Here is a 56,540-nt window from a genome sequence, read left to right on the forward strand (position 1 = left end):
CGGTCGTGGAAGTTCGAGTCTTCTCCTGGGCACCAAATATTTCGAGTGATAGATAGCAGGTTTTTCTGTCATTCAGCAAGACGCTTGAAGTTTCATCGCTGTAGATGCAAAAGCTTTGCCCAGGTGGCGGAATTGGTAGACGCGCTGGTTTCAGGTATCAGTGACTTAACGGTCGTGGAAGTTCGAGTCTTCTCCTGGGCACCATATAAAAACCCACTAGCTTGCTAGTGGGTTTTTTCTTGCCTGCGTTTTTTCCATCGCCCGCCCTCACCGCCGCGCACCCAGCGAATTTCCCCCGCCACAGCCACATGAGAAACGATTTCGTTTACCATTGTTTCGAAATATGTAGCCGTAAGCGAGGAAGTACCCGCATGAGGATTCGCCCCACACCGCTGCTGCGCACCCTGACTGCCGCCGTCCTTGGCCTGGTGATCGGCGCGCCGGCAGCCCAGGCAGACGCACCGGTAACGCTGACGATGTACAACGGTCAGCACAAGGAAATCGGCGAAGCCATCGCCAAGGCCTACGAGGCCAAGACCGGCATCCACATCGATATCCGCAAAGGCAGCAGCAACCAGCTGGCCAGCCAGATCATCGAAGAGGGCGAGCGCTCCCCCGCCGACATCATCTACACCGAAGAATCTCCGCCACTGAACAACCTGGGCGAACTGGGCCTGCTGGCCAAGATCGACCAGAGCACCCTGGACATGCTGCCCAAGGAATACGTGGCCGGTAACGGGACCTGGATGGGCGTGACCGCGCGTACCCGCGTGGTGGTGTACAACCCGAAGAAGATCGACGAGAACGACCTGCCCAAGACCGTGATGGACTTCGCCAACCCCGAATGGGACCGCAAAGTCGGCTTCGTTCCGACCAGCGGCGCATTCCAGGAGCAGGCCGTGGCCATCCTCAAGATGCACGGGCGCGAAGCCACCGAGGAATGGCTGACGGGCCTGAAGGCTTTCGGCAAGACCTACACCAACAACATGGTCGCGCTCAAAGCCGTCGAGAAAGGCGAAGTGGCAGCGGTGCTGGTGAACAACTACTACTGGTATGCCTTGGAGCGCGAGCGCGGCAAGCTCGACTCCAAGCTGTATTACCTGGCCGACGGCGATGCAGGCAACCTGGTGACCATCTCCGGCGCAGCCGCCGTCAAGGCCAGCAAGCACCCCAAGGAAGCTCAAGCCCTGCTCAACTGGATGGCCAGCGAAGAGGGCCAGCGCGTGATCACCCAGACCACTGCCGAGTACCCCCTGCACAAGGGCATGGTCTCGGACCGTGGCCTGAAGCCATTCGAGGACCTGCGCCCACCGAAGATCAGCCCGGCCGATCTGGGCAATGCCGAAGAAGCACTCGAACTGGAACGTGAGGTCGGCCTGCTCTGATGACTGCCGCCGTGCCCGAGTCGGCCCTGGTACGCTTCGTGCCGCGCCGCAAGCGCCCCTCCGTGTGGGTGGTGTTGCCCGTCCTGTGCCTGGTCGCGGCGAGCCTGCTGCCACTGGCCTATGTGGCCATCAAGGCCTGGGAAGCCGGCTGGCATGAAGCCCTGCGCCTGCTCTGGCGCCCTTTCGTCTGGGACCTGCTGCGCAACACACTGCTGCTGATGGCCGGGGTCACCCTCGCCTGCCTGGTGGTCGGCGTGGCGCTGGCCTGGCTGCTCGAACGCAGCGATTTGCGCGGACGACGTCTATGGGGCGTGGTGCTGTGCCTGCCGTTCGCCGTGCCGTCGTTCGTCAGCAGCTTCACCTGGGTGTCGCTGAGCTCTGACTTCGAAGGCCTCGGCGGGGCGGTCCTGGTCATGGCGCTGTCCAAGTACCCCTTGGTGTTCCTGCCCGTGGCAGCCACCCTGCGCAACCTCGATACCTCGCTGGAAGAGTCGGCGCGCACGCTGGGCTGTAGCCGCAGCGGCGTGTTCTTCAAAGTCACCCTGCCACTGCTGTGGCCGAGCATGCTCGGCGGCGGTCTGTTGATCGCCCTGCACATGCTGGTGGAATTCGGCGCCCTGTCGATCCTCGGCCTGCAAACCTTCACCACGGCGATCTACCAGCAGTTCGAGCTGGAGTTCAGCAATGCCAATGCGGCGATGCTCTCGGCCGTGCTGCTTGCACTGTGCCTGGCGATGCTCTGGATGGAGTTGCGCGTGCGTGGCAAGGCCCGCCATGTACGCATCGGCCAAGGCGTGGCCCGACGTGCACAACCGTTGCGGCTCAAAGGCTGGACACTGCCGGCGCAGCTGTTCTGCCTGGGACTGGCCGTGCTCGGCAGCGGCATCCCGCTGGCCATGCTCGGTTACTGGCTGAGCGTCGGCTCGTCGGCAGCCTTCCCGGTCGCGGCGATCGGCAAGGCGCTGCTCACCTCCCTGTCGGTTTCGCTCGGTGGTGCCGGTTTCTGCGTGGCGCTGGCGCTGCCGGTGAGCTTCCTGGTGGTGCGCTACAAAGGGCGCCTGGCGATCTGGGCCGAACGCTTGCCCTACCTGCTGCATGCCCTGCCCGGTTTGGTGATCGCCCTGACCCTGGTGTTCTTCGCCCTGCACTACGTGCCGGCGCTGTACCAGACCACCGCGCTGCTGATCCTGGCCTATGCCCTGCTGTTCCTGCCACTGGCCCAGGCACCGGTGCGCACCGCGCTGAACAAGGCCTCGCCGACGCTCGAAGAAGCCGCCCGCACCCTGGGCGCCAGCAGCCTCGCCGCCTTCTGCCGGGTGACCCTGCCGATCATCTTCCCAGCCTTGGCCGCCGCCTTTGCCCTGGTGTTCCTCGACGCCATGAAGGAACTGACCGCCACCCTGCTGCTCAGCCCGACCGGCATGACCACCCTGGCCACGGAGGTCTGGGCCCACACCGCCAATGTCGAGTTTGCAGCGGCAGCGCCCTACGCCGCCCTGCTGATTGTGGTTTCAGGATTGCCGGTGTATCTGCTGACCACGCGGATGTACCTGAACAGGGCGTGAACCTTACGCCCTGAACTGGCCAAGGCTTGCACGCAACTGCGTCGCCAGGTCGTCGAGCACCTTGCTGCTGGCGGTGGTCTGCATGACCACCTCGGCCGACCGCTCGGCCTGGGCATGGATGTTCTCTACCCGGCCCCGCACCGCCTGAGCACCGTTGGCCTGCTGTTCAGCCGCGCGCGTGGCCACACCGATGGCCGCATGCACCTGCTCGACCGCCGCCTGTACCGACTGCTGCCGGCGTTCGTTGTCGCGCAGCACCAACAGGCCCTCGCTGGCCTGGCGCCCGGCCTGGCCGATGGTCGCGACGGCCTCCTTGGCGCCTTGCTGCAGCGCGACGATATGCGCCTGGATATCACCGGTAGAGCTCTGCGTCTTGCTGGCCAATGCCCGCACTTCATCGGCGACCACCGCGAAGCCACGCCCCGTCTCGCCAGCCCGGGCCGCTTCGATCGCCGCGTTGAGCGCCAGCAGGTTGGTCTGCTCGGCGATACCGTGGATCACCGTCAGCACCACCTCGATCTGCTCGCTCTGCTTGGCCAGCCGCTCGATGACCTGGGCCCCGCTGTCCACTTCGCCGGCCAACTTCTCGATCAATTTGGCCAGTTGAGTGGAGGCCCGACTGTTCTCGTCGGTGGCCTGGCGGATGTCCACCACCTGCTGCAAGGCCGCCTGCATGGCATGACTCTCGGCCTGGGCTTCGTCGGCCATGCTCGACAAGTCGCGCAGACTGGCCGCCACTTCGTCACGCTGCAACGCCGCCGCCGCATCCGCACCGGCCGTGCGCTGCGCCATGCTGCCGATCTCGACGCCGGTTCGCTGCGCCACCTCGCCGGCCTCCCGCACGATGGGTTGCAACTTGTCGACGAAGCGGTTGACCGCTGAGGCCATGTCGCCAATTTCATCGCGGCTGTCGAGCGCCACCCGCTTGGTCAGATCGCCCTCGCCAGCCGCCAGGTCGTCCAGGGCGGCGATCAGCAGGCGCAACTTGCTCACCACGCGCCGACCCAGCACCACCGCCACCAGCAACAGCACGCCCAGCCCAACCAGCGCCAGGCCCAGGCCGATGCGCCAACGCAGCTCCCCAGCCGCTTCGCGCACGGTCTGTGCGGTATTGGCCTGCATCGCGGTAGCACTGTGTTGCGCCGTTTCCAGGCGTGCCTGCAGGGCCTTGCCACTGTCGGCGGCGGCCGCGCCCAAGCTTTCGCCGACCAGTTGCTCGCTGCTGCTGATCAGGGCGGTAAAGCGCTGGTCGAGCGCGCTGAGCGTCTGGTCCACAGCCACGGTGGACACGCCCATCAGGACCTTGCCGATGGTGGCGCCGTTGGGGCTGATGGGCGCCTCGACGAAGTACACCGAAGGATCGTGGCGCGCCGCATCCAGCACCTTGTCCAACGCCCGCTCGCCCTGGCCTTTGTCCATGAGCGCCTGGTTGATCGGGTTCTGCCGATTCAGATAGCGCGTCAGGTGCTCGCCCTCGGCGTTGTCGTAGATGACGAACAACACGTTGGGATTGCGCTGGGCGCGTCGAGCGAAGTCGGAGAGCGTCGGCACGTCGTTATCCCAGATCGCCCTGGGTGCCACCGAGGCCAGCAGTTCGGCCATGTCGTTGGCCGAGTCCTTGAGACTTTGCTCCAAAGTAGTGCGCAATTGCTGCTGTTCGCTCTGCAATCGACTGGATAGACCAGCGCTCAAGCGCTGACGGGTGCTGGCAGAAAGGCTGTCGAGCCCTCCGCGCACATCCTGGCCCGCCAGGCCCAGTTCGTCGGCCAGCTTGCGGCTGTCACTGCCCAGGCGCTCGCCCAGATCCGCTTCGAGTGCAGAGATGGTGCTTCGAGTCAGCACCACGGCCACCAGCACCTGCACCAGCAGGGCGATACCGAGTGCAACAAACACAGGCCGCAGGAGGCGGCTTCGTAACAGAGAGAGGATGGCAGACACGTTTGAACCCCCGTGTTTCTGGCGCCATTACTTTGATGGCAGCTACAGACGCTTCTTACAGCAAGGGTTGTGCCTGGCGCAGCGGGGATATACGCCAAGGTCGAGCAACGCGACAGCCTGTCATCGACACAAACAAAAACGCCGCAGCCCTTTGCAGGGCTACGGCGTCGAATCGACCTGGCGGTCGATCAGGCGAACGGGTGACGCAACACGATGGTTTCGTTACGGTCCGGGCCGGTGGAGATGATGTCGATCGGCGCGCCGACCAGCTCTTCGATGCGCTTGATGTAGTTGCGCGCAGCCTGCGGCAGCTCCTCCAGGGCTTTCACGCCCAGGGTCGATTCGCTCCAGCCTGGCATCTCTTCGTACACCGGCTCCAGGCCGATGTAGCTGTCGGCATCGGACGGCGCGTCGATGACTGCACCGTGCTCGTTCTTGTAGCCGACGCAGATGTTGATGGTTTCCAGGCCATCGAGCACGTCGAGCTTGGTCAGGCAGATGCCCGAGATGCTGTTGACGTCGATGGCGCGGCGCAGGATCACGGCGTCGAACCAGCCGCAACGACGGGCGCGACCGGTGGTGGAGCCGAACTCATGGCCACGCTTGGCCAAGGTGGCGCCGGTCTCGTCGAACAGCTCGGTCGGGAATGGACCGGAACCGACGCGGGTGGTGTAGGCCTTGGTGATACCCAGGATGTAATCCAGGTACATCGGGCCGACGCCGGAGCCGGTGGAGATACCGCCTGCGGTGGTGTTCGAGCTGGTGACGTACGGATAGGTGCCGTGGTCGATGTCCAGCAGCGAACCCTGGGCGCCTTCGAACATGATGTCCTTGCCGGCGCGGCGCAGGTTATGCAACTCGGCGGTGACGTCGAGCATCATCGGCTTGAGCTGTTCGGCGTAAGCCATGCAGTCGTCCAGAGTCTGCTGGAAGTCGATGGCCGGCTCTTTGTAGTAATTGACCAATTGGAAGTTGTGGTAGTCCAGCAACTCGCCAAGCTTGGCGGCGAAGCGCTCGCGGTGGAACAGGTCACCGACGCGCAGGCCACGGCGCGCGACCTTGTCTTCGTAGGCCGGGCCGATACCGCGACCGGTGGTGCCGATCTTGGCTTCGCCACGGGCCTTCTCACGGGCCTGGTCCAGTGCCACGTGGTAGGACAGGATCAGCGGCGCCGCCGGACTGATGCGCAGACGCTCGCGCACCGGCACGCCTTTTTCTTCCAGCTTGGTGATTTCGCGCATCAACGCATCGGGCGCGACCACCACGCCATTGCCGATCAGGCACTGCACGCCTTCGCGCAGGATGCCCGAGGGAATCAGGTGCAGAACGGTCTTCTCACCGTCGATCACCAAGGTGTGGCCCGCGTTGTGGCCACCTTGGTAACGCACGACGGCGGCAGCATGTTCGGTCAGCAGATCGACGATCTTGCCTTTGCCCTCATCACCCCACTGGGTGCCCAGGACGACGACATTCTTACCCATAACACTTGTCCTCATTCACGCAATCTTGGTTGCCGGCCTATTGCCGGCGAAGAATCTCAATGGGTCAGCGGCAGAACCTGCCAGCGCCCGTCCTGCTGAATCAATTGCCGATCACAATCCGCTTCGAAGGCAGCACTCAGCGGCTGCCCAGGCAGGGCCTGAACCACACGCTGGCCCTCGTTGCGCAACTGGCAGACCTGCTGCCAGAGGGCCGCGTCGCCGTTGTCGGGCATCCAGATGCCACCGCACGGCAATGCGACCTCCGCTCGCCCCAGTGTGACCAGGGTCTTCAAATCCGTGGAGAAACCGGTAGCCGGGCGCGCCCGGCCGAAGTCGGCGCCGATGTCGTCATAGCGCCCGCCCTGGGCGATCGATTGACCGACACCGGGGACGAAGACGGCGAACACCACGCCTGTGTGATAGTTGTAGCCGCGCAACTCGCCTAGGTCGAAGTACAGCGGCAGGTGCGGATAGCGTGCAGCCAGGCGATCGGCGATGGCCAGCAGATCGTCCAGCGCCGCCAGCACACTGGCAGGCGCACGCCCCAGGCGCACGCGGGCTTCGGCCAGCACCTCGCGGCCACCGCACAGCTCGACCAAGGCGCGCAGCATGTTGCCCAGGTCCTTCGGCAGCTCTGCGGTCAGGGCGTGGACTTCGTCCACGGCCTTGCGCTGCAACGCATCGAACAACTGCTGTTCGACCGCGCCGCAGAGGCCGGCGGCGCGCGCCAGGCCGCGGTAGATACCGACGTGGCCCAGGTCCATGTGCACGTCGGCCACATCGGTGAGCTGCAGGGTGCTCAGCATCAGGCTGATCACCTCGACATCGCTGGTCGGGCTGGCATCGCCATACAGCTCGGCGCCCAGTTGGATGGGGCTGCGCGAGGTGGACAGCGCCCGCGGCTCGGCGTGCAGCACGCTGCCGGCATAGCACAGACGACTCGGGCCTTCGCGGCGCAGGGTGTGGGCATCGATGCGTGCCACCTGGGGGGTGAAGTCGGCACGGAAGCCCATCAAGCGGCCGGACTGCGGATCGACCACCTTGAAGGTACGCTGGTCCAGGTCCTGGCCTGCGCCGGTGAGCAGCGATTCCAGGTACTCGATATGCGGGGTGACGACCAGTTCGTAGCCCCAACTCTGGAACAGGTCCAACACCTGGCGACGCGCGATTTCGATGCGCGCCGCTTCAGGTGGCAGTACTTCCTCGATGCCATCTGGCAGCAGCCAGCGGTCTACCGTTGCCATTACGCCATTTCCCCTCTGGTCCGGGCGGCTGCCCTGCGGGTTAGCCACCTGTAAAGCAGGCGTTGGCGCACAACAGCAGGCAGCACCGATCCCAGCGCCGCCGCCGTGCCAACACCCTCGAAATACCTGCGAGCTGACCAAGTCGTCGAAAAGCCTGGGGCCAATCAACCTTGCAGACGCAAAAAAGCCGGGAATTTCCCGGCTGACTCATCATACACCCCTTTTTCTTCGGGATGCACCCCACCGGACGTTTTAGCTGCCCGGCGGGGCGTCTTGCGCTTACGGCTTGCTCTTGTCGAGGAAACGGAAGAACTCGTTCTTCGGATCCAGGACCAGCACGTCGCTCTTGCTGGAGAAGCTCTCGCGGTAGGCCTGCAGACTGCGGTAGAACGCGTAGAAATCAGCGTCCTGGCCGTAGGCCTTGGCGTAGATGGAGGCCGACTGAGCGTCACCATCACCACGGGTTTCTTCCGCTTCGCGATAGGCTTCGGCCAGCAACACGCGGCGCTGACGGTCGGCATCGGCGCGAATACCTTCGGCCAGCTCGTTACCTTTGGCGCGGTGTTCGCGGGCTTCGCGCTCACGCTCGGTGCTCATGCGATCGAACACGCTGCGGTTGACTTCCTTGGGCAGGTCGATGGCCTTGACGCGAACGTCCACCACCTCGATACCCAGCTCCTTGTTGGCCATGCGGTTCAACGAAGCGGTGATGTCAGCCATCAACGCGTCACGTTCACCGGAGACCACTTCATGCAGGGTGCGCTTGCCGAACTGGTCGCGCAGGCCACTTTCCAGACGACGCGACAGGCGCTCGTCGGCGATCTGCTTCATACCCGAGGTTGCGGTGTAGAAGCGCTCGGCATCTTTCACTCGCCACTTGGCATAGGCGTCGACCATGACCGCTTTCTTCTCCAGCGTGAGGAAGCGCTGGGTGGGAGCGTCGAGGGTCATCAGGCGCGCGTCGAACTTGCGCACCTGGTTGACGTACGGCACCTTCACGTGCAGACCCGGCTGAACATCGGCCTGGACCACGCGACCGAACTGCAGCAATACCGCCCGCTCGGTCTGCGAGACGATGTAGAAGCAGTTCCAGGCGACGATCGCCAACACCACGGCAGCGATGAGGGCGAACAGCGATTTATTGCTCATCAGCGGCTCTCCCTTGTGCGCAGCGGCTGTTGTTGCTGTTGCAGGTCGGGGGTCGAGCGAGCGGCGGCGTCGTTGACCGACGGCGACCCGCTGCTGGACGACGCTGCGTTGTTGCGGCTGCCTTCGACCATCTTGTCCAGTGGCAGGTAGAGCAGGTTGTTCTGCCCGTCCTTGGCGGTCACCAGCACCTTGCTGGTGTTGCTGTAGACTTCCTGCATGGTCTCCAGGTACAGACGCTGACGGGTGACGTCAGGCGCCTTGCGGTACTCGGCGACCAGCTTGGTGAAGCGGTCGGCCTCACCCTTGGCGCGGGCGATCACTTCGTCGCGGTAGCCGTTGGCGTCCTCGATGATGCGCTGCGCTTGACCACGGGCTTCCGGCACCACGCCATTGGCATAGGACTCGGCCTGGTTGCGCGAACGCTGCTCGTCTTCGCGCGCACGGATCACGTCGTCGAAGGCTTCCTGCACTTCACGCGGGGCTGCCGCGCTCTGCACGTTGACCTGGGTGACGGTGATACCGGTGCGGTAGGTGTCAAGGAAACGCTGCAGGCGCTCGCGGATATCCACGGCCATCTGTTCACGGCCTTCGGTCAGCACCTGGTCCATCGAGGTGGAGCCCACCACGTGGCGCAGGGCGCTGTCGGTGGCGTGCTGCAGGCTGACTTCAGGCTGGTCGACGTTGAGCACGAAGTCCTGCAGATTGCTGATCTTGTACTGCACGGTCAGCGGCACCTCGACGATGTTCTCGTCTTCGGTGAGCATCTGGCCCTGCTTGGTGTACGCCCGCTCACGCGTGACGTTTTCCATGTACTTGCGGTCGATAGGCGGGAAATAGATATTCAGGCCTGGGCCCACGGTCTCGTAGTACTTGCCGAAGCGCAGCACCACGGCCTGCTCCTGCTCGTCGACCACGTAGACGGCGCTGTACAGCCAGATAGCCGCCAGCACCGCCAGGCCAATGCCCAGCAGGCCGAAGCCGCCGCCTTTGCCGACGTTGCGGTCACCACCACCGCCACCGCGTTTCTTCTTGCCGCCGAACATGCCGTTGAGGCTGTCCTGCAGCTTGCGGAAGGCCTCGTCGAGATCCGGTGGCCCCTTCTTGTCGCCACCACCGCCGCCACCGCGGCGGCCGCCCCAGGGATCCTGATTGTTCGAGTTGCCACCCGGCTCGTTCCAAGCCATAGCGCTCTCCATCTGATAAAGCAAAGACGCGCCCACGGCGCGCCGTCCAATGCTACAGAATGCCTGTCACGGCTGCCCGGCGACCTCGACGGGCATTTATTGCAAAGTGTGTTGCGCGATGAACGCGTCAGGCTCGAGGCCTTCGCGGCTGACCATACGGTTAAGTTCCACCCGCGGCAAACGCACGCTCAGCAGGCTGCTGCCTTCGTCGTCGTGCTCCTCGCTCTGTACGGCCCCCAACTCGAAGAACTGCGCACGCAGGCGCGCCAATCGCTGCTCCAATCGCAGGGTGCCGACGAACAGATCATTGCCCAGCAATTCGGCTATCGCCTGCCCGACAAGCTCAAGGCCACGCCCGTCGCGCGCCGAGACCCAGACCCGCTCTGGCTTGCCGTCGGCATTGCGCTGGATCTGCGGCTCGACGTCTTCGAGCAGGTCGAGTTTGTTATAGACCTCGAGGATGGGCAAGCCTTCGGCACCGATCTCGCCCAGAACGGCCAGTACCTGCTCGATCTGTTCCATGCGCTCGGGCTCGTGGGCATCGATCACGTGCAGCAGCAGGTCGGAGTTGCTCGATTCCTCGAGCGTGGCGCGAAACGCCTCGACCAGCTTGTGGGGCAAATGCCGGATGAAGCCCACGGTGTCGGCCAGCACGATCGGCCCCAGGTCATCCAGCTCCAGCCGGCGCAAGGTGGGGTCGAGGGTGGCGAATAGCTGGTCGGCGGCGTACACGTCGGAGCGTGTCAGGGCGTTGAACAGCGTGGACTTGCCGGCGTTGGTGTAACCCACCAGCGACACCGACGGAATATCCGCACGACGACGCCCGCGCCGGGCTTGCTCGCGCTGGCTGCGGACCTTTTCCAGACGCGCCTTGATCTGCCGCAGGCGTACCCGCAGCAGGCGGCGGTCGGTTTCCAACTGGGTTTCACCCGGACCGCGCAGGCCGATACCGCCTTTCTGCCGCTCCAGGTGAGTCCAGCCGCGCACCAGGCGCGTGCTCATATGCTCGAGCTGGGCCAGTTCGACCTGCAGCTTGCCTTCGTGGGTACGTGCGCGCTGGGCGAAAATGTCGAGAATCAGGCCGGTACGGTCGAGCACGCGACACTCGAAGACGCGCTCGAGGTTGCGTTCCTGACTGGGCGTGAGGGTGTGATTGAAGATGACCAGGTCGGCTTCTTCGGCCTTGACCAGGTCGCGCAGTTCCTCGACCTTGCCGCTGCCGATCAGGAACTTCGCTGTGGGCTGGTGCCGCGCAACCGTGGCCAGGTGGACGATGTCCGCCCCGGCCGACAGTGCCAGCTCCTGAAACTCCTGCGGGTCTTCGCGCGCCTCAGGGTTCTGACCTTCCAAGTGAACGAGCAAGGCCCGTTCACCACCACCGTGGCGCTCAAAGAACAATGCAGGCTCCTATCAGGCGTTGCCTGGCTCGCTGTCGCCGTGTTCGGAATCGGACGGGCTTGGCAGGCGAACCGGGCGGGCAGGTACGACAGTGGAGATGGCGTGCTTGTAGACCATCTGGCTGACGGTGTTCTTCAGCAGCACGACGAACTGGTCGAAGGATTCGATCTGGCCCTGCAGCTTGATCCCGTTGACCAGATAGATCGAAACCGGGACTTTTTCTTTTCTCAAGGTGTTCAAGTAAGGGTCTTGTAGCGAATGCCCTTTTGACATATGCCGCACTCCTGTAAGGATCAATAGTAAAAAGCTGAAGAATTCTTTCATTAACGCCGTCTGTTGCAAGAATAGACGGCAATTGCAGGGACTCAGCTCAATATGGAGGCCGATCCCAGGTATTTCAAGGTGCGGGACAGATTGTCGCAGGCCAGGCTGTCCAGCCAGTGCACATTGGACCAGCTGCGCAGCCAAGTGAATTGCCGCTTGGCCAACTGACGGGTGGCGATGATACCGCGTTCACGCATCTGTTCGGCTGTCAGTTGGCTGTCCAGATATTCCCAGACCTGCCTGTACCCCACTGCCCGTATAGACGGCAGCCCCACGTGCAAGTCACTTCTGGTCCGCAACTCTCGGACCTCGTCGACGAAGCCCTGTTCCAGCATCTGCGAAAATCGTAATGCAATTCGTTCATGCAGCACGTGACGATCCGCCGGCGCGATCGCCAGACGGGCCACAGTATAGGGCAAATGACCGCCCGCGCCCGCCTCTACACCGCTGCTTTCGGAGGATTGACGGGCCCGATGCGCGGTCATGCTCTGGCCGCTGACGCGGAACACCTCCAGCGCGCGAATCAGCCGCTGCGGGTCATTGGGGTGAATGCGCGCGGCCGAGACCGGATCCACCTCGGCAAGCTGCCGATGGAGTTCGGCCAGGCCCTGCTCGCGGGCCTGTGCCTCGAGCTCGGCGCGCACCGCGGCATCGGCCGGCGGCATGTCGGCCAGGCCGTCGACCAGTGCTTTGTAATAGAGCATGGTGCCGCCGACCAGCAGCGGGATCTTGCCACGCGCGGTGATCTCGGCCATGGCCGCCAGCGCATCGGTGCAAAACTGCGCCGCCGAATAGCTCTGCGCGGGATCGAGAATGTCCACCAGCCGATGAGGATGCGCCGCCAGCACCTCGGGCGAGGGTTTGGCGGTGCCGATGTCCATGCCGCGGTAGACCATGGCCGAATCGACGCTGACCAGCTCGCACGGCAAGGCTTGGGTGAGCGCGATGGCCAGGTCGGTCTTGCCGGCGGCCGTCGGGCCCATGAGAAAAATGGCAGGGGGGTGAAGACTCATTCATCGACCGCGCAGGAAAAGTTTGTCCAGATCGTCCAGGCCCATCTGGGTCCAGGTTGGTCGGCCGTGGTTGCACTGGCCGCTGCGTTCGGTGTTTTCCATGTCGCGCAGCAGCGCATTCATCTCGGCAATCGCCAGACGGCGGTTGGCACGCACGGCGCCGTGGCAGGCCATGGTGCCGAGCAGCTCGTTGATGTGCGCCTGGACCCGGTCGCTGGTGCCGTACTCCATGAGGTCGGACAGCACGTCCTGAACCAGACGATTGGCCTCGGCCTGCTTGAGCAGCGCCGGAATCTGCCGGATCGCCAGGGTTTCCGGACCCAGGCGCTGCAGTTCGAAGCCCAGGCGCTGGAAAGTCTGCGCATGCTCTTCGGCGCAGTCGGCCTCACGCTGACTCACCGCCAGAGACTCAGGCACCAGCAACGGCTGGCCGCTCAGGCCTTCGCTGGCCATCGCCAGCTTGAGGCGCTCGTACATGATCCGCTCGTGGGCGGCGTGCATGTCCACCAGCACCAGGCCGACGGCGTTCTCGGCCAGGATGTAGATGCCTTTGAGCTGGGCCAGGGCATAGCCCAGCGGCGGGATATCGCCCTGACTGTCCGGCAATGCCGCTGGAGCAGGCGCCGCGCCGTCGAGCGGGGCGAAGAACTCTCGATACACCGCCTGGGCCTCGCCGGCCGGCACGGGCGCCGCCGGGCGCGGCGAATACTGATACTGGTAGCCCGCCCCGGCGCCGCCATTGGAGAACGTCGGGCGCGACTCGGCCGCAGGCTGCTCGAGCACCGAGGCAGCCAGGCGCATTTCACCCTGCGGGCCGAACTCGCCGGCCTGCTGACCGGTGGGACGGACGATCTCGCTGCTGGCGGCCGGCGCTGCCAATTGATCTTCAGGGCGCACATCGGCCAGCGCCCGGTGCAAGGTGCCGTACAGGAAGTCGTGCACCATGCGCCCCTCACGGAAGCGCACTTCATGCTTGGTGGGATGGACGTTGACATCGACGCCGGTGGGGTCGAGTTCGAGGAACAGCACGAAGGTGGGGTGGCGACCGTTGAACAGCACGTCACGGTAGGCCTGGCGTACCGCGTGGGCGACCAGTTTGTCGCGCACCGCGCGGCCGTTGACGAAGAAATACTGCAGGTCGGCCTGACTGCGCGAGAAGGTCGGCAGCCCAACCCAGCCCCACAGGCGCAGGCCATTGCGCTCGACTTCGATCGGCAACGCCTGCTCGAGGAAGCCCGGACCGCAGATGGCCCCGACACGCCGCGCCCGCGCGACATCGTCTGGCGCCTCGTGCAGGCTGAGGATGCTCTTGCCGTTATGGCGCAGATGAAAGCCCACGTCGAATCGCGCCAGCGCCAGGCGCCGGATCACTTCCTGCAGGTGATCGAACTCGGTCTTCTCGGCCTTGAGGAATTTACGTCGGGCCGGGGTGTTGAAGAACAGGTCGCGCACCTCGACCGACGTACCGACCGGATGCGCCGCTGGCTGCACCCGTGGAAGCATGTCGCGGCCCTCGGTCTCCACCTGCCAGGCCTCGCCGGCATCAGCGGTGCGCGAGGTCAGGGTGAGGCGCGCCACCGAGCTGATCGAAGCCAACGCCTCGCCGCGAAAGCCCAGGCTCAGCACACCTTCGAGGTCTTCCAGTTCACGGATCTTGCTGGTGGCGTGACGGGCCAGGGCCAGCGGCAGGTCGTCCGAGGCGATGCCGCGTCCGTCATCACGCACCCGCAGCAGCTTGACCCCGCCCTGCTCCACCTCGATATCGATGCGCCGAGCGCCAGAGTCGAGGCTGTTTTCCAGCAGTTCCTTGACCACCGAAGCAGGACGCTCGACCACCTCGCCTGCGGCGATCTGGTTGGCCAGCCGCGGGCTGAGCAGCTGGATACGGACGCCGTCGCTCATTGCTGCGAAGCCAGGGTGGTAGCCGGGATATCGAGGTGCTGACCGACCTTGAGCTCCTCGCTCTTGAGGTTGTTGGCACTGCGCAGGCTGGCCACACTGACCTGATAACGCACGGCGATCATCGCCAGCGTCTCACCGGGCCTAACACTGTGCTCACGCGGCCCCTGGGCAATCTTGCCGGAATCGCGCAGCCAGGCGATGTAGGTGCCGGGCGGTGGGTTCTGCTGGAAGAACTGGCGCACGCCGCTGTGGATGGAACGTGCCAGTGCCTGCTGATGGCTGCGGGTGGCCAGCTTGTTGGCCTCGTTGGCATTGGAGATGAACCCGGTCTCGACCAGGATCGACGGGATATCAGGCGATTTCAGCACCATGAATCCGGCCTGTTCCACACGCTGCTTGTGCAGCGGCGTGATGCGGCCCATGTTGCCCAGCACTTTCTGCCCGACATTGAGGCTGGAGCTTAGCGTGGCGGTCATCGACAGGTCCAGCAGTACGCCCGCCAGCATGCGGTCCTTGTCGTCGAGGCTGACGTTGCCAGCACCGCCGATCAGGTCGGAACGGTTTTCGCTGTCGGCCAGCCAGCGCGCGGTTTCGGACGTGGCGCCCCGGTCGGACAGGGCGAACACCGAGGCGCCGAAGGCGGCCTTGGAGGGCGCTGCGTCGGCGTGGATGGAGATGAACAGGTCGGCGCCCTTCTTGCGGGCGATCTCGGTGCGCTTGCGCAGCGGAATGAAGTAGTCGCCCGTGCGGGTCAATTCGGCGCGATAGCCCTTCTCGGTGTTGATCTGGCGCTGCAGTTCGCGGGCGATCTGCAACACGATGTCTTTTTCGTGCTGCCCCCGCGAGCCGGAGGCCCCGGGGTCTTCGCCGCCGTGACCGGCATCGATGGCAACCACGATGTCGCGCTTGCCGTTGGGCACCGGCGGCAGCTTGATCGCCGGTTGGGTCGGAGTGACCGGCACCGCAGGCGTGGTCGCCGGCGCGGTAGCGACCGGCGCAGGCGTCGGATTGCTGGCGGCGATGGCGTCAGCCTCCTGGTCGTACAGATCCACCACCAGACGGTTGCCGTACTGGGCGTTCGGCGCAAGGGTGAAGCTCTTCGGCGTGACGGCCTTCTTCAGGTCGACCACCACGCGCAGGTCGGTGGGGGTGCGCTGAGCCGAACGCACGCTGGTGATTGGCGTGTTCGAGGTGGAGACGTTCAGCGGCGAGGCCAGCGTCGCACCATTGATGTCGATGACCAGACGATCGGGCGCGCTGAGCGTGAAGACGCTGTGCTGCACCGGTCCGGACAGGTCGAAGACCAGCCGTGTGTTGTCCGGCGCGCGCCACAGGCGCATGCTCTTGACTTGCGTGACGGCCAGAGCGTCGAGGGTCACTGCTGTCAACAGCAGGCCAACGATGGCGACCAGTGCGCGGATGCGCGGCATACCTTTCCCCACTTACTGTTTGAATTCGGCAGCCAGAGTGGCACACCAGGCTTCGCCGCGAGCCCCCTGCGGCGACAGGTTCAGCGAGCGGCCGCCCGCCTGGGGGCTTATGGTAATGGTCAGGTCAGGCTTTGGCAAAACGCCCGCGCCCTTCTGCGGCCATTCGAAAAGACACAGGGGATCGCCTTCGAAATAGTCGCGAATGCCCATGAACTCCAGCTCCTCTGGATCGACCAGGCGATACAGGTCGAAATGAAAAGCGCGTATATCGCCGATCTCGTAGGGTTCGACCACAGTGAAGGTCGGACTTTTCACCGCGCCGGTGTGGCCCAACCCACGGATCAGACCGCGTGACAAGGTGGTCTTGCCAGCGCCCAGGTCGCCCTCCAGAAAGATCACGCCATGGCCGCCGGTGACCTGAGCCAGGGTCGCACCGAAGGCGACGGTGGCCGGTTCATCGGCCAGAAACAGGGTTATGCCTGACACGCTGAATGCTCCTCCAACAATTCTCGAATGACCGGCACCAGATCGCTGGCGGCCAAGCCTCTACCCCGGACGCCCAGGCGCTCGCCGGCACAGGCGTGCAGCCACACGCCCAGCCCCGCCGCCTGCCACGCGTCCAGGCCTTGGGCCAGCAGCGCGGCAAGCACGCCGCTGAGCACATCGCCCAGGCCTGCGCCAGCCATCGCCGGATGACCGCGCTCGCATACGCGCAACTGGCCGTGCGGGTCAGCGATCAACGTGCCGGCGCCCTTGAGCACGCACACGCTGTCATGACGGCGCGCCAGCTTGCGCGCCGCCCCCGCACGGTCGGCCTGCACCGCCTCGGTCGACAGCCCCAAAAGCCGCGCCGCCTCGCCAGGATGCGGGGTGAGGATGCTACCGGCCGGCAGCGCCAACGGCGCACGCGCCAGCACGTTGAGTGCGTCGGCGTCCCACACTTGCGGCAACCGCGCGTTGGCCACGGCCGACAGCAGGCTACGCCCCCAGGCGGCCTGGCCAAGGCCTGGCCCGACCACCAGCACCGAGGCGCGCTCGAGTACCGCCATCAGTTGATTGGCCGAGCTCACGCCCAGGCACATGGTTTCCGGCAGACGGGCCAGGCTGGCGGCCACGTGCTCGGGCCGCGTCGCCACACTGACCAGCCCGGCGCCACAGCGCAGTGCCGCTTCGGCACTGAGCAGCACCGCACCGCCAGTACCCAGGTCGCCGCCGACCACCAGCACATGACCGAAGTCGCCTTTGTGGGCGTCGGCGGGACGCGCGGGCAGGTGCGCGACGGTCAGGCTGCTGAGCGCGAGCGGGGCGTTGCCGGGGTGTTTGGTCTGAGGCATGGGGTCAAAGGCTCCGATGTCTGGCAGAATTATACGCACCTGAGCCTGTAATGCCTGTCCATCCATGTCCGCCTCTCTTCCAGACCTGCCTCTATTGGCCCAGTCCATCAAGGATTGGGGCCACGCACTCGGTTTTGCCCATGTGGGCATCGCCGATGTCGAACTTGGCGAACACGAACAGCACCTGCAGCGCTGGCTGGACGCCGGGCACCACGGTGAGATGGACTATATGGCAGCGCATGGCACGAAACGTTCGCGCCCGGCCGAACTGATTCCCGGTACCTTGCGCGTGGTGTCGCTGCGCATGGACTATCTGCCCGGCGACACACGCATGGCCCAGCGCCTGGCCCAGCCTGAAAAAGCCTATGTCTCGCGTTACGCCCTGGGCCGCGACTACCACAAGCTGGTGCGCAAGCGCGTGCAGCACCTGGCCGACCGCATCCAGGAAGCCATCGGCCCGTTCGGCTACCGCGCTTTCGTCGACAGTGCCCCGGTGCTGGAAAAGGCCATCGCCCAACAGGCCGGGCTCGGCTGGATCGGCAAGAACACCCTGCTGCTCAACCGCAAGGCCGGCAGCTATTTCTTCCTCGCCGAACTGTTCGTCGACCTGCCACTGCCGGCGGACGAGGCCCAGACCAGCGAACACTGCGGACGCTGCCAGGCCTGCCTGGACCTGTGCCCGACCTCCGCCTTCGTCGGTCCCTACCAACTCGATGCCCGGCGCTGCATCTCGTACTTGACCATCGAACTGCGGGACGCCATTCCGGTGGAGCTCAGGCCATTGATCGGCAACCGGGTCTTCGGCTGCGACGATTGCCAGATCGTCTGCCCCTGGAACCGCTTCGCCAAGTCCACCGGTGAAGACGACTTCAAACCCCGCCACGGTTTGGACAACGCCGAACTGGCGGCGCTGTTCCTGTGGGACGAGAAGACCTTCCTCAGCCGCACCGAAGGCTCGCCGCTGCGCCGCGCCGGTTATGAGCGCTGGCTGCGCAACCTGGCGGTGGGCTTGGGCAATGCGCCTACGACGATCGCCGTGATCGAAGCCTTGAAAGCACGGCGCGAGCACCCGTCGGCATTAGTCAGAGAGCATGTGCAGTGGGCGCTGGCGCGGCATCAGGTCGCGCTGGAGTAGCGTCCCGCAGGCCTCATCGCTCATCGTTGTAATGAAACTTGGGCATTTCCCAGTGAAAGCGGATCGCCAGTAGCCGCAACAGAAAACCGCCGAACAGCGTCAACAGCATCGCCTGCTCGGCCGGCACCTGAAAGTACACACAGCCCAAGTAGAACCAGGCCGCCGCGAACGACACGCTGGCGTACAACTCACGGCGAAACACCAGTGGGATGTCGTTGCAGAAGATGTCGCGCAAAATCCCACCGAACACCCCGGTAATCACCCCGCTGATCGACGCCACCAGCATGCCCTGGCCCATTTCCAGTGCCGTCATGCAGCCGATCAGGGTAAACGCCACCAACCCCAGCGCATCGAGCACCAGAAACAGCGTGCGCAGATGGCGCATCAACGGCGCGATGAAAATGGTCAGCAAGGCGGCGAAGCTGGTGAGCACCAGGTACTCGGGGTGTTTCACCCAGGTCAGCGGGTAGTGCCCGAGCAATACATCGCGCACCGACCCGCCGCCCAGGGCAGTGATGCAGGCGATCAGCACCACGCCAAACCAGTCCATACCACGCCGCCCAGCGGACAGCGCACCGGTCATGGCCTCGGCCGTGATCGCGATCAGATAGAGCAACAACAGCATGATGCACCTGATAGGCAGTTTCGAGTTGCAAGCGGCAAGCGACAAGCCTGTGCGGTGCACGGTTTGCCACAAGGCGCTTGCCGCTGATGACGTGACGCTGCGGCGACAAGCCGCTGCTCGTCAAACCTTGATGAAGTGTTGGCGGTAATGGCGCAGCTCGGCGATCGACTCGCGGATGTCGTCCAGGGCCAGGTGCGTTCCGCCCTTCTGGAAGCTGTCGCGCACGTGCGGCGCCCAACGCGCGGCCAGTTCCTTGAGCGTGGAGACATCCAGGTTGCGGTAGTGGAAGTAGCTTTCGAGCTCAGGCATGTGGCGATAGAGGAAGCGCCGGTCCTGGCAGATGCTGTTGCCGCAGATCGGCGACTTGCCCTTGGGCACCCACTGCTCGAGGAACGCCAGGGTCTGCGCCTGGGCTTGGGCCATGTCGATACGGCTCTCGCGCACGCGCTGGGTCAGGCCCGAGGCGCCGTGGGTGCGGGTGTTCCACTCGTCCATGCGCGCCAGCACCTCATCGCTGTGGTGGATGGCGATCACCGGGCCTTCGGCCAAGGTGTTTAGCTCGCTGTCGGTGACAATGGTGGCCATTTCGATGATGACATCGGTGTCCGGGTCCAGGCCGGTCATCTCCAGATCGATCCAGATCAGGTTCTGTGGATTGTGCATGCATGAGCTCCTCGAATAGGCCGCCATATTAGCCTAGTGGAGCGTGCTAAACTGCTTGCCGTTTTCTTTCTGCCCCGCCGACACGGAACCTTCATGGCCAAACGCCAGCTCAATCGCCGCCAGAACTGGCGCATCGAAAAGATCCAGGGTGAACGCGCCGCCCGCGCTGCCAAACGCGAGCAGCACGCGCTACAGGAGCTCGAAGGTGGCGACCTGGGCCCCGAGCAGTTGGGCCTGGTGATCGCCCACTTCGGTGTCACGGTCGAGGTCGAAGCCCAGGACGGCGAGGCCGCCGGCCAGGTGTTCCGTTGCAACCTGCGCGCCAACCTGCCGGCGCTGGTCACCGGTGACAAGGTGGTCTGGCGTGCCGGCAACCAGGGCAACGGCGTGATCGTGGCGCAGCTTGCGCGCGGCACCGAGCTGTGCCGGCCCAACAACCACGGCCAACTCAAACCGGTGGCAGCCAACGTCGACCTGATCGTGATCGTCTTCGCCCCGGCGCCCGAGCCCCAGGCCAACCTCATCGACCGCTACCTGGTCGCTGCCGAGCACGCCGGCATCCGCCCGCTGCTGCTGCTGAACAAAGCCGACCTGATCGACGCGCACAATGCCCCCACGCTCAACGCGCTGCTGGCGGTGTACCGCGACCTGGGCTATCCGTTGCTGGAAGTGTCGGCCCACCACGGCGATGGCATGCAGCGCCTGCAACAGACGCTGGATGCGCACATCAGTGTGTTCGTCGGGCAATCGGGGGTGGGCAAGTCGTCGCTGGTCAACAGCCTGCTGCCGCAGGCGCAGACGCGGGTGGGCGATTTGTCCGAATGGTCTGGCCAGGGCACCCACACCACCACCACGGCGCGGCTCTATCACTTCCCCAATGGCGGCGACTTGATCGACTCGCCGGGCATCCGCGAATTCGGCCTGGCGCACGTCAGCCGCGACGATGTGGAAGCGGGCTTCATCGAGTTTCGCGACCTGCTGGGCAACTGCCGCTTCCGCGACTGCAAGCATGACCGCGAGCCTGGCTGCGCGTTGCTCAAGGCGCTGGAAGAGGGTCGCGTTTCAGCGCAGCGCATGCACAGCTATCGCTCGATCGTGGCAAGCCTGACCCAAGACACCTACTGACAGCCACGGCCCTTGCAGGGCCGTGGCAGCGCGTCAGTTTTCCTTGCTGTCGTCCATCTTCAAGGTGCCGTTCTCGAAGATGTTCAGCTTCTGGCGCAACTCGCGCGGTTGCATCGGCTGCGCCGGATCGGTGGTGGGCGCCGCCGCAGCGCCGGGTGCCGCAGGCGCGGCGTTGGCGGGCGGCGTGGTCGGGCTGGCTGGCGCATCGGGCTGGCTCTGCTCGCCTTCGATGTCGCGCTGGGCTTTCTTGGTCAGCACGATGATGTCGATGCGGCGGTTGACCGGGTTCTGCGGATGCTCGCGGTCGAACAGCGACGACGAAGCATAGCCCACCACCCGCGCCACCTGATCGTCCGGGTAACCACCCGCTATCAGCGCACGACGCGCGGCGTTGGCGCGGTTGGCCGACAGCTCCCAGTTGCCGAAGTCGCCGGTGCCGGCGTACGGCTTGGCATCGGTGTGGCCGCTCACGCTGATCTTGTTCGGCACCGCCTTGATGGTGTCGGCCATGGCCAGCAGGATGTCCTCGAAGTAGGGCTTGAGGCGCGCACTGCCCAAGTCGAACATCGGCCGGTTCTCGGCGTCCATGATCTGGATACGCAGGCCGTCCTGAGTGATTTCGAACAGGATCTGATCCTTGAACTTCTGCAGTTGCGGGTTTTCTTCGACCTTGTTCTGCAGTTCCTGCAGCAGCAGTTGCAGACGCTCCTGCTCGACCTGCTCGGCCATGGTCTCGACCTTGTCCTTGTCCAGTTGCAGGCTGGTGTCAGGCGTCGGCTCGGACTTCTCTTCCGGGTTGATGGTCTTTTCCGGCGCCAGTTGCGGCGAGCCACCCAGGTCGATGACGTAAGGCGTACCGCTTTCGGAAAAGCCGATCGGATCCTTGAAGTAACCGGCGATGGCGATCTTCTGCTCAGGGGTGGCCGTGGACAGCAGCCACAGCACGAGGAAGAACGCCATCATTGCCGTGGCGAAGTCGGCGAAGGCGATCTTCCAGGCGCCGCCATGATGGCCGGCGCCGTAGCGCTTGATGCGCTTGACGATGATGGGCTGGTTGTTCTCCATGACTCAGCGACCGCGCACCGCTTGTTCCAGCTCGGCGAAGCTCGGGCGATGCTTCGGATACAGCACTTTGCGCCCGAACTCGACCGCCAGCGACGGCGGCATGCCGGAGGCCGAGGCCACCAGCGAGGCCTTGATCGCCTCGTAGACGTTCAGCTCTTCCTTGGCGTCGTGCTGCAGGCAGTTGGCCAGCGGGCCGAAGAAGCCATAGGCCGCCAGGATACCGAAGAAGGTACCGACCAGCGCCGCGCCCACGTGCATGCCGATCGCCTTCTGGTCGCCCTCGCCGAGCGAGGCCATGGTCACCACGATGCCCAGTACCGCCGCGACGATACCGAAGCCGGGCATGCCGTCGGCCACGCCAGTCACCGCGTGCGACGGGTGCTCGAGCTCTTCCTTCATGCTCAGCAGTTCCATGTCGAACAGGCCCTCGAGCTCGTGGGGTGCCATGTTGCCGGTGGACATGATGCGCAGGTAGTCGCAGATGAACGCCGTCATGCGCTCGTCGCCGAGCACTGCCGGGTACTTGGCGAAGATCGGGCTGGCGGCGGCATCTTCGATGTCGCCCTCGATGGCCATCATGCCCTCGCGGCGGCTCTTGTTGAGAATCTCGTAGATCAGGCCCAGCACTTCCAGGTAGAAGGTGTGGGTGAAGCGGCTGCCGAACATCTTCAGCGACTTCTTGATCACGTGCAGGGTCATGTAGCCCGGGTTGGCCTGCAGGAAGGCACCAAAGGCTGCACCACCGATGATCAGCACTTCGAATGGCTGGATCAGCGCCGCGATCTTGCCGTGGGATAGGACGTACCCGCCGAGAACGCTCGCGAATACGACGATGATGCCGATAATTTTAGCCATAGATTGGAAGCACTTGCTGTCGTGGTCAGGTTCAGGGGCGGGAGCTTTGAAACTCTGCTTCTACTTATCGGCAGAACTGCGCCAGACTATAGCCACATAATGCGAAAAGCCAGTTCGGACTGATGTCAAAATGCCAATCGAAACCAAGCTGCCAGCGCAGGTCCCCTCCTCTCTCGAGGGCTGGGTAAAGCTACTCGACGGTATCCGTGTGCCGGTGCCCAAGGAGAGTCATGACCGCGTCCTGGCGGCGGTCAACGACAACCGCCGCTCGCTGCGCGACATCGCCGAACTGATGCAGGACAGCCCGTCGCTGGTGCTGTGCGTCATGCGCGAGGCCAACCATCCGGCCAACGCCAGCATGGCCGAGCCAGCCGAAAGCCTGGAGATCGCCCTCAACCGCCTGGGTCTTTCACGCATCCTGCAACTCATGGGGCGTCTGCCGGCGGTGCCGGCCGACGACATCCCGCCGGTGCTGCGCCAGTTCCTGCTGATCAGCCAGCATGCCACCCAACAGGCCAACGGCCTGTTCGCCAGTCGCCTTGCACGGTTGTGGCAGGAAATCCACTGGGGCAGCCTGCTGTTCCTCTCGCCGCTGTGGCCCCTGGCGTTGGCCTACCCCAAGCTGCTCGACGCCTGGGAACTGCGGGTGATCCACAAGGGCGAGGACGCCGCCGAGGTGGAGCATGCATTGTTCGGCGTGCGCATCATGGAACTGTGCCGGGCCGTCGCCCTGCACTGGCGCCTGCCGGAATGGGTCACCCAGGGCTATCGCCTGCTGCTCGAAGAGCGCGAGCAACTGGCCCAGGTGCTGAACATCGCGCGCGATCCCGATGCACTGAACCAACAGCATCGCCTGGACGACGAAAGCGGTCTGCGCCGCTGGTTCAACCAGCCGGCCAATACCGTGCTGCTGGCCAACGGGCTGGCGCTGTCGGCGCAGGTCGGCTGGGACAACCCGCACCTGCTGCGCTGGCAACTGCTTACCGCGCTGTATTTGCAAACCACCCTGGACGACGTCCAGCAGCAGGTCCACCAGCAGGCGGCCGCCAGCGCCCGCCATCACGCCCGGCATGCGTTGTTCCATCCGGCCGAAGCGCTGATCTGGCCTTGGGAGCAACGCCGGCCGCACCCGGACATGCTCACCGCGCCGCCGCCCCCTGCGCAGGACCTGGAACGCTGGCGTGCCCTGTGCGGCGAGCTGCTGACCCAGCCCAGCCCGTTCAGCAACAGCATGCACCTGGCCACCCTGGCACGTGATGCCTTGCTGGCCTGCGGTATGCAGCGGGTGCTGCTGCTGATGCTGGACAAGCCCAACGACTGCCTGCGCGTGCAGCAAAGCGCCGGCCTGCCGCGTGAAGCGGCGGCGCTCAAGGTCGACCTGAACGCAAGCACCCTGCTGCAAAAACTGCTGAGCAAAGCTTCGCAACTGCGCCTGACGCCGGAAAACCACGCCCGCTTCGCGCCCCTGCTGCCCACCACACTGCGCGCCCTGTTCCCCAGCGAACACGTGCTGCTGCGCTCGCTGACGTTGAATGAGCAGGCGCTGATGCTGGTGATCGCCGACCAGGGCGGCAAGCCGCTGGCCGATGTTGGCGTGCAGGCGTTCGGCAAAACCGCGCAATGTATCGAGCGCGCACTGGCCAGCTTCGCCAACCGCAATGGCTGAGCCGTGCGCTACAATCGCCCCTTTCTCGCCCCCGGAGACCGTGGATGACTGATTTTTCCGGCTTGCCTCTGGTGATCGAAGCCGACGACCTGCTGCCGCGCCTGCAGTCGCCCGAGCTGATCCTGGTCGATCTGAGCAGCGCCAATCGCTACGGCAGCGGCCACATCCCCGGCGCGCGCCTGGTCGACGGCAAGCGCACCCAGCTCGGCCAACCGCCTGCGCCCGGCCTGTTGCCAGCGCTGGGCGATCTGGAAAAGCTGTTCAGCGAACTGGGTCATCGCGACGATGCGGTGTACGTGGTGTACGACGACGAAGGCGGCGGCTGGTCCGGGCGCTTCATCTGGCTGCTCGACGTGATCGGGCACAAGGCCTACCACTACCTCAATGGCGGGATCCAGGCCTGGCCTGCCGATCAACTGTCCACCGAGGTGCCGCCCGTGGCGAACACACCGGTGCACCTGCGCCTGCACGGCGAACCCACCGCGACCCGCGAGTACCTGCAAAGCCGCCTGGGCGCCCCTGACCTGGTGGTCTGGGATGCCCGTGCACCGCAGGAGTTCTCCGGAGAGAAAGTCTTGGCCGCCCGAGGCGGACACATACCCGGTGCGATCAATTTCGAGTGGACCGCCGGCATGGACCTCAACGACCGCCTGCGCATTCGCGGCGATATCGCACAGACCCTTCAGCACCTGGGCATCACCCCCGACAAGGAAGTGATCACCCACTGCCAGACCCACCGTCGCTCCGGCTTCACCTACCTGGTCGCCAAGGCCCTGGGCTATCCACGGGTCAAGGCCTACGCTGGCTCGTGGAGCGAGTGGGGCAATCACCCGGACACGCCTGTAGACGTTTAAGGAAACTGCATGAAATCCCGTTTGTTCATCATCAGCCAGTACCTGCTGCCGCATCACCTGCTCTCGCGCCTGGCCGGCTGCGTGGCCGAGTGCCGCGTACGCTGGTTCAAGAATGCCTTCACCGCCTGGTTCGCCAAGCGTTACCAGGTCAACATGAGCGAAGCGCTGGTCGAAGACCTCACCGCCTACGAGCACTTCAACGCCTTCTTCACCCGTGCCCTCAAGCCCGGCGCACGCCCGCTGGACGATACCCCTGGCGCGATCCTGTGCCCGGCCGACGGCGCCGTCAGCCAGCTTGGCCCGATCGAACACGGGCGCATCTTCCAGGCCAAGGGCCACAGCTACAGCGCCCAGGAGCTGCTGGGCGGCGATCCGGCGCTGGCAGCGCCGTTCATGGGCGGCGAGTTCGCCACCATCTACCTGTCACCCAAGGACTACCACCGCGTGCACATGCCGCTGGCCGGCACCCTGCGGGAGATGGTCTACGTGCCAGGTCGGCTGTTCTCGGTCAACCAGACCACCGCTGAAAACGTACCGGAACTGTTCGCCCGCAACGAGCGCGTGGTGTGCCTGTTCGACACCGAGCGCGGGCCGATGGCCGTGGTGCTGGTCGGTGCAATGATCGTCGCCTCGATCGAGACGGTGTGGGCCGGGCTGGTCACACCACCCAAGCGCGAACTCAAGACCGTTCGCTACGACGAAGCCAGCCGTGCGCCGATCCATCTGGAGAAAGGTGCGGAACTGGGCCGCTTCAAGCTGGGCTCCACCGCCATCGTGCTGTTCGGGCCCGATCAGGTGAAGTGGGCGCAGAACCTCGGCGCGCTGTCGGCCGTACGCATGGGTGAGCAATTGGCACTGCCGACCCAAGGCTAACCAGACATATGAGGGCGCGGCAGCCTGCCGCGCCCTCATGCCTCTACCAGGCCCTCACGCGCAACCGTTGCGGTCGCGCCAGCCCAGCAGATACAACACCCCGTCCAGACCCAGCGTAGAAATGGCCTGCTTGGCCGATTGACGCACCAGCGGCTTGGCCCTGAAGGCCACGCCCAGGCCCGCCAGCGACAGCATCGGCAAATCGTTGGCGCCATCGCCCACCGCGATGGTCTGCTCCAGTTGCAGACCTTCCTTGATCGCCAGCTCCTGTAGCAGATCGGCCTTGCGCTGGGCATCGACGATCGGCTCCACCGCCACCCCAGTCACCTTGCCATCCACCACTTCCAACTCGTTGGCGAAAACGTAGTCGATGCCCAGGCGCGCCTGCACCTGCCTGGCGAAATAGGAGAAGCCGCCGGAGAGGATGGCGGTCTTGTAACCCAGGCGCTTGAGTTCAGCGAACAGGTGCTCGGCGCCTTCGGTCAGGCGCAACGAGGCGCCGATCTCGTCCAGCACGCCGACATCCAGGCCCTTGAGCAAGGCCATGCGCTCCTTGAAGCTGGCGCGGAAGTCCAGTTCGCCGCGCATGGCGCGTTCGGTGATCGCCGACACCTGCTCGCCGACACCCGCCGCCTTGGCCAGCTCGTCGATCACTTCGGCTTCGATCAAGGTCGAGTCCATGTCGAAGACCGCCAGGCGGCGGTTGCGACGGAACAGGTCATCCTGCTGGAAGGCGATATCGACGCCCTGTTCGGAGGACAGCGCGAAGAACTCGGCGCGCAGGGCCTGGGGATCGGTCGGCTCGCCGCGCACCGAGATTTCCAGGCAGGCACGCCCCTGTTCGGTGGGCGCATCGAGCGCGACCCGGGCCGACAGGCGCTCGATACGCTCGATGGTCAGGCCGTACTGGCTGATCAGCGCGCTGACGCGTTGCAACTGTGCCGGGGTGACCTTGCGGCTGAGCAGGGTGACGATGTGGCGGTTGTCGCCATGACCGTCGACCCACTGCTGGTAGTCTTCTTCGGAAATCGGCGTGTAGCGCGCCTGCAGGTTCAGCTCGTGAGCCTTGGACTGCACGCTTTGCAGCAAGGCGGTGGCCACCTCGTTGTCGGGAATGTCCACCAGAATGCCGAACGACAGCGTGCCGTGCATGACGGCCAGACCGATGTCTAGAATGTTCACACCGCCCTGGAGCAGGACGCCGGTGAGGGCCGCAGTGAGACCCGGACGGTCTTCACCAGTGATGTTGATCAGGACGATTTCGCGCAAGACCGTGCTCCAACTCGATGAAAAGTGCGCATTCTACCCACTTTCAGTGACCACCGGGCAGCACCGATACTTTGCCGACAAAACGCGGGTCGCTATACTGCCCGGCATCAATTCCGCCATAAAGAGCCGCGCTCTGTGAACCGGCCCACGCCCGTCAAAACCGACAACTTCTTTCTGATGATCTTCCGAGCCTTGAGCCAACGCCGTATTCCCTTGGCATTGCGCATCGCCAGCCACAACATTTTCCTGGTGGCGCTGGCTCTGGTGATCTATGCCTGCGTGATGGGCCTGCAGTTCAAGCAGGCCATGCACGAGCAGGCCGATGCCGTGGGCCAGAGCCTGACCACCCAGACGGCGACGTCGGCGACCGAGCTGCTGGTGTCCAACGACATCCTCAGCCTCAACGTGCTGCTGGGCAACCTGGTGAAGAACCCGCTGGTGGCCCACGCGGCGATCTACAGCCCCGACAACCGCATCCTCGCCGAGGCCGGGCAACGGCCGAAGAACAGCCTGCTGGGCGAGGCCGAGGGTGTCTACCAGACCAAGATCACCTTCCAGGACGTGACCGCCGGGCAACTGCGCATCAGCCTGGACATGAGCCAGTTCCAGCAGCCGATGCTGATCAGCCTGCAGAGCATGGGCATTCTCGCCGCCATCCTGCTGGCCTTGGCGCTGACCCTGAGCCTGCGCCTGGGTCGCTTCATCTCCACGCCGCTGCTGCAACTGCGGGTCTGGTTGCGCGATCCTCACCCCTACACCCCGGGCATCGAGCGTCAGGACGAGATCGGCGATCTGGCCAGACAACTGCACGCCAAGCTGGCGCCGCCGCCGCCACCGGAGCCTGAGCCCGAGCCGGAAGACGAGGACGACTTCGCCGACCTGCCGGTCGAGCCCGCCGCGCGCAAGGCCACCGCCAAGCCCGTGAGCGCCCGCCCCGTCGCGGCCGACGAAGAGGCCGACGACGACGCCTTCGCCGACCTGCTCGAGGACAACGAGCCCAGCGCCAAGGCGCTGAGCGTTGCCGAGCCGGACGAACCGAACACCAGCGCCGTGCTGGCGGTGCAGTTGGGCTCCCAGGAGCAACTGCGGCGCCTGCCGCGCACGCGCCTGACCGAGCTTCTGGAGCGCTACCGCGACTGCCTGGATCAGGCCGCGTCGCTCTACGAAGGTGAAGTGCAGACGCTCAACGATGGCAGCACCCTGCTGCTGTTCCACAGCCGTCACAGCGGCGAGGACTACCTCACCAACGCCATCTGCTGCGGCGAGCTGCTGCGCGCCCTGGGCCACGCCTTGCAGATCGAGGTGGCCGACAGCGGCATCACCTTGCAACTGCAACTGGGCCTGGCGCTGGGCGAAGACCTGCTGGACATGGACCAGGTGGATCTACTGATGACCGACAAGGCCCAGGCGGCCCTGGCCCTGTCACAGCACAGCCGCAACCTGCTGCTGGTCGAACGCCAGGTCAGCGACGATGCGCTGATCCGCCAGCGTGCGCGTATTCGCCCGATTGCCAGCCCCGAGGGGGCCTGCTGTGTCGAACGACTGATGGAGCCGTATCCGTCGATGCTGGAGCGCCAACTGGCCCGCATGCACGAGCGGCGCGGCTGATCGGAGGCCAACGCACAAAAAAGCCCGCAGCGCTGCGGGCTTTTTTGTGCCGGATGGGTCAGAAGCGGAACACTTCCATGTCCGTGCGAATCGGCGAAGCCATCGGAATTCTCGATTTCTCGGGCTGCTTCTTCACCTGGGCTTGGGCCGCCGGCTTCTTCGGGGCTTCTTCGGCGAGCGCCGGCTGGTTGGCCAAAGGCTTGACCGCGCTGCTCAACTGCTCGACCAACCGCTGCAGCAGTTGCCCCTGGGCCTGAACCTGGGACGCTTCACTGCCTTCGTGCTGCTGCTCGAGATGAACGATACGGTTGTCGCGCACATGGCCGCGACGGTCGAGCACGCGCCACTGGGCGTCGAGAATCGCCGGCTGGCTGCTGCCGGAGTCCAGGCGGGTGATGGACAACAGCACCTGCACATCAGGCGTGAAGCCGGTGCTGGCCGGGGCCAGGACCACGCGTTGGCTATCCAGGCGCCAGGCGAGCTGGCGGACCAGCAACTGGTCGATATCCGACGACAGGCTGCCGGCCCAGCGACCGTCGGTCGCGGCGGTGAGGCTGCCATCGGGCTGACGTTGCAGGAAGGTTTCACGTTGCAGGTAGTCGGCGACCGAGACCGGTCCGAGCACGACCGCCATGCCGGCAGCCTGCGTCGGCTGGCCGGGGTCACCGCTGTCGAGCTGATACAAGGCCACCGGCTGGTGCATGGTGCACCCGCCCAGGCCCAGCAGTCCCGTCATCAACAGCGCAAAGGGAAGGCGCAGAAATTTCATCGTCCCATCCAGGCGGTTGCCGCGCGGCAACCGCAGTGATACTCGTGTGGATTCCTGGGGGCACACGGCCACGCCGGCCCCGCGAGGGGTGTATCATCCGCGAAATGGTCGGCAGACTCCAGCATTTCCGCCCAGATCGACGCTGAAAACGCCGTTCCGGACGGACAGTCGGTTCACGCCGGACGCTCTACCGTGAGGCTGTCGACGCGCTGGAAACCTCGTGGCAACTTGCTACCACGGCGGCCCCGCTCGCCTTTGTAATGTTCCAGATCATCTGGCTTGAGCGACAGGGTACGCTTGCCAGCCTGCAACACAAGGGTCGCGCCCTCGGCGATCACGGCCAGGTCGGTGACGTACTCTTCCCGGCTGGCGACCCGGTCCCCCGGTACACCGATGATCTTGTTGCCCTTGCCCTTGCCCAGTTGCGGCAGGTCGGCCACCTTGAACACCAGCAAACGCCCTTCGGTCGTCACTGCCGCCAGCCAATCCTGCTCGCGATCATCGACCGCACGCGGGGTAATGACCTTGGCGCCATTGGGCAGGCTCAGCAACCCTTTGCCCGCCTTGTTCTTGGCCTGCAGGTCCTCGCCCTTGACCACGAATCCGTAGCCGGCATCGGACGCCACCACGTACAGCGCATCGTCCTCGGGCAGCAACACGCACTCGAAGCTGGCGCCGGGCGGCGGCGTCAGCCGACCGGTCAACGGTTCGCCCTGACCTCGGGCCGAGGGCAGGCTATGGGCCGCCAGCGAGTAGCTGCGGCCGGTCGAGTCGATGAGCACCGCAAACTGGTTCGAACGCCCCGCCGCTGCCGCTTTGAAGCCATCGCCGGCCTTGTACGACAAACCGGTGGCATCGATGTCATGGCCCTTGGCGCAACGCACCCAGCCTTTTTCGGAGAGCACCACGGTCACCGGCTCGGTCGGCATCAGCTCGGTTTCCGACAGGGCCTTGGCCTCGGCGCGCTCGACGATTGGCGAGCGACGCGCGTCGCCGTAGGATTCGGCATCCTTGATCAGCTCGCTGCGCACCAGCTTGCGCAGCTTGGCCTCGCTGCCCAGCAGCGCCAACAACTTGGCCTGCTCCTTGAGCAGTTCGTCCTGTTCGCCCCGAATCTTCATCTCTTCCAGGCGCGCCAATTGGCGCAGACGGGTCTCGAGGATGTAGTCGGCCTGGATTTCGCTCAGCGCGAAACGCTCGATCAATGCCTGCTTGGGATGCTCATCGGTGCGGATGATATGGATCACCTCATCCAGGTTGAGGAAGGCGGTGAGCAGACCTTCGAGCAAGTGCAAGCGACGCTCGACCTTGTCCAGACGGAACTGCAGGCGGCGGCGCACGGTGCCGATGCGGAACTGCAACCACTCCTGCAACAGCGCACGCAGGCTCTTGAGTTGCGGACGCCCGTCCAGGCCGATGATGTTGACGTTGACCCGATAGCTGCTTTCCAGATCGGTGGTGGCGAACAGGTGTTGCATCAGCTCAGCGGCATCGACGCGGTTCGAGCGCGGGATGATGACGATGCGGCAGGGGTTTTCGTGGTCGGACTCATCGCGCAGGTCGGCGACCATCGGCAGCTTCTTGTTCTGCATCTGCGCCGCGATCTGCTCCAGCACCTTGGCGCCGGACACCTGATGCGGCAAGGCGGTGACGACGATGTCGCCATCTTCCACGCGATACACCGCCCGCATGCGGATCGAGCCTTTGCCGCTCTCGTACATCTTGAGGATGTCGGCGCGCGGCGTGACGATCTCGGCTTCGGTGGGGTAGTCCGGGCCTTGGATGTGCTCGCACAGTTGCTCGAGGGTCGCCTTCGGCTCGTCGAGCAGACGCACGCAGGCGCTGGCGACTTCACGCAGGTTGTGCGGCGGCACGTCGGTGGCCATGCCCACGGCGATACCGGTGGTGCCGTTGAGCAGGATGTTCGGCAGGCGCGCCGGCAGGACCAGCGGCTCCTGGAGCGTGCCGTCGAAGTTCGGCCCCCAGTCCACGGTGCCCTGGCCCAGCTCGCTGAGCAGCACTTCGGAATAACGCGACAGCCGCGCCTCGGTGTAGCGCATGGCCGCGAAGGATTTCGGATCGTCCGGCGCACCCCAGTTGCCCTGGCCATCGACCAGCGTGTAGCGGTAGCTGAACGGCTGCGCCATCAGCACCATGGCTTCGTAGCAGGCCGAGTCGCCGTGGGGATGGAATTTACCCAGTACGTCACCGACGGTACGCGCCGACTTCTTGTGCTTGGCGTCGGCATCCAGGCCCAGCTCGCTCATGGCGTAGACGATACGCCGCTGCACGGGCTTGAGGCCGTCGCCGATGTGCGGCAGGGCCCGGTCCATGATCACGTACATGGAATAGTTGAGGTAGGCCTGTTCGGTGAAGTCGGCCAGGGAACGGCGTTCGACGCCTTCGAGACTGTCCAGTAAGTCGCTCATGCGAGCCTCGTCATTTCAGGTTCTGGCGCAGCAGCATGGTGCCGCCGCGCTGAGTGAATTCAAGTTGTTTCAGGGCGCTCATGCCGAGCAGCACCGTCTGGCCGTCCAGCCCGGGCACCACCAGGGCGCGCACCTCGCGCAGGTGGATATCGCCCAACTGCAGGCTGTCGAGCCGGGTGCGATAGCCCTCGGTGCGACCGTTGGCGGTACTGAGCATCACCGGCGCGCCGCGTTGCAGCGCCAGGTCGCGAGCCAGCGCCTCAGGGATCGCCACGTCGGTGGCGCCGGTGTCGAGCATGAAATGCACACCCTGGCCATTGATCGCGCCGTCGGCCACGAAGTGACCCTGGCCGTTGGCCAACAGACTCACTTCGATGAAGCCCTCGCCATGGGAGGACTGCACCGCGCTGTTGGGATTGAGCTGGCGATCTTCCCATTGGCCGAAAAAGCGCGTGGCGAGAAACAGCGCGGCCGCCCAGGCGACGATCATCAGCACGCGTCCGGCACGCTTGCCCGGTGGCTGACTCAAGGCTTGGCGCTCCAGCCGCCGGCCGGCGCAGCGAAGCGCCAGACGATCGGTCGGGTTTCGCCATCGGCACGGCGGCCGTTGTTGTTGTCCAGGCCGATCCAGGCGCCATCCTTGTCGATCACCAACGCCTCGGCCAGGCCGTAAGGCTGGTCGTAGCGGCGCGATTCCACCAGCGCCTCGGCGGCGAACGACCAGCAGCGCTCCACCGCGCCGCTGTCGGCATCGCGGCGGCAGATGCGGTAGGCGTTGCGCTCGAGGGTGAACAGCTTGCCCTCGAACAGCGCCAGGTCGGCGAAGTCCCGCGACACCGCTCGGGCATTGGGCATCTGCGGCGGCTGCATCTCCAGGCCCGCCTCGCTGAGCAGTACGCAACTGACGCCACAGGTCCACAACGACTGCTGGCGCTGTATCGAGATCAGGCCACGGCGCTCGCGTTCGGCGGCCAGCCACAGGCGGTCGCCGGCAGGATTGATGGCCAGGCCTTCGAACAGCGCGTTGAAATGCAGCAACATGCCACTGGCCCTGGCCTGGCGGACCATGGCCGGATCGATGCGCAGCCAGTCCGGCTCGCCCTGCAACGGCAGTTGCAGGACGCCGGCGTGGGCTTCGCTGACCACATAGAGGTTTTCGGCGCCGTCGCAGGCGATGCCCTCGAAGTCCAGCTCACCGCCACGAATGTAGGATGCCGCCCAGTTGCGCGACTTCAGTCCCCAGGGCAACCCGCTTTCCGGTGGAGGCGGCGCAGTGAAGGTGAGCGCTTCGCTCTGCCACACCCCGTCGTGCTGCTCGAAGCGGTAGACACGGTCGTCGTCGCGGTCGGAAACACCCCATAGGGCGCCCAGGCACTGGGCCAGACCCGACAGGTTGCCGCCGCGCATGCCGTCGATCGGATGCTCGGCAGTGAGCGTGAGCTCGGGCCACTCGCTGGCCAGCGTCGAAACGCTGAGCAGCGTGAGCAGCACCGCGCACAGTGACCGCATCAAACCAGGACCTCGGCCAGGTTGCCTTTGGTCTCCAGCCAGTGCTTGCGATCGCCCGCGCGCTTCTTGGCCAACAGCATGTCCATGATCTCGGTGGTGCCGGGCAAGTCGTCCAGGGTGAGCTGCACCAAGCGCCGGGTATTGGGGTCCATGGTGGTTTCGCGCAGTTGCGGCGGGTTCATTTCGCCCAGGCCTTTGAAGCGGGTGACCTGTGGCTTGCCGCGTTTCTTCTCGGCGACCAGACGATCGAGAATGCCATCGCGCTCGGCATCGTCGAGCGCGTAATAGATGTCCTTGCCCAGGTCGATGCGGAACAACGGCGGCATGGCCACGTAGACATGACCGGCCTCGACCAGCGGACGGAAGTGCTGGACGAACAGCGCGCACAGCAAGGTGGCGATGTGCAGGCCGTCGGAGTCGGCGTCGGCGAGGATGCAGATCTTGCCGTAGCGCAGTTGCGACAGGTCAACGGCACCCGGATCGACGCCGATGGCCACGGCGATGTTGTGCACCTCCTGGCTGGCCAGCACCTCGCCGCCATCGACTTCCCAGGTGTTGAGGATCTTGCCGCGCAGCGGCAGGATCGCCTGGAACTCTTTGTCCCGCGCCTGTTTGGCCGAGCCACCGGCCGAGTCGCCCTCGACCAGGAACAGCTCGGCACGCATCGGGTCCTGACCGGCGCAATCGGCCAGCTTGCCGGGCAGCGCCGGGCCTTGAGTGATGCGCTTGCGCTCGACCTTCTTGCTCGCCTTCAAACGCCGCCCGGCGTTGCTGATGGCCAGTTCGGCCAGTTGCATGCCCAGTTCGGGGTGGGCGTTGAGCCACAGGCTGAAGGCATCCTTGACCACGCCGGAGACGAATGCCGCCGCCTCGCGCGACGACAGCCGTTCCTTGGTCTGGCCGGAAAACTGCGGCTCCTGCATCTTCATCGACAGCACGAAGGTGATGCGTTCCCAGACGTCTTCCGGCGCCAGCTTGACCCCGCGCGGCAGCAGGTTGCGGAACTCGCAGAACTCGCGCATGGCGTCGAGCAGGCCCTGGCGCAGGCCGTTGACGTGGGTACCGCCCTGCGCTGTGGGGATCAGGTTGACGTAGCTTTCCTGGACGCTGTCGCCGCCCTCGGGCAGCCACAGCAGCGCCCAGTCGACCGCTTCCTTGTTGCCGGCCAGGCTGCCGCAGAACGGCTCGTCGGGCAGCCGCAGGAAGTCGCTGACCGAGTCGACCAAGTACGAGCGCAGGCCGTCTTCGTAGTGCCACTCGACCTTCTCGCCGGTGCCCTTGTCCTCGAAGCTGATCGACAGCCCCGGGCACAACACAGCCTTGGCCTTGAGCACGTGCTTGAGGCGGCTGATGGAAAACTTGGGCGAGTCGAAATACTTCGGATCGGGGGCGAAGTACACGCTGGTGCCGGTGTTGCGTTTGCCGACGGTGCCGACCACCGCCAACTCGGTGGCTTTGAAGCCATCGGCGAAGGTCATCTGGTATTCGTTGCCGTCACGCTTGACGCGCACGCGCACCTGGGAGGACAGGGCGTTGACCACCGAGATGCCAACGCCGTGCAGGCCGCCGGAGAACTGGTAGTTCTTGTTGGAGAACTTACCCCCGGCGTGCAGTTTGGTGAGGATCAGCTCGACGCCGGACACGCCCTCTTCGGGGTGGATGTCCACCGGCATGCCACGGCCGTCGTCGCTGACCTCCAGGGAGTGATCGGCATGCAGCACGACCTGGATCGAACGGGCGTGGCCCGCCAGGGCTTCGTCGACACTGTTGTCGATGACTTCCTGGGCCAGGTGGTTGGGCCGGCTGGTGTCGGTGTACATGCCCGGTCGCTTGCGGACCGGGTCGAGGCCGGAGAGGACTTCGATGGCGTCTGCGTTATAGGCGCTAGCGCTGGGATTGGCCATGGGTTCTCGTCGTCAGTCTGGTGAATGCAAAGGTCAAAATACAGAGAAGTCGAGCGCCGCGTACTGTCCGCGGGCAATGCCGGCAAAGGCCAACAGGGCGGGCAAGCGCTCGACGAAGCCTTGGAAGCCGTGATCGCCTCCGGCCTGGATGCGCAGGGCACACGCCCGGTAAAAACGCTCGGCGTCGCGGTAGTCCAGCGTTTCGTCGCCGGTCTGCAGCCACACCTGATAACGCGTCGCGTCCTGCGGCGGCGGCACTTCGAGTTCGGCCAGGGCCTGCACATGGTCGTGGGTCAGCTCCCAGGTTTCACCGCTGTAGTGATTGCGCTGGGTGCCGAGATAACCGTCGAAGCGCCGGTGCGGCGTGACCGCCGGGTTGATCAGCAGGGCCTTGAGCCCGTGGCGCTCGGCCAAGTGGGTGGCATAGTAGCCGCCGAGCGAGCTGCCGACCAGCAGCGGCGCATCCAGCTCCGCCAGCCCCGCTTCGAGCTGGGCCATGGCCTGGCGCGGGTGATGATGCAGGGCCGGGATGCGCAGTCGCTCGGCCAGGCCGAGATGCTGCATGACGGCTTCGAGCTGCCGGGCCTTGGTGGACAGCGGCGAGCTGTTGAAGCCATGGATATAGAGGATCGAACCCGACATGCTACCCCCGGAATCTGCGGCTTCGCGCCCGATGTGATGGGCGTAGGACGCGCAGTTTAGCCTGTTCGCGGGGTTTTGACGAAAGGCCCGGACTTTGCCTACGAGTTCTTCGGCAAAACACCCAGAGCACGCCCCCTCTCGAGGCTGCCGCAGGCCTCAGTAGCCAGGACTGTCGAAATCCAGCGTGACCTGAAAATCCCGTGCCCGCTCGACGCCGGTTTCCAACCGTCCATCGGCATGCAGGCGCAACCAGCGATAGCCTGGCTGCTGCTCGCTCACCTGAAAATCCGCGCTGCCGGGGGCGAACTGCAGGCAGGTCGATGGACTGGCCAGCAACCGCAGACCCTCGCGCACCTCGTCCCACTCCTGATGCACATGCCCCCAGAGCAGCGCCTTGACCTGCGGGTACTGCGCCAGGCGCGCCAAGAGCTGATCGGCGTTGCGCAGGCCGATCGGGGCGATCCAGGCGCAACCGATATCCACCGGCTGATGATGGCAGCAGACCAGGCAGTAGCGGTCTCCTGCGCTGGCCAAGGCAGCGTCGAGCAGCGCCAGTTGCGCCGCCGCGAGCTGACCATGGGTGGCACCGGGCACGGCGCTGTCGAGCATGACGATGCGCCAGGCGCCGATATCGGTCACCGCCTGCATCAGCGCGCTGTGCGCGGTCACCTCGGCCATGAGTCGGGCGTCGTCGTGATTGCCCGGCAGCCAGCGGGCTGCCGCGCCCAGCTCGTCGGTGAGCTGGCGGAACGCGGCATAGGACGCGGCGCTGCCATCCTGGGACAAATCACCGGTGCACAACAGCAGGTCGATGCGCGGCTGTTCGCGGCGTACCTGCGCGATCACATGGCGCAGGCTGTCGCGGGTGTTCAGGCCAAGCATGGCCCCCGCGGGATCGGCGAACAGATGAGGGTCGGTCAATTGCACCAGATGCAGCGGTGCGGGAGGCGTGGGTGGGTGCGACAACGGCCGTCTCCTTGTGCGGAATCGGCAGAATTATGGACGCAGTGAAAGATGAGGCAAAGACGCAAAATCGACGAGCGTCACATTTCAACGCACGGTTTCGTACTCATGGCCGCAGGCCAGGCAGTGGCTCAGCCATTCGCCGAGGAACAGGTTGAGCTGAGCCTTTTCGTCGGGCTGGTGCATCGCCGCATTCGGATACGGATAGATGCTGCGCAGGCGCCGCGCATGCTCGGCACTGACCACCTCGGCCATGCGCGCATCGTGGTACACCTGCACCTCCAACTGCGGAACCGGCAACCAGGGCAGGCTGTGCTCCTGGCGCACACGCAAGGTGGTGGTATAGGGGCAGGCCAGCACCACCTCGAGCACCAGCACCCCCAGCATCTGGTCCCCCTGGGTCATACCGATGCGTCGCGAACTCTGGGTGCTGCGCATGTCCGGCAGCAGGCGCATCAGCCGGGCGTAGTTGGCCTCACAGGCCGCCTGCAACCCGGCCAGGTCGACCCGATAGCGTTCGCGCAGCAGGTTCACTTCCACATCCCCCGCACTTCGTCGCGGTTCAGCGCCAGCCATTGCAGGGCGATGATGCTCGCGGCGTTGGCAATGCGCCCGTCGCGCACCGCCTGCAAAGCGTCGTCGAAGGTCCACACGCGCACGCGGATGTCCTCGCCCTCCTCTTCCAGGCCATGCAGTCCGCCAGCGCCCTCGCTGCTGCAGCGACCCAGGAACAGGTGCACGTATTCGTCACTGCCGCCCGGCGAGGGGAAGTAGCGGGTCATCGGCCATAGCGCGGCAAAGTGCAGGCCGGCTTCTTCCTCGGCTTCGCGATGGGCCACTTGCTCGGGCTGCTCGTCCTTGTCGATCAGACCGGCGACCAGTTCGATCAGCCAAGGGTTGTCGGTCTTGTCCAGCGCACCGACGCGAAACTGCTCGATCAGCACCACTTCGTCGCGCTGCGGGTCGTAGGGCAGCACGCACACCGCATCGTGGCGCACGAACAGCTCACGGCTGATCTCACGGCCCATGCCGCCGGCGAACAGCTCGTGGCGCAGACGCACTTTGTCGAGCTTGTAGAAGCCCTGGAAGCAATTGGTCCGCTCGACGATCTGCACCGCCCTGGGCACCGGGTTCAAGGTGTCTGACATGAAATTCCTCGCTACATCAACCACTGCATCGCGCCATCCTACTCTGCGAATCGCCGCGTTTCATCCCTTTCCCGCGACCGGGACAGGCCGCCTGCACTCTGTTAGCTTAGTGGCGAACCGAAGGCCCTGCCGACGGTCCAAGGCCGATCAACCCCGTTCTGCAAGGACTCCCATGACGCTCGTCAAACTGACCGCCGTCGCCCTGTTGGCGATGATCCTCGGCGCCTGCCAGAGCCTGTTCGCGCCCAACTACCGCGCGCCGGTCGAGGTCAAGCGCGAAGCCTGGGAACACGTCAAACCCGGCTGCAGCGAGCGCGACTGCCCTCTGGTCAATATCGACACCGTGCACTTTCCGACGTTGCCCAAGCTCGATGCCCTGGTGGAGCGCCGTCTGCTGCAACTGACCGAAGACAATCAGCGCGGCACTGCGCCGACCACGCTGCAGCAATACGAACAGCAGTACCTGGCCAGCGCCCCGGCGCGCAACAGCAGCTACCTGCAAGCCAAGGTACGCGAGCAGCATGACGGACTGGTGATCGTCGAGTTGTCCAGCTACCTGGACAGCGGCGGTGCCCATGGCATGCCGGGCCGCGCCTTCATCAACTATTCGCGCAAGCAGGACAAGGTGCTGACCCTGCAGGACATCCTGATCCCCGGCCAGGAAGACACCTTCTGGAAAACCGTCGAGGAATCGCACCGCGCCTGGCTGATCAGCACGGGCATGGACAAGGACGCCGAGTTCGTCAAAACCTGGCCGTTCAAGCCATCGCCGCACATCGCCCTGACCTACGGTGCGGTCGTGGTGAAGTACGAGGTCTATGCCATCGCCCCTTACTCCATGGGCCATGTAGAACTGAAAATCCCCTACCCACGCCTGAACGGCGTCATCCGTCCAGAGCTGTTCCCTGGCCGAGGCTAAGCGCGTCGGCCGTTGCGGCTTGCCCGCGAACGGCACCTCGACTCGCTGAAAGGGCAGCGCGGTGTGCAACCGCGCGGCCCGCTGCACTCACACCTTGCGGTACAACTGGCTGCCTTCCTGACGGAAGCGCTGAGCCTGCTCGCGCATGCCTTGCTCGGCCGTGACATCGACGGTGTCGATCTTGGCGGCGTACTCGCGCACTTCCTGGGTGATCTTCATCGAGCAGAACTTCGGCCCGCACATCGAGCAGAAGTGCGCGACCTTGGCCGACTCCTTGGGCAGGGTCTCGTCGTGGAAGGCGCGCGCCGTGTCCGGGTCCAGGCCCAGGTTGAACTGATCCTCCCAGCGGAACTCGAAACGCGCCTTGGACAGCGCGTTGTCGCGGATCTGCGCGCCGGGATGACCTTTGGCGAGGTCGGCGGCGTGGGCAGCGATCTTGTAGGTGATGATGCCGGTCTTGACGTCGTCCTTGTTCGGCAGGCCCAGGTGCTCCTTGGGCGTGACGTAGCAGAGCATCGCGCAGCCGAACCAGCCGATCATCGCCGCGCCGATACCCGAGGTGATGTGGTCGTAGCCGGGGGCGATGTCAGTGGTCAGCGGGCCAAGGGTGTAGAACGGCGCCTCGTCGCAGCACTCCAACTGCTTGTCCATGTTCTCCTTGATCAACTGCATCGGCACATGGCCGGGGCCTTCGATCATGCACTGCACGTCGTGCTTCCAGGCGATCTTGGTCAACTCGCCCAGGGTTTCCAGCTCACCGAACTGGGCGGCGTCGTTGGCGTCGGCGATCGAGCCGGGACGCAAGCCGTCGCCGAGCGAGAAGCTGACGTCGTAGGCCTTCATGATTTCGCAGATCTCGTCGAAGTGCGTGTACAGGAAGTTCTCCTGGTGATGCGCCAGGCACCACTTGGCCATGATCGAGCCGCCACGACTGACGATGCCGGTGACGCGCTTGGCGGTCAGCGGCACGTAGCGCAGCAGTACGCCAGCGTGGATGGTGAAGTAGTCCACACCCTGCTCGGCCTGCTCGATCAGGGTGTCGCGGAACAGCTCCCAGGTGAGGTTTTCGGCAACGCCACCGACCTTCTCCAGGGCCTGGTAGATCGGCACGGTGCCGATCGGCACCGGCGAGTTGCGGATGATCCACTCGCGGGTCTCGTGGATGTGCTTGCCGGTGGACAGGTCCATCACCGTGTCCGACCCCCAGCGAATGCCCCAGGTCAGTTTGGCCACTTCCTCTTCGATGGACGAGCCCAGGGCACTGTTGCCGATGTTGCCGTTGATCTTCACCAGGAAGTTGCGGCCGATGATCATCGGCTCCAGCTCGGTGTGGTTGATGTTGGCCGGGATGATCGCGCGCCCACGGGCGATTTCCTCGCGGACGAACTCAGCGGTGATTTCCTTGGGGATGCTGGCGCCGAAGCTGTGACCGCCATGCTGCTGGTCGAGCAGGCCGGCGGCGCGGGCCTCCTGCAACTTCATGTTCTCGCGGATCGCCACGTATTCCATTTCGGCGGTCACGATGCCCTGGCGCGCGTAGTGCATCTGCGTGACGTTGGCGCCGGCTTTGGCTCGGCGCGGATTGCGCACGTGGGCGAAGCGCAGCTTGGTCAGCTCGGCATCGTTGAGCCGTTGCTGGCCGAAGTTCGAGCTCAGGCCGTCCAGGCGCTCGGTGTCGCCACGCGCGTCGATCCACGCCGAGCGCACATCGCCCAGGCCTTTGCGCACGTCGATGATGACGTCAGGGTCGGTGTAGGGGCCGGAGGTGTCGTAGACCAGTACCGGGGCGTTCTGCTCGCCGCCGAAGTCGGTGGGGGTGTCGTGCAGGCTGATCTCGCGCATGGGCACGCGGATGTCCGGGCGCGAGCCCTGGACGTAGACCTTGCGCGAATTGGGCAGCGGTTGCACGGACTGCTGGTCGACGCGGGCCGACTCGCTCAGGCTGATCGTTTTTTCTTGTTGACTCATCACAGGCTCTCCAGACAGCTTCCTAGCGGGCGGAATGTCGGGGCGAACCTGAAAGGCGCGGACGCACTCCTTGCTGGAGTGCAGTGCCGGATACATGGGGTGCCTTGGCTGTGTGACAGCGGCGACGATCCCGGACCTGGCACAAGAGGCTCCCCGGGAAGGTGAGCAATCTTGTTCCCTACGCAGGCGCTAACCTGATCAGGTTCAACGGGATCCGGAACTCTCCGATCTCAGCCTTCGACTCAAGGCACCCCGACAAGAACTTGCGCAGTCTAGACTGGTCTGGTCTGCAAAGCCAAGCGCATTGCCGGGCAAGGGACGAAAGGCGCAGGCCGCCGATTGTTGCCGGCGGCGCCCGGCACTACACTGGCGCATCGCCCGATACTCAACAGTTCAGAAATTATTTTTCGTACAAGGATTGCCCTATGCTGCGCAAACTTTCACTGGCGCTCGCCGTGTCTTGTGCGTCCCACGGCGCGGCCTGGGCAGCGGCTGTGCCCATGACGGTGAAGACCGACCTGGTCAGCGTCTACCAGGAAGCGGTGGGCAACAATGCCGACCTCGCGGCCGCCCGCGCCGACTACGGCGCGCGCCGGGAAGTGGTGCCGCAGGCGCGGGCCGGCCTGCTGCCCAACCTGTCCGCCGGGGCCGAGACGATGAACACCCGCACCCAGCTGGATCAGCCGTCGATCACCTCCACGCGCAGCGGCACCGCCTGGAGCGCGACCCTGTCGCAGCCGCTGTTCCGCGCCGACCGCTGGTTCCAGTTGCAGGCCGCCGAAGCGGTCAACGAACAGGCCGCGCTGGAGTTGTCGGCCACCGAACAGAACCTGATCCTGCAAAGCGCCGAGCGCTACTTCACGGTGTTGCGCGCCCAGGACAACCTGGCCTCGACCAAGGCCGAGGAAGCAGCGTTCAAGCGCCAGCTCGACCAGTCCAACGAGCGCTTCGACGTGGGCCTGTCCGACAAGACCGACGTGCTGCAGTCCCAGGCCGGCTACGACACCGCCCGCGCCAACCGCATCCTGGCCGAGCGCCAGGTGCAGGACGCCTTCGAGGCGCTGGTGACCCTGACCAACCGCGAGTACGGCTCGCTGCAGGGCGTGGTGCACAGCCTGCCGGTGCACGTGCCCACGCCCAATGACGCCAAGGCCTGGGTCGAGACCGCCGCGCGGCAGAACCTCAACCTGCTGGCCACCAACCACGCGGTGGAGGCTGCCGAGGAAACCCTGCGCCAGCGCAAGGCTGGCCATGCACCCACCCTCGATGCCGTGGCGCGCTACCAGAAAGGCGACAACGACAACCTTGGATTCAGCAATCCAGCGCCGCAACCCGGTGTGCGCTACGGCGGCGATGTGGAGCAGACCAGCGTCGGTCTGCAATTGAACATTCCGATCTACAGCGGCGGGCTCACCAGTTCGCAGGTGCGCGAGGCCTATGCGCGGTTGAACCAGAGCGAGCAGCAGCGCGAAAGCCTGCGCCGCCAGGTGGTCGAGAACACCCGCAACCTGCACCGGGCGGTGAATACCGACGTGGAGCAGGTGCAGGCACGCAAGCAGTCGATCGTCTCCAACCAGAGCGCGCTGGAAGCCACCGAAATCGGCTATCAGGTGGGCACCCGCAACATCGTCGACGTGCTCGACGCCCAACGTCAGCTGTATGCCTCGGTGCGCGACTACAACAACAGCCGCTACGACTACATCCTCGACAACCTGCGCCTGAAACAGGCGGCCGGCACCCTCAGCCCGCAGGATCTGCAAGATCTGGGACGCTACCTGAAGCCCGACTACAACCCGGACAAGGACTTCCTGCCGCCAGACCTGGCAGCGGCAGCGGCGAAGAACTTCGAGCGCCGACGCTGAGGCGGCGGCATTGGCGGGGCCGATCGGACGCGCGGGTCAGCCGATCAGCTTCGCCAACCCGTCGAGCAAGCGCTGCAAGGCGCCCTGGTTGGCCTGCATCACCGCCCTGCCCGCCTCGCCCATGCGCCGGCCGTCCTGGGGCAACTCGATCAGACGACGTACAGCCGCGGCCAAGCCTTCGGCGTCGTCCACCTGCAGCAAGGCGCCGGCATCGCGCAGCATCGCGCTGATTTCCAGGAAGTTGAACACGTGCGCACCGGTGATCACCGGCAACCCTAACGCCGCCGGCTCCAGCGGGTTGTGCCCGCCGGTGGGCACCAGGCTGCCGCCAACGAAGGCCATGTCGGCCAGGGCGTAGAGGAACAGCAACTCGCCCATGGTGTCGCCGAGCAACACCTGGGTCTGCCCGTCCACTGCCACCTCGGCAGATCGCCGCACCGTGGTGAAGCTTGCGCGACACAGCGCGTGCACGGCGTCGAATCGTTCCGGGTGGCGCGGCACCAGAATCAGCAACGCATCGCCATGCACCTGGAGCACACGCCGGTGGGCGTCGAGGATTGCCGCATCTTCACCCTCATGGGTACTGGCAGCGATCCACACTGGCCGCAGGCTGGCGCCCCACTGCTCACGCAGGTGCCGAGCACGCGGTACCAGGGTGTCGTCCAGCTTCAGGTCGAACTTGATCGAGCCGGTGACCTGCACGCACTCGGCACGGGCGCCCAGGCTGCGAAAGCGCTCGGCTTCGGTTTCGGTCTGCACGGCGATCAGGCTCATCTCTTCGAGCATCGGCCGGGTGAGTCCGGCGAACCGCGCATAGCCACGCGCCGAACGCGCCGACAGCCGCGCATTGGCCAAGGCCACGGGAATGCCGCGCCGTGCGCACTGGTGGATGTGGTTGGGCCACAACTCGGTTTCCATGATGATGCCCAGGCGCGGGCGCACCCGGTCGAGGAAACGTCCGGCGGCCCAAGGCAGGTCGTAGGGCAGGTAGCAGTGCTGCAGCCGGGGCTCGTCGGCGAACATCGCGCGGATGCGTTCCGAGCCAGTCGGCGTCATGCAGGTCAGGGTGATGGGCAACTGCGGATAGGCCTGCAACAGCGCCCGGACCAGCGGCGCCGCAGCAATGCTCTCGCCCACCGACACGGCATGCACCCAGATGCCCCCCTGGCGCATGGCCGGCAGGCCGAAGGCCAGGCGCTCGGCAATACGTTGGCGGTAGGCCGGGGCCTTGCGCCCGCGCAGGAACAGGCGCAGCGCGATCAGCGGCAGGCCCAGGTGAAACAGCAGGGTATAGAGGGTTCTGTTCATGGCGCCGCAGTGTACCCGGATCCGCCGCAAAACACCTGCCGCGCTCAGCCGATGGCCCGCAGATGCACGGCGAAACGCTCGGCCAGCCACTGCCCGGCTGGGCCCAGCGGCTCGTCGCGGCGCCAGGCCAGTTCGGCCACCAGCGCCGGCGGGCGCCATTCGCTGTCGAGTTCGAGCATGTGCGCCTGGTAGGTCGGGTATTGCACCACATGGCGCGGCAGCCACGCCCACCCCAGCCCGCGCATGAGCAACTCGGCCATGGCATAGAAGCTGTCGGCGCGCCACACCTGCGGACTGATCGCCTGCCCGCCCGGGTAGTCACTGTCGCCCGGCGTGATCAACAACTGTCGGTGACGGGCCAACTGCTCCAGGGACACCCGCCCCTGCCGTGCCAATGGATGATTCACGGCGCACACAGTGACCATCTCGACGCTGCCCAGCGTGCGGCGCTCCAACGAGGCCGGGATGCTCTCGTGGTTGAAGAACAAACCCAGGTCGGCACGGCGCTGCACCAGTTTGCGCGCCACATCGCCCTGGGCGCCGCTGGCCAGGTGCACCTGCAGGTACGGAAAGCGGCTGGCCAGGTCATCCATGCTGTCGAGTACCGGCTGATAAGGCATGGCCTCGTCCTGGGCCACGCGCAACAACGCCTCCTGGCCGCGCATCAGCGCCAGGGCGCGGCTGTCGAAACGCTCGCACTGGCGCAGCAATTCACGGGCGTCCTCCAGCAGCACCTCACCGCTTTCAGTGAGGGTCGGCTGGCGGCCGCTGCTGCGCTCGAACAGGCTCACGCCCAAATCGGCTTCGAGCAACGCAATGGCCGTGCTGATTGCCGACTGCGCCTTGCGCTGCGCCCGTGCCACCGCCGAAAAGGACCGCAGTTCCGCCACCTGCACGAAGGTTTTCAACTGTTCGAGGTTCCACTGATCGGCCATCAACCCATCTCCAAAACGGATAGGTAATGACTTTACCGCATCTATGCCACCGCTAGAATGCCGAGCCTGTACCGGAGGAACTGCCCATGAATGCCTACAGCTATCTCGCCATCGCCATCTGCGCCGAAGTCATCGCCACCGCGTCGATGAAAGCCGTCAAAGGTCTCAGCACGCCCGTGCCGCTGTTGTTGATGATCGGCGGCTACGCCATTGCGTTCTGGATGCTCACCCTGGTGGTGCGCAGCATTCCGGTGGGTATCGCTTACGCGATCTGGTCGGGGCTGGGAATCGTGCTGATCAGCGTGGCCGCGCTGGTGATCTACGGCCAGAAGCTGGACCTGCCGGCCATGCTGGGCATGGCGCTGATCGTCGCCGGCGTGGTGGTGATCCAGGTGTTCTCCAAGACCGCCGGCCACTGAGCGTCAAGACCACGGCCGCAGCGCACCTGTATACTGGGCAATCGTTCCGGTTTTCGAGGTGCCCGCATGCCATCTGCCATTTCCACTGACGTACTGATCGTCGGCGCCGGGGTCGCAGGCCTCTGGCTCAATGCCAGGCTGCGGCGCCTGGGCTACTCGACAGTGCTGGTGGAGCGCGCCAGTCTCGGCGGCGAACAGACGCTCAAGTCCCAGGGCATCATTCACGGCGGCACCAAGTATGCCCTGCACGGCGCCCTGACCGGCGCCTCCGAGGCCATTGCCGACATGCCACGGCGCTGGCGCGAAGCCCTGGCCGGCAATGGCGAACTGGACCTGCGCCACACCCGCCTGCTGTCCGAGGCCCATTACCTGTGGTCGCCGGGCACCCTGGCCGGCAACCTCACCAGCTTCTTCGCCAGCAAGGCCGTGCGCGGTCGGGTCGATCAGGTCAAGGGCGAGCACCTGCCCCCGGCCCTGCAGGACCGTGCGTTCAAAGGCAAGGTGTACCGGCTGGCCGAGTTGGTCATCGACGTGCCGAGCCTGCTGGCCAATCTCGCTGAACTGGCCGGCGACAGCCTGCTGGCTGGGGAGCGCATCGCGCCACTGCACGACGACCAGGCGCTGGTGGGGCTGACGGTCGACGACCGCGAAATCCGTGCGCAACGCATCGTGCTCAGTGCCGGGGGCGGCACCGAAGACTTGCTGCACGCCCTCGGCCTGAGCCAACCGGCCCAGCAGCGCCGGCCGCTGCACATGGTGCTGGCCAAAGGTCCCAACCTCAAACCCCTGTATGCCCACTGCCTGGGAGGTGGCCCCAAGCCCCGGGTCACGGTGACCACCCACCCGGCTGCCGATGGCCAGTGGGTCTGGTACTTGGGCGGCGATTTGGCCGAGACCGAGGGCGTGGCCCGCGAGCCGGCCGCGCAGATCGCCGCCGCGCAGCGAGAAATCGGCAATTTGCTGCCCTGGGTCGATCAACAACAGATCCGCTGGGCCACCTTGCGGGTAGACCGCGCCGAGCCGGCGCAATCGGGCCTGGTACGTCCGGACAACGCCTTTCTCAGCGAGCAGGCGCCCCTGCTGGTGGGCTGGCCGACCAAGCTGGCCCTGGCCCCGGACTTCGCCGACCGCGTGCTGGCCACTTTCGAGCGTGACGGCATCCGCCCCGCCGCCCACCCCGACCTCACCGATCTGCCGCGTCCGCCGCTCGGCGTACCGGCCTGGGAGCAACTGCTGCCATGAGCCTGCCGACCCTGCACGACCTCCACCGTCCACTGGGCAGCACCGGCCTGAGCGTCTCGCCCCTGGGGCTGGGCACGGTCAAGCTCGGCCGCGACCAGGGCGTCAAGTATCCCACCGGTTTCACCATCCCCGGCGACGACGACGCGCGCCTGCTGCTGGCCCAAGCCCGCGAGCTGGGTATCAACCTGATCGACACCGCCCCCGCCTATGGCCGCAGCGAAGAACGCCTCGGCCCGCTGCTGCGCGGACAGCGTGAGCACTGGGTGATCGTCAGCAAGGTCGGCGAAGAATTCGAGGCCGGCCAGTCGCACTTCGACTTCAGCGCGGCCCATACCCGCCGTTCGGTCGAGCGCAGCCTCCAGCGTCTTGAAACCGACCGCATCGACCTGGTGCTGGTGCATTCGGACGGCAACGACCTGGCCATCCTCGAGGAGCAGGAGGTCTACCAGACCCTCGCTGCGCTCAAGCAGGAAGGCAAGATCCTCGGCTTCGGCCTTTCCGGCAAGACCGTCGCCGGGGGGCTGAAAGCGCTGGAACAGGGCGATTGCGCGATGGTCACCTACAACCTCAAGGAACAGGCGGAGCGCGCGGTACTCGACTACGCTGCCGAGCACGGCAAGGCCATCCTGGTGAAGAAGGCGCTGGCCAGTGGACATGTGTGCCTGTCGCCGGGCGTCGACCCGGTGCAGGCCAGCTTCGAGCTGCTGTTCGCCCACCCAGGGGTGAGCAGTGCTATTGTCGGTACCATCAATCCGCTGCACTTGGCCCATAACGTGGCCACCGTGGCCCGAATCCTGGGCAAGGCCTAAGCCGTCGAATGCAAGGAGGAGCCTCGTGGCGCGCACCCTGATCCGCAAGAACCCGAGCAACTTCAAGACCCTGCCACTGCATGTCGAAGCCACCCCCGAGGGCCTGAGCTATCAGAGCGTCGGCATGCCGCTGAACTTCGCCCAGACCCTGCAGCGGCGCAAGGCCGTGCACGTGGAAGACAGCGAACGTTTCGCCATCGAGCTGGCCAACCTCGGCGTGTCGGTGCGCCTGACCCTCACCTGGCAGAACCGCGACTACTGGGTGCTGGTGCGCCAGCGCCGCCAGGACCGTGGCGATGTGGTGCTCAAGCTGATTTCCGGCTACGTGCCTGCCCAGGAACTGAACCTGCCGCTGCACACAGCCATTCAGGAAGTGGCCGAGGAGTGCCTGATGGAAACCCCGGAAGGCTGGCTCGGCGGACGCTTCAACGACACCTGGCTACCGACGCCCTACGCCGCCGCCCTGCATTACCGGGAAACCCCGCCGTTCACCTTGAGCCCGGCCTCCGGCGCGGCACGTCCGGTGCAATGCGCCAACCTGACGCTGCTGGAGCGGCCTCGGGCCTATGTGCACCTGCCCACCGCGTCGCTGCAACTGATCTACGACCTGCGCTTGCAGGTGCCAAGGGAGGCCAAGTCGCTGAGCCTGTTCCATGTGGACGAGCGCCTGGAAGGCGATCAACTGGTCACCCGGCTCAACCGCAAACGTCCCGACTTGTACCTGATGCCGCTTCAGGACGGCCAGCCCATCGCCGAGCTGTACACCCTGAAGAAGGATCAATTGATTCCAGCGAGCACACGCGGGCTGTACCTGGCCGAAAGCTTCGCCCAGCAGGACGGCTGGGTGGTGCGCGAGGAACGGGTGCGCTGGAAGGACTGGCTGCGCCAGCAAGGGCTGGTGGAGGCACGGCCGCACAAGCCCTCGCATCTGCAGCGTTTCAGCGACAAGGCCCGAGCGCTGCTGCAGCGGGCGCGGACCTCGCTGAACAAGTAAGCCTCATCGCTTGAGGGCTGGCCCTGGACACGGGCCAGCCATTCGCCACTTCAGTGCTTGCGGATCTTCTCGACGATCGCGGTGGTCGAGCTGTTCTCCACCAGGCCCAGCACCTTCACCGTGCCGCCGTAGGCGCTGACGATATCGGCACCGACCACCTGGTCGATGCCATAGTCGCCGCCCTTGACCAGCACGTCGGGCTTGACCTCACGCAGCAGGTTTTCAGGCGTGCCTTCGCTGAAGCTGATGACCCAGTCCACCGCCCCCAACCCCGCCAGCACCGCCATGCGCCGGTCGACGCTGTTGATCGGCCGACCCGGCCCTTTCAAGCGGCTGACCGAGGCGTCGTCGTTGACCGCGACGATCAGCCGATCGCCCTGGGCACGGGCCTGTTCCAGGTAGGTGACGTGGCCGGCGTGGAGAATATCGAAGCAGCCGTTGGTGAAGACGATACGCTCGTTGTGCGCACGGGCGTCGTCAATGGCCAGCAGCAGTTGCTCAAGGACCAGCACGCCACGCTCGGAGCCTTCCTCACGCTGGATCGCCCGGCGCAGTTCCGGCGCGCTGATGGCCGCCGTACCCAGCTTGCCGACGACGATGCCGGCGGCCAGGTTGGCCAGCGCCACGGCGTGCGGCAGTTCCTCGCCCGCGGCGATGGCGGCGGCCAGGGTGGAAATCACCGTGTCGCCGGCGCCGGTGACGTCGAACACTTCACGGGCGCGGGCCGGCAGGTGCAGCGCCGGATGACCGATGCGCAGCAAGGTCATGCCGTGCTCGCCACGGGTGACCAGCACCGCGCCGAGGTCGAAGTCTTCGAGCAGTTGCAGGCCCTTGGCGACCAGTTCGGCCTCATCGGCACAGCGCCCGACGATGGTCTCGAACTCACTGAGGTTCGGGGTGATCAGGCTGGCGCCCCGGTAGATGGAGAAATCCTTGCCCTTGGGGTCGGCCAGCACCGGGATGCCCTTGGCACGCGCGGCCTGGATCAGCGACTGGTGATTCTTCAGCGCGCCCTTGCCATAGTCGGACAGCACCAGCACCTTGACGCCGTCGAGCAGGGCATCGACTTCCTCACCCAGCGACAGCGGGTCGGTGGCGAAGGGCTCTTCGAAATCGATACGCAACAGTTGCTGATGGCGACTCATGACTCGCAGCTTGACGATGGTCGGCTGGTGCGCAATGCGCTGGAAAATCGAGCGCACGCCGGCGGCCTGAAGGCTGTTGGCCAGACTGTCGGCCGCCTCGTCCTGGCCGGTCACCCCCACCAACGCCGCCGGGGCGCCCAGGGCGGCGATGTTCAACGCCACGTTGGCCGCACCGCCCGGACGGTCCTCGATCTGGTCGACCTTGACCACTGGCACCGGCGCTTCCGGCGAGATACGCGACGTACCGCCATGCCAGTAGCGGTCGAGCATCACATCGCCGACCACCAGTACCGGGGCTTGATCGAAACGCGGCATGGACAACTTCATGGGCAACCCAAATGGAAAAATGAACAGGGGCGGGATATTAGCACAGGGCAGGCGGCGGCTTTAGCGCCAACTGCCGAGCCGAAAAACACGCCGGCACGGGGGGCGCCAGGCCCCGAGTACCGGTGTCTCAGGTGATGTCGGCCTTGCCGGGTTCGTCCAGGCCCATGGCGTGCAGGCGGGCGTAATAGCCATTCTGCGCGATCAGCGTGGCATGGTCGCCGCGCTCGACGATCCGGCCCTGGTCCATCACCAGGATCAGGTCGGCTTTCTCGATGGTGGACAGCCGGTGGGCGATCACCAGGGTGGTGCGCCCTTGCATGACGTGGTCCAGGGCCGCCTGGATGTGCCGCTCGGACTCGGTGTCCAGCGCCGAGGTGGCCTCGTCGAGGATCAGCAACGGTGCGTTTTTCAGCAAGGCCCGCGCAATTGCCAGACGCTGGCGCTGACCACCGGAGAGCAATACGCCATTTTCGCCAACCTCGGTGTCGAAGCCGTTTGGCAACTGCTCAACGAACTCCTTGGCGTAGGCATCGGCAGCGGCGGCTTCGATCGCTTCACGGGGTGCACCGGCGAGATCACCGTAGGCGATATTGTTGGCTACGGTGTCATTGAACAGCGTGACGTGCTGGGTAACTTGCGCTACATGCTGGCGAAGATTGCGCAGTCGGTAGTCTTCGATTTCGACGCCATCGAGCAAGATCTCGCCCGTGTCATGGTGATAGAACCGGGGGATCAGTGCCGCCAGCGTCGATTTGCCGCTCCCGGAGCGGCCCACCAAGGCGATCATTTGGCCGGGCTGTGCAACGAAGCTGATATCAAACAACACCTGCCGGTCGGTACCTGGATAAGTGAAGCTCAAATTGCGCACGTCCAGGCGCCCCTCAACGCGGGCCTTTTCTACCGTACCTGCATCAATTTCCGGTTTTTCATCCAACTGTTCGAAAATACTCTCGGCGCCGGCCAAGCCCTTCTGGATGGTCGAGCTCACCTCGGAAAGCTGGCGAATGGGCTTGGGCAACAATCCAGCCGCCGTGATGTAAGCGACCAAGTCGCCGGCCGAGGCGTCCCCGCGCAGGAACAGCACCAGGAACATGAGCGTCGCCATGGCGGTGTAGATCACCAACTGCAAGGCCGGCGTATAGAGTGCGCCGGTCTTGTTCATTCGCAGTTGCTTGTCGGTGTTGCTCTGACTGGCGTTCTCGAAGCGCCGCGCTTCGTACGCTTCGCCACCGAAGCTGCGTACCACACGGTAGCCCTGGATGGTCTCGGAGGCGACATGGGTCACGTCGCCCATTGCCACTTGGATCTTCTTGCTCTGCTTGCGGAATTTCTTGCTGGCGGAACCGACCATCAGCGCAATGACCGGCAGGATGGCGATCATTACCAACGTCAGCTTCCAATTCATCCACATCAGATAGATGAACAGGAATACCACGGTCAGCCCTTCGCGGATGACGACCTTGATCGCATCGGTGGCAGCACCGGTGACCATGGTCACGTTGAACGTGATGCGAGAAATCAGATGCCCGGAGTTGTGACTGTCGAAGTAACGGTTGGGCAGCACCAGCAGCTTGTTGAACAGCTCCAGACGCAGGTCATGCACCAGGCACAGCGAAACCTTGGCCAGATAATAATTGCCCAGAAAGGAGCCTATGCCCTGCCAGGTGGCGATCAGGATGATCAGCAAGGGAACGGCCTGCAGTAACTGCAGGTCGCGCAGATAGGGGACATTGGGGAAAAGCACGGCCTGAGGGTTGCTCAGGCCATCGACGAAGTACTTCAGAATCCCGGCCAGCATTGGCTGGGTGGACGCGAAGATCACGAAACCAATGATGCTCAACAGAAAAATGCCGAGGTAGGGTTTCACATAACTCAACAGCCGGAAGTAGATCTTCAGGCTGCTTGAATTGTCCGCCGGGCGCGGTATTTCGGCCATCGTCGAGCTCGCTGTTCAGATTGAACCGCGAATTTTACCACAGGCTTTTCCCTGGGCATGCATCCACGGCAACATCATCGCCAGCCCTACCGGCAGCCAGCTGATGAACCACTCGGCGCGCGGGGTGCCAGTCAGGCTGGCGGCGTCGAGCTGCATGGCGACCGAGGAGAATACCCAGATGCACAGCGCCAGTTTGGCAAGCGGGGCCTCTCGCGCTCTGAGCATTTCCCGAGCAGCCAACAGCCATATTGCCAGCCATAGCAGCATGCCAGGCAAGCCCAGCTCGATGGCAGCATGGGTAAGCATATTGTGGGTATGGTCGAACTGCTGTCCGGCCGCTTGTATCCGGTAGAACGCACCGATTCCCAGCCCCGTCCAGGGATGCTGCTCGATCATCTGCACGGAGGCTTGAAAGATCTCCATGCGGAAGGACGATCCCCGGCTCATCAACAGGTTATAAAACATGTAGACGGCTACTGCCACAAGGATCACGGACGAGACAGCGAGCACCTTGCTGGCCCGGTCCCGCATCCACCAAGGCGCGCACAGCACGGTGAACAATACGCCGATAACAGCGCCACGGCTCTGACAAAGGGCAACGAACCCCCCCAGGCACAACAGCACGAGTGCCCAGCCCAGTTGCATCATTCGCCCTTGGGGATAATCGTAGAGCATCGCCAGCGCCAGCACGCTCACTACATAGGCGCCCAGAATAGGATGATCAATCCCGCCGATCCCATACAACCGCATCACCAGAGGGTTGTCGGTCATCCCATAGAATCGATAGAACGAAATCAGTGCGGCAACCGCCAACAGCGCACCGCCAAGCTGCAGCAGCATTCGCACGCACTTGCTCCCAAGCTGCGCCAACAGCGCAAAGAACATCAGGAACAGCAGGATGTAGATGAGTCGCTTGGCTTCACGTCCGCCTTCGTCAGTGGCCGACCAGATCAAGCTGAGCGCACTCCATAACAAAAACAGAGCGACCGCACTCCATAGCGCCGGCTGCTGCCGCCAGCCAGCGACGAACACCTGACGGGCGGGCCATACCAGCAGCAGCGTCGGCAGCCAAAGAAAGAGGATCAACCCCTGCTGATAGAGCTTGTTGCTCGGCGCCAAGGCAATCGCGGCCAGGAACCAGACGAAACCAAAGCCAAGCCAAATCTGGGCCCAGCGCTTTTCATGCAACATCCCTTCCCCCGATCACTCTGGTAACACCGTCATGGTGCTGTCCCGCTATTTTCGGCATTATTGCCAGTCATTTTGCTCGCAGAAGAAAAGGCACTACTCCATGCGATGTTCCCGACTTCCCCAGGCCGACTTCGATCAGCTGACTCGCGGCGCCAGGATTCTGGAAGCCGACAGTTATGGCGCGAAAGTTTACCTGCTTGAGGATGGCAATATCCTCAAGGTTTTTCGTCGTAAACGTCTGATTTCATCTGCACTGCTGCGCCCCTATTCCCAACGCTTCGTGGAAAATGCGGCACGCCTCAAGAAACTGGGCATTCCCACCCTGGACGTGATCAGTCACCACAAGCTGCAACAGCCCGGCCGCACTGCGGTACTGTATCGTCCACTACCCGGACAAACGCTGCTGCAGCGCTCGCATCAGCAGGGCTTCCATTGGAATGACTGCTTGCCGGCACTGATCGGGCTGATCAAGTACCTGCACCATTCCGGTATTTATTTCCGGTCACTGCATCTGGGGAACGTCGTCGTTACCCCGGACGAGGAACTAGGATTGATCGATGTGGCAGACATGCGCTTCATGCGTGCACCGCTAAGCCACCGGATGGCGCAGCGTAACGTTCAACACTTGGTGAACTATCTCGAACGTGAAGGGCTCGGTGCAGATTTTCCTATCGCCCAATTGCAGTCAGCGGTCCTCCAGCACTGATACTCAGCCTTGCAGCAAGGCCTTTGAGCTATGCCTGAAGGCCAGCCACGCTTGCTCGGGCGCCAGAGCTCGACGCTGTACTGCCGCCGTAGCGCTCGCATCCAACCCGTTACACGCCACGATTGCGCGAGTCCACGCCGTTTGATCGCCGACCGGTATGTAGCATCCGGCCTCACCCAACTGCTCGCGAAACACCGAGAGATCGCTACACAGCACAGGTACGTCCGCCATGACCCCTTCCTGCAGAACCAGCCCCAGGCCCTCGGAGCGCGATGGAATCAGCAACCAGTCAAAAGCGCGGTAGAGTCGGGAAACGTCGGATCGGTAACCGCATAGCAAAAGGCTGTCACCTAGTCCGAGTTCATCACACCGACTTTGCAACTGCGCCTTCATTTCGCCGTCGCCCATGATCACAAGCCGAATATCAGGTTGACTCTGTCGTGCCTGGGCGAATGCCTTGACCAGCATTTCGAAGCTTTTGCTCGGAACGAGTCGCCCCACTGCGCCAAATACACGACCTGGCCGGTCTGGCAGTGCCAGCGCACGCCTGGCCTGCCCACGATCAAGCAGGTCCAAGGCAAATGCAGAGGGATCCAGAGCGATACGCAAGGTTTGCACACTACGCCCCAACACCTGCTCCATAGATCGAGCAAGCGTCTGTGAAACGGCAGCGAGGCACAATTGACCGGGGGCCAAGCCACGAAGCAACCGAACGTCTTTACCGCGCAAGCGAGTCGTTCCATGAAAAAGTACGGTGACACGCGTTTCGGGAAGATGGCGCATCAACGGCAGGATAAGGCGAGCAACACCCAAGCCATCGATCAATATGGCATCGGGCCTTTCCTGCTCCAGCGCTACGCGCAGTCGAGCGCGCAACAACGGCATCAATAAGGACCAGAGGCGGCGCCCCTTGAGCGCCCGCGTTGGCATGTGCCATTCGCGAACAGAGCCCGCTCCATTGCACAGCCCATTACCCAACAGCAACCAGTTGGCGATCTCGACGTCGTCGCCGAGATGACGCAGCATCTGCTGGTGCACCGTATGTACGGACATATACGGGGCACCGCCTGACCACATGACGTTGATCACATTCATCGGTAGAGCTCCCTTGTACCCGACGGATCGCTCATCGGATCAAGTGTTTCAGTGAGCAAGAAAGCCGATTCCAATACCGACCAATGTCCCTATGACAAGAACTGTCATCAGTTTGACTCGGTCACGCTGGCGCCTTCGGGCCTTGCGCTTGACCTCCTCCGGCACTGTGACATGACTCCCGAAGCCCGTGTGCAACACCGCGTCACCCTCAAGCGTAACAGCGGTCATTCCCAACTCGGCATAGCGTCGCGAGAGCGCCTTCTCACCAGAATAGGCAGCAAAGGGCGCGCAGGTTTGGTAATCGCTCAGACGGCGCAATCCTGGATTGAGCGAGAACGCCTGCCAATCGGATTTTTCCGATAACAACGGATAACAGGGGACACCCGCGATCACCTGTCGTGGCCCAAGACGAATGTAGGGGCTGTGTACCGACAGATCGTGGGCATGGCTACGCAACCAGACTTGTAGAACCTGCGGGCTCGTTTCGAGAACGCGTTGCGAATCCTCGACAAAATGTTGGCGATAAAAGCTCCAGTCATCCTCGCAATGGAAGATAAAAGGCGTTTTGACATGACTGTATGCCAAATCGATCGACGCGAGCTGACCGAGCTTTGGACGATTGACGAAGACGGTGCAGTGGTTCTTCCAGCTTTCTGGCACCACTGCATGGACCGCTTCGTCTCCCGAGTCTTCGGTAATGAAGACCTCGCGAATCGGCGCCGTGTTGAGCCGATCGAAGCTCTCCAGCGTTGCCTTGAGCAGGTCGAGGCGACCGCAGCTGGTGACCACCAGCGTGATATCACTGTTTTCCGAGAAGCGCACCGGCTTCCTCCAACTGGCGGCCCGATCCGCGACCGTCGCGGATCGGGCCATATCGTTCAAAACCCCAGCTTCAGACGCAAACGCTCCCACGCAGTTAGCGCTGGTCGCGGCCTCAGTGGGGGTCTCATGTGGTCGACGATGCTACGCCCGACCTGGGAAAAACTGAAGCCCGAGACTGCCAGCTCACGGCCTTTGGCGGCAATACGCTCAGCCAATGCCGGATCGGCGCGCAGGATGCCCAGTTTCTGCCGAAGCGTCGGGATGCTGTCATACAGCACCACGTTGTGCATGTCTTGAAGACCCAGCGCGCGGTTTTCCGCCTCGCCCTGGTCGAACGCCAGCAGCACGCAGCCACAGGCCATCGCCTCGAAGTTCTTGATCATGTATTCGCCCATACCGACATCGGCGCTGAC

Annotated in this window: 50 protein-coding genes, 2 tRNA genes, 1 pseudogene and 1 riboswitch (2 of these 54 running past the window's edge); of the genes and pseudogenes, 17 read left to right on the top strand and 36 right to left on the bottom strand. The window is 64.6% G+C overall.

The window, feature by feature from the left end:
* The 4 genes from ACK2SD_RS21870 to ACK2SD_RS21885 form a co-directional block, all read left to right on the top strand.
* Positions 1 to 35: transfer RNA gene (locus tag ACK2SD_RS21870), tRNA-Leu, on the top strand; it begins 52 nt to the left of the window's first position.
* An 82-nt stretch (positions 36 to 117) separates the two neighbouring features.
* Positions 118 to 204: transfer RNA gene (locus tag ACK2SD_RS21875), tRNA-Leu, on the top strand.
* Positions 205 to 371: 167 nt separating this feature from the next.
* Entirely contained in the window at positions 372 to 1,385 is a 1,014-nt protein-coding gene (locus ACK2SD_RS21880; protein ID WP_295486842.1) for an extracellular solute-binding protein, read from the top strand.
* The gene (locus ACK2SD_RS21885) at positions 1,385 to 2,950 is read left to right on the top strand and encodes an ABC transporter permease (protein WP_412460828.1); all 1,566 of its coding nucleotides are present in this window, start codon (positions 1,385 to 1,387) and stop codon (positions 2,948 to 2,950) included. The genes ACK2SD_RS21880 and ACK2SD_RS21885 overlap by 1 nt, the downstream gene beginning before the upstream one ends.
* Before the next feature lie 3 nt (positions 2,951 to 2,953).
* Here ACK2SD_RS21885 and ACK2SD_RS21890 read toward each other — a convergent pair whose 3' ends face one another.
* The 13 genes and pseudogenes from ACK2SD_RS21890 to ACK2SD_RS21950 all read right to left on the bottom strand — a co-directional run bounded on the left by ACK2SD_RS21890 (position 2,954) and on the right by ACK2SD_RS21950 (position 17,347).
* A complete protein-coding gene (locus ACK2SD_RS21890) occupies positions 2,954 to 3,838 on the bottom strand; it encodes a methyl-accepting chemotaxis protein (protein ID WP_375063426.1) in 885 nt (294 codons plus the stop codon).
* A gap of 21 nt (positions 3,839 to 3,859) precedes the next feature.
* Positions 3,860 to 4,552 (bottom strand): annotated as a pseudogene (locus ACK2SD_RS21895) (methyl-accepting chemotaxis protein); the annotation flags it as partial.
* Positions 4,553 to 5,076: 524 nt separating this feature from the next.
* Positions 5,077 to 6,369: an adenylosuccinate synthase gene (locus ACK2SD_RS21900; protein WP_412460829.1), complete on the bottom strand. Its 1,293-nt coding sequence runs from the start codon at positions 6,367 to 6,369 to the stop codon at positions 5,077 to 5,079.
* Positions 6,370 to 6,425: 56 nt separating this feature from the next.
* Entirely contained in the window at positions 6,426 to 7,613 is a 1,188-nt protein-coding gene (locus tag ACK2SD_RS21905) for an ATP phosphoribosyltransferase regulatory subunit (protein ID WP_412460830.1), read from the bottom strand.
* 279 nt (positions 7,614 to 7,892) lie between these two features.
* Positions 7,893 to 8,762, bottom strand: a complete 870-nt coding sequence (hflC, locus tag ACK2SD_RS21910; protein ID WP_039582862.1) for a protease modulator HflC — start codon at positions 8,760 to 8,762, stop codon at positions 7,893 to 7,895.
* Positions 8,762 to 9,946 (bottom strand): FtsH protease activity modulator HflK, encoded by a 1,185-nt coding sequence (hflK, locus tag ACK2SD_RS21915; RefSeq protein WP_295486833.1) that lies wholly within the window; start codon positions 9,944 to 9,946, stop codon positions 8,762 to 8,764. The genes hflC and hflK overlap by 1 nt, the downstream gene beginning before the upstream one ends.
* 96 nt (positions 9,947 to 10,042) lie before the next feature.
* Entirely contained in the window at positions 10,043 to 11,344 is a 1,302-nt protein-coding gene (gene hflX / locus ACK2SD_RS21920; protein WP_039582859.1) for a ribosome rescue GTPase HflX, read from the bottom strand.
* A gap of 12 nt (positions 11,345 to 11,356) precedes the next feature.
* Complete coding sequence (gene hfq / locus ACK2SD_RS21925) at positions 11,357 to 11,617, bottom strand: RNA chaperone Hfq (RefSeq protein WP_029612777.1); 261 nt, start codon at positions 11,615 to 11,617, stop codon at positions 11,357 to 11,359.
* Between the two features lie 92 nt (positions 11,618 to 11,709).
* Complete coding sequence (gene miaA / locus ACK2SD_RS21930; protein WP_412460831.1) at positions 11,710 to 12,681, bottom strand: tRNA (adenosine(37)-N6)-dimethylallyltransferase MiaA; 972 nt, start codon at positions 12,679 to 12,681, stop codon at positions 11,710 to 11,712.
* Positions 12,682 to 14,583, bottom strand: coding sequence for a DNA mismatch repair endonuclease MutL (gene mutL, locus ACK2SD_RS21935; protein ID WP_029612778.1), 1,902 nt, complete (start codon positions 14,581 to 14,583; stop codon positions 12,682 to 12,684).
* Complete coding sequence (locus tag ACK2SD_RS21940; protein WP_205419300.1) at positions 14,580 to 16,025, bottom strand: N-acetylmuramoyl-L-alanine amidase; 1,446 nt, start codon at positions 16,023 to 16,025, stop codon at positions 14,580 to 14,582. The genes mutL and ACK2SD_RS21940 overlap by 4 nt, the downstream gene beginning before the upstream one ends.
* A complete protein-coding gene (gene tsaE / locus ACK2SD_RS21945) occupies positions 16,026 to 16,490 on the bottom strand; it encodes a tRNA (adenosine(37)-N6)-threonylcarbamoyltransferase complex ATPase subunit type 1 TsaE (protein WP_369811489.1) in 465 nt (154 codons plus the stop codon).
* Positions 16,487 to 17,347, bottom strand: a complete 861-nt coding sequence (locus ACK2SD_RS21950; protein WP_412460832.1) for an NAD(P)H-hydrate dehydratase — start codon at positions 17,345 to 17,347, stop codon at positions 16,487 to 16,489. Before ACK2SD_RS21950 ends, tsaE begins: the two co-directional genes overlap by 4 nt.
* A 64-nt stretch (positions 17,348 to 17,411) precedes the next feature.
* Here ACK2SD_RS21950 and queG point away from each other — a divergent pair, with 64 nt between their 5' ends.
* Positions 17,412 to 18,482 carry a tRNA epoxyqueuosine(34) reductase QueG gene (gene queG, locus ACK2SD_RS21955; RefSeq protein ID WP_412460833.1) on the top strand — a complete coding sequence of 357 codons (1,071 nt, stop codon included), beginning with the start codon at positions 17,412 to 17,414 and terminating at the stop codon, positions 18,480 to 18,482.
* Between the two features lie 13 nt (positions 18,483 to 18,495).
* On the opposite strand, the gene ACK2SD_RS21960 is transcribed toward queG, so the two are convergent.
* Entirely contained in the window at positions 18,496 to 19,110 is a 615-nt protein-coding gene (locus ACK2SD_RS21960; protein ID WP_205419316.1) for a trimeric intracellular cation channel family protein, read from the bottom strand.
* 117 nt (positions 19,111 to 19,227) lie between these two features.
* On the bottom strand, positions 19,228 to 19,770 hold the full coding sequence (orn, locus tag ACK2SD_RS21965; protein ID WP_029612782.1) for an oligoribonuclease: 543 nt from the start codon (positions 19,768 to 19,770) through the stop codon (positions 19,228 to 19,230).
* Between the two features lie 93 nt (positions 19,771 to 19,863).
* Here orn and rsgA point away from each other — a divergent pair, with 93 nt between their 5' ends.
* Positions 19,864 to 20,895 (top strand): small ribosomal subunit biogenesis GTPase RsgA, encoded by a 1,032-nt coding sequence (gene rsgA / locus ACK2SD_RS21970; RefSeq protein ID WP_029612783.1) that lies wholly within the window; start codon positions 19,864 to 19,866, stop codon positions 20,893 to 20,895.
* Positions 20,896 to 20,928: 33 nt separating this feature from the next.
* Here rsgA and motB read toward each other — a convergent pair whose 3' ends face one another.
* Both motB and motA read right to left on the bottom strand, forming a co-directional pair.
* Positions 20,929 to 21,960 carry a flagellar motor protein MotB gene (gene motB, locus ACK2SD_RS21975; RefSeq protein ID WP_039582852.1) on the bottom strand — a complete coding sequence of 344 codons (1,032 nt, stop codon included), beginning with the start codon at positions 21,958 to 21,960 and terminating at the stop codon, positions 20,929 to 20,931.
* Between the two features lie 3 nt (positions 21,961 to 21,963).
* Entirely contained in the window at positions 21,964 to 22,815 is an 852-nt protein-coding gene (motA, locus tag ACK2SD_RS21980) for a flagellar motor stator protein MotA (RefSeq protein ID WP_029612787.1), read from the bottom strand.
* 130 nt (positions 22,816 to 22,945) lie between these two features.
* Here motA and ACK2SD_RS21985 point away from each other — a divergent pair, with 130 nt between their 5' ends.
* Genes ACK2SD_RS21985 through asd form a run of 3 tightly spaced genes read left to right on the top strand, consistent with a single transcriptional unit; the run spans position 22,946 to position 26,208 of the window.
* Positions 22,946 to 24,481, top strand: coding sequence for an HDOD domain-containing protein (locus tag ACK2SD_RS21985; RefSeq protein ID WP_412460834.1), 1,536 nt, complete (start codon positions 22,946 to 22,948; stop codon positions 24,479 to 24,481).
* A 44-nt stretch (positions 24,482 to 24,525) separates the two neighbouring features.
* Positions 24,526 to 25,335, top strand: a complete 810-nt coding sequence (locus ACK2SD_RS21990) for a rhodanese-like domain-containing protein (RefSeq protein ID WP_412460835.1) — start codon at positions 24,526 to 24,528, stop codon at positions 25,333 to 25,335.
* A gap of 9 nt (positions 25,336 to 25,344) precedes the next feature.
* Positions 25,345 to 26,208 (top strand): archaetidylserine decarboxylase, encoded by an 864-nt coding sequence (gene asd, locus ACK2SD_RS21995; protein ID WP_039582848.1) that lies wholly within the window; start codon positions 25,345 to 25,347, stop codon positions 26,206 to 26,208.
* Positions 26,209 to 26,262: 54 nt separating this feature from the next.
* Here the strand turns inward: asd and serB are convergent, their stop codons facing one another.
* On the bottom strand, positions 26,263 to 27,477 hold the full coding sequence (serB, locus tag ACK2SD_RS22000) for a phosphoserine phosphatase SerB (RefSeq protein WP_039582846.1): 1,215 nt from the start codon (positions 27,475 to 27,477) through the stop codon (positions 26,263 to 26,265).
* A gap of 135 nt (positions 27,478 to 27,612) precedes the next feature.
* Here serB and ACK2SD_RS22005 point away from each other — a divergent pair, with 135 nt between their 5' ends.
* The gene (locus tag ACK2SD_RS22005; protein WP_295486806.1) at positions 27,613 to 29,085 is read left to right on the top strand and encodes a histidine kinase; all 1,473 of its coding nucleotides are present in this window, start codon (positions 27,613 to 27,615) and stop codon (positions 29,083 to 29,085) included.
* 58 nt (positions 29,086 to 29,143) lie between these two features.
* On the opposite strand, the gene ACK2SD_RS22010 is transcribed toward ACK2SD_RS22005, so the two are convergent.
* The 9 genes from ACK2SD_RS22010 to ACK2SD_RS22050 form a co-directional block, all read right to left on the bottom strand.
* Positions 29,144 to 29,854, bottom strand: a complete 711-nt coding sequence (locus ACK2SD_RS22010; RefSeq protein WP_039582843.1) for a membrane integrity-associated transporter subunit PqiC — start codon at positions 29,852 to 29,854, stop codon at positions 29,144 to 29,146.
* A gap of 173 nt (positions 29,855 to 30,027) precedes the next feature.
* On the bottom strand, positions 30,028 to 32,283 hold the full coding sequence (gene parC, locus ACK2SD_RS22015) for a DNA topoisomerase IV subunit A (RefSeq protein WP_412460836.1): 2,256 nt from the start codon (positions 32,281 to 32,283) through the stop codon (positions 30,028 to 30,030).
* A 10-nt stretch (positions 32,284 to 32,293) separates the two neighbouring features.
* Positions 32,294 to 32,812, bottom strand: a complete 519-nt coding sequence (locus tag ACK2SD_RS22020; RefSeq protein ID WP_029612792.1) for a TIGR02281 family clan AA aspartic protease — start codon at positions 32,810 to 32,812, stop codon at positions 32,294 to 32,296.
* Positions 32,809 to 33,792, bottom strand: a complete 984-nt coding sequence (locus tag ACK2SD_RS22025; protein WP_412460837.1) for an esterase-like activity of phytase family protein — start codon at positions 33,790 to 33,792, stop codon at positions 32,809 to 32,811. Before ACK2SD_RS22025 ends, ACK2SD_RS22020 begins: the two co-directional genes overlap by 4 nt.
* Positions 33,792 to 35,696 (bottom strand): DNA topoisomerase IV subunit B, encoded by a 1,905-nt coding sequence (gene parE, locus ACK2SD_RS22030; protein WP_039582838.1) that lies wholly within the window; start codon positions 35,694 to 35,696, stop codon positions 33,792 to 33,794. Before parE ends, ACK2SD_RS22025 begins: the two co-directional genes overlap by 1 nt.
* 33 nt (positions 35,697 to 35,729) lie before the next feature.
* Positions 35,730 to 36,338: a YqiA/YcfP family alpha/beta fold hydrolase gene (locus ACK2SD_RS22035; protein WP_029612795.1), complete on the bottom strand. Its 609-nt coding sequence runs from the start codon at positions 36,336 to 36,338 to the stop codon at positions 35,730 to 35,732.
* A 156-nt stretch (positions 36,339 to 36,494) separates the two neighbouring features.
* Positions 36,495 to 37,220 carry a 3',5'-cyclic-AMP phosphodiesterase gene (cpdA, locus tag ACK2SD_RS22040; RefSeq protein ID WP_240326994.1) on the bottom strand — a complete coding sequence of 242 codons (726 nt, stop codon included), beginning with the start codon at positions 37,218 to 37,220 and terminating at the stop codon, positions 36,495 to 36,497.
* 168 nt (positions 37,221 to 37,388) lie between these two features.
* A complete protein-coding gene (locus ACK2SD_RS22045) occupies positions 37,389 to 37,841 on the bottom strand; it encodes a DUF1249 domain-containing protein (protein ID WP_342649853.1) in 453 nt (150 codons plus the stop codon).
* Positions 37,832 to 38,449: an NUDIX domain-containing protein gene (locus tag ACK2SD_RS22050; protein WP_412460838.1), complete on the bottom strand. Its 618-nt coding sequence runs from the start codon at positions 38,447 to 38,449 to the stop codon at positions 37,832 to 37,834. Before ACK2SD_RS22050 ends, ACK2SD_RS22045 begins: the two co-directional genes overlap by 10 nt.
* A gap of 172 nt (positions 38,450 to 38,621) precedes the next feature.
* Here ACK2SD_RS22050 and ACK2SD_RS22055 point away from each other — a divergent pair, with 172 nt between their 5' ends.
* Complete coding sequence (locus ACK2SD_RS22055) at positions 38,622 to 39,368, top strand: RsiV family protein (protein ID WP_412460839.1); 747 nt, start codon at positions 38,622 to 38,624, stop codon at positions 39,366 to 39,368.
* 87 nt (positions 39,369 to 39,455) lie between these two features.
* Here ACK2SD_RS22055 and thiC read toward each other — a convergent pair whose 3' ends face one another.
* Positions 39,456 to 41,336, bottom strand: a complete 1,881-nt coding sequence (thiC, locus tag ACK2SD_RS22060; protein WP_039582833.1) for a phosphomethylpyrimidine synthase ThiC — start codon at positions 41,334 to 41,336, stop codon at positions 39,456 to 39,458.
* Between the two features lie 158 nt (positions 41,337 to 41,494).
* A riboswitch (TPP riboswitch) is annotated at positions 41,495 to 41,601 on the bottom strand.
* A gap of 160 nt (positions 41,602 to 41,761) precedes the next feature.
* On the opposite strand from thiC, the gene ACK2SD_RS22065 reads away from it, so the two are divergent.
* Positions 41,762 to 43,198 carry a TolC family outer membrane protein gene (locus tag ACK2SD_RS22065; protein WP_412460840.1) on the top strand — a complete coding sequence of 479 codons (1,437 nt, stop codon included), beginning with the start codon at positions 41,762 to 41,764 and terminating at the stop codon, positions 43,196 to 43,198.
* A 36-nt stretch (positions 43,199 to 43,234) separates the two neighbouring features.
* Here the strand turns inward: ACK2SD_RS22065 and waaA are convergent, their stop codons facing one another.
* The gene (gene waaA, locus ACK2SD_RS22070) at positions 43,235 to 44,506 is read right to left on the bottom strand and encodes a lipid IV(A) 3-deoxy-D-manno-octulosonic acid transferase (RefSeq protein WP_412460841.1); all 1,272 of its coding nucleotides are present in this window, start codon (positions 44,504 to 44,506) and stop codon (positions 43,235 to 43,237) included.
* A gap of 44 nt (positions 44,507 to 44,550) precedes the next feature.
* Entirely contained in the window at positions 44,551 to 45,441 is an 891-nt protein-coding gene (locus tag ACK2SD_RS22075) for a LysR family transcriptional regulator (protein ID WP_116887451.1), read from the bottom strand.
* A gap of 86 nt (positions 45,442 to 45,527) precedes the next feature.
* Between ACK2SD_RS22075 and ACK2SD_RS22080 the strand changes: the two genes are divergently transcribed.
* From ACK2SD_RS22080 to ACK2SD_RS22095, 4 genes are all read left to right on the top strand, one after another.
* Positions 45,528 to 45,860, top strand: a complete 333-nt coding sequence (locus ACK2SD_RS22080; RefSeq protein ID WP_029612805.1) for a DMT family transporter — start codon at positions 45,528 to 45,530, stop codon at positions 45,858 to 45,860.
* A 66-nt stretch (positions 45,861 to 45,926) separates the two neighbouring features.
* Complete coding sequence (locus ACK2SD_RS22085; RefSeq protein WP_412460842.1) at positions 45,927 to 47,102, top strand: NAD(P)/FAD-dependent oxidoreductase; 1,176 nt, start codon at positions 45,927 to 45,929, stop codon at positions 47,100 to 47,102.
* Complete coding sequence (locus tag ACK2SD_RS22090) at positions 47,099 to 47,911, top strand: aldo/keto reductase (RefSeq protein WP_412460843.1); 813 nt, start codon at positions 47,099 to 47,101, stop codon at positions 47,909 to 47,911. The genes ACK2SD_RS22085 and ACK2SD_RS22090 overlap by 4 nt, the downstream gene beginning before the upstream one ends.
* 25 nt (positions 47,912 to 47,936) lie before the next feature.
* A complete protein-coding gene (locus ACK2SD_RS22095) occupies positions 47,937 to 48,905 on the top strand; it encodes a hypothetical protein (protein WP_039582821.1) in 969 nt (322 codons plus the stop codon).
* Between the two features lie 50 nt (positions 48,906 to 48,955).
* Here the strand turns inward: ACK2SD_RS22095 and hldE are convergent, their stop codons facing one another.
* From hldE to ACK2SD_RS22110, 3 genes are all read right to left on the bottom strand, one after another.
* Positions 48,956 to 50,377 (bottom strand): bifunctional D-glycero-beta-D-manno-heptose-7-phosphate kinase/D-glycero-beta-D-manno-heptose 1-phosphate adenylyltransferase HldE, encoded by a 1,422-nt coding sequence (gene hldE / locus ACK2SD_RS22100; protein WP_039582820.1) that lies wholly within the window; start codon positions 50,375 to 50,377, stop codon positions 48,956 to 48,958.
* A gap of 127 nt (positions 50,378 to 50,504) precedes the next feature.
* Complete coding sequence (gene msbA, locus ACK2SD_RS22105) at positions 50,505 to 52,313, bottom strand: lipid A export permease/ATP-binding protein MsbA (RefSeq protein ID WP_412460844.1); 1,809 nt, start codon at positions 52,311 to 52,313, stop codon at positions 50,505 to 50,507.
* Between the two features lie 15 nt (positions 52,314 to 52,328).
* Positions 52,329 to 53,504 carry an O-antigen ligase family protein gene (locus ACK2SD_RS22110; RefSeq protein ID WP_412460845.1) on the bottom strand — a complete coding sequence of 392 codons (1,176 nt, stop codon included), beginning with the start codon at positions 53,502 to 53,504 and terminating at the stop codon, positions 52,329 to 52,331.
* A 100-nt stretch (positions 53,505 to 53,604) separates the two neighbouring features.
* Here ACK2SD_RS22110 and ACK2SD_RS22115 point away from each other — a divergent pair, with 100 nt between their 5' ends.
* Positions 53,605 to 54,210, top strand: coding sequence for a toluene tolerance protein (locus ACK2SD_RS22115; RefSeq protein ID WP_412462353.1), 606 nt, complete (start codon positions 53,605 to 53,607; stop codon positions 54,208 to 54,210).
* Between the two features lie 3 nt (positions 54,211 to 54,213).
* Here ACK2SD_RS22115 and ACK2SD_RS22120 read toward each other — a convergent pair whose 3' ends face one another.
* The 3 genes in view from ACK2SD_RS22120 to ACK2SD_RS22130 are tightly spaced (at most 56 nt apart) and all read right to left on the bottom strand, a layout consistent with a single transcriptional unit that may run on beyond the window.
* The gene (locus ACK2SD_RS22120) at positions 54,214 to 55,305 is read right to left on the bottom strand and encodes a glycosyltransferase (RefSeq protein ID WP_412460846.1); all 1,092 of its coding nucleotides are present in this window, start codon (positions 55,303 to 55,305) and stop codon (positions 54,214 to 54,216) included.
* A gap of 48 nt (positions 55,306 to 55,353) precedes the next feature.
* Positions 55,354 to 56,127, bottom strand: a complete 774-nt coding sequence (locus ACK2SD_RS22125) for a glycosyltransferase family 2 protein (protein WP_412460847.1) — start codon at positions 56,125 to 56,127, stop codon at positions 55,354 to 55,356.
* A gap of 56 nt (positions 56,128 to 56,183) precedes the next feature.
* A protein-coding gene (locus ACK2SD_RS22130) for a glycosyltransferase (RefSeq protein ID WP_412460848.1) crosses the window boundary here: on the bottom strand, positions 56,184 to 56,540 show its end. It continues 600 nt past the right edge of the window; only the last 357 of its 957 coding nucleotides appear in the window; its start codon lies beyond the right edge, outside the window — the gene reads right to left on this strand; its stop codon occupies positions 56,184 to 56,186.

Origin of the sequence: Pseudomonas sp. SC11 (assembly GCF_047039205.1) — a bacterium.
Classification (GTDB): Bacteria; Pseudomonadota; Gammaproteobacteria; order Pseudomonadales; family Pseudomonadaceae; genus Aquipseudomonas; species Aquipseudomonas boreofloridensis.

Excerpts from the sequence above, each read along its gene's own strand:
- miaA (WP_412460831.1), bottom strand. The coding sequence starts at position 12,681 with ATGAGTCTTCACCCCCCTGCCATTTTTCTCATGGGCCCGACGGCCGCC.
- orn (WP_029612782.1), bottom strand. The coding sequence starts at position 19,770 with ATGCACAATCCACAGAACCTGATCTGGATCGATCTGGAGATGACCGGC.
- motA (WP_029612787.1), bottom strand. The coding sequence starts at position 22,815 with ATGGCTAAAATTATCGGCATCATCGTCGTATTCGCGAGCGTTCTCGGC.
- hfq (WP_029612777.1), bottom strand. The coding sequence starts at position 11,617 with ATGTCAAAAGGGCATTCGCTACAAGACCCTTACTTGAACACCTTGAGA.
- ACK2SD_RS21905 (WP_412460830.1), bottom strand. The coding sequence starts at position 7,613 with ATGGCAACGGTAGACCGCTGGCTGCTGCCAGATGGCATCGAGGAAGTA.
- ACK2SD_RS22075 (WP_116887451.1), bottom strand. The coding sequence starts at position 45,441 with ATGGCCGATCAGTGGAACCTCGAACAGTTGAAAACCTTCGTGCAGGTG.
- ACK2SD_RS21900 (WP_412460829.1), bottom strand. The coding sequence starts at position 6,369 with ATGGGTAAGAATGTCGTCGTCCTGGGCACCCAGTGGGGTGATGAGGGC.
- ACK2SD_RS21950 (WP_412460832.1), bottom strand. The coding sequence starts at position 17,347 with ATGCCTCAGACCAAACACCCCGGCAACGCCCCGCTCGCGCTCAGCAGC.
- ACK2SD_RS22110 (WP_412460845.1), bottom strand. The coding sequence starts at position 53,504 with ATGTTGCATGAAAAGCGCTGGGCCCAGATTTGGCTTGGCTTTGGTTTC.
- parC (WP_412460836.1), bottom strand. The coding sequence starts at position 32,283 with ATGAGCGACTTACTGGACAGTCTCGAAGGCGTCGAACGCCGTTCCCTG.
- ACK2SD_RS22035 (WP_029612795.1), bottom strand. The coding sequence starts at position 36,338 with ATGTCGGGTTCGATCCTCTATATCCATGGCTTCAACAGCTCGCCGCTG.
- parE (WP_039582838.1), bottom strand. The coding sequence starts at position 35,696 with ATGGCCAATCCCAGCGCTAGCGCCTATAACGCAGACGCCATCGAAGTC.
- asd (WP_039582848.1), top strand. The coding sequence starts at position 25,345 with ATGAAATCCCGTTTGTTCATCATCAGCCAGTACCTGCTGCCGCATCAC.
- ACK2SD_RS22010 (WP_039582843.1), bottom strand. The coding sequence starts at position 29,854 with ATGAAATTTCTGCGCCTTCCCTTTGCGCTGTTGATGACGGGACTGCTG.
- ACK2SD_RS22055 (WP_412460839.1), top strand. The coding sequence starts at position 38,622 with ATGACGCTCGTCAAACTGACCGCCGTCGCCCTGTTGGCGATGATCCTC.
- ACK2SD_RS21990 (WP_412460835.1), top strand. The coding sequence starts at position 24,526 with ATGACTGATTTTTCCGGCTTGCCTCTGGTGATCGAAGCCGACGACCTG.
- waaA (WP_412460841.1), bottom strand. The coding sequence starts at position 44,506 with ATGAACAGAACCCTCTATACCCTGCTGTTTCACCTGGGCCTGCCGCTG.
- ACK2SD_RS21880 (WP_295486842.1), top strand. The coding sequence starts at position 372 with ATGAGGATTCGCCCCACACCGCTGCTGCGCACCCTGACTGCCGCCGTC.
- ACK2SD_RS21885 (WP_412460828.1), top strand. The coding sequence starts at position 1,385 with ATGACTGCCGCCGTGCCCGAGTCGGCCCTGGTACGCTTCGTGCCGCGC.
- hflC (WP_039582862.1), bottom strand. The coding sequence starts at position 8,762 with ATGAGCAATAAATCGCTGTTCGCCCTCATCGCTGCCGTGGTGTTGGCG.
- ACK2SD_RS21985 (WP_412460834.1), top strand. The coding sequence starts at position 22,946 with ATGCCAATCGAAACCAAGCTGCCAGCGCAGGTCCCCTCCTCTCTCGAG.
- ACK2SD_RS22050 (WP_412460838.1), bottom strand. The coding sequence starts at position 38,449 with ATGTCAGACACCTTGAACCCGGTGCCCAGGGCGGTGCAGATCGTCGAG.
- ACK2SD_RS22120 (WP_412460846.1), bottom strand. The coding sequence starts at position 55,305 with ATGAATGTGATCAACGTCATGTGGTCAGGCGGTGCCCCGTATATGTCC.
- ACK2SD_RS22090 (WP_412460843.1), top strand. The coding sequence starts at position 47,099 with ATGAGCCTGCCGACCCTGCACGACCTCCACCGTCCACTGGGCAGCACC.
- queG (WP_412460833.1), top strand. The coding sequence starts at position 17,412 with ATGTCCGCCTCTCTTCCAGACCTGCCTCTATTGGCCCAGTCCATCAAG.
- thiC (WP_039582833.1), bottom strand. The coding sequence starts at position 41,336 with ATGAGTCAACAAGAAAAAACGATCAGCCTGAGCGAGTCGGCCCGCGTC.
- ACK2SD_RS22080 (WP_029612805.1), top strand. The coding sequence starts at position 45,528 with ATGAATGCCTACAGCTATCTCGCCATCGCCATCTGCGCCGAAGTCATC.
- mutL (WP_029612778.1), bottom strand. The coding sequence starts at position 14,583 with ATGAGCGACGGCGTCCGTATCCAGCTGCTCAGCCCGCGGCTGGCCAAC.
- ACK2SD_RS22085 (WP_412460842.1), top strand. The coding sequence starts at position 45,927 with ATGCCATCTGCCATTTCCACTGACGTACTGATCGTCGGCGCCGGGGTC.
- ACK2SD_RS22025 (WP_412460837.1), bottom strand. The coding sequence starts at position 33,792 with ATGCGGTCACTGTGCGCGGTGCTGCTCACGCTGCTCAGCGTTTCGACG.
- ACK2SD_RS22065 (WP_412460840.1), top strand. The coding sequence starts at position 41,762 with ATGCTGCGCAAACTTTCACTGGCGCTCGCCGTGTCTTGTGCGTCCCAC.
- motB (WP_039582852.1), bottom strand. The coding sequence starts at position 21,960 with ATGGAGAACAACCAGCCCATCATCGTCAAGCGCATCAAGCGCTACGGC.
- rsgA (WP_029612783.1), top strand. The coding sequence starts at position 19,864 with ATGGCCAAACGCCAGCTCAATCGCCGCCAGAACTGGCGCATCGAAAAG.
- msbA (WP_412460844.1), bottom strand. The coding sequence starts at position 52,313 with ATGGCCGAAATACCGCGCCCGGCGGACAATTCAAGCAGCCTGAAGATC.
- ACK2SD_RS22115 (WP_412462353.1), top strand. The coding sequence starts at position 53,605 with ATGCGATGTTCCCGACTTCCCCAGGCCGACTTCGATCAGCTGACTCGC.
- hldE (WP_039582820.1), bottom strand. The coding sequence starts at position 50,377 with ATGAAGTTGTCCATGCCGCGTTTCGATCAAGCCCCGGTACTGGTGGTC.
- hflK (WP_295486833.1), bottom strand. The coding sequence starts at position 9,946 with ATGGCTTGGAACGAGCCGGGTGGCAACTCGAACAATCAGGATCCCTGG.
- ACK2SD_RS21890 (WP_375063426.1), bottom strand. The coding sequence starts at position 3,838 with ATGGCCTCAGCGGTCAACCGCTTCGTCGACAAGTTGCAACCCATCGTG.
- cpdA (WP_240326994.1), bottom strand. The coding sequence starts at position 37,220 with ATGCTTGGCCTGAACACCCGCGACAGCCTGCGCCATGTGATCGCGCAG.